Source organism: Stenotrophomonas sp. YJH_SMC_53 (assembly GCF_059369995.1).
This window is the reverse complement of the sequence record NZ_JCAFTF010000013.1, coordinates 1-55,409: the sequence shown is the minus strand read 5'-3', so window position 1 is coordinate 55,409 and position 55,409 is coordinate 1. Positions and strand designations below refer to the sequence as shown.

Annotated in this window: 51 protein-coding genes and 2 rRNA genes (1 of these 53 running past the window's edge); 20 read left to right on the top strand and 33 right to left on the bottom strand. The window is 66.7% G+C overall.

From position 1 onward, the window contains the following. Positions 1–188, top strand: the 3' portion of a protein-coding gene (gene scpC, locus AC5P7X_RS17700; RefSeq protein ID WP_005407828.1) for a succinyl-CoA:acetate CoA-transferase ScpC. It extends 1,327 nt beyond the left edge of the window; 188 of the gene's 1,515 nt are visible here — the last part of the coding sequence; its start codon lies beyond the left edge, outside the window; the stop codon is at positions 186–188. 136 nt (positions 189–324) lie between these two features. Here scpC and hglS read toward each other — a convergent pair whose 3' ends face one another. The 9 genes from hglS to AC5P7X_RS17655 form a co-directional block, all read right to left on the bottom strand. Continuing rightward, positions 325–1,686: a 2-oxoadipate dioxygenase/decarboxylase HglS gene (gene hglS, locus AC5P7X_RS17695; protein ID WP_053499040.1), complete on the bottom strand. Its 1,362-nt coding sequence runs from the start codon at positions 1,684–1,686 to the stop codon at positions 325–327. Between the two features lie 160 nt (positions 1,687–1,846). Continuing rightward, entirely contained in the window at positions 1,847–2,335 is a 489-nt protein-coding gene (locus AC5P7X_RS17690; RefSeq protein ID WP_005415036.1) for a hypothetical protein, read from the bottom strand. A 31-nt stretch (positions 2,336–2,366) separates the two neighbouring features. Further along, positions 2,367–3,116 carry an HAD family hydrolase gene (locus AC5P7X_RS17685; protein WP_053499038.1) on the bottom strand — a complete coding sequence of 250 codons (750 nt, stop codon included), beginning with the start codon at positions 3,114–3,116 and terminating at the stop codon, positions 2,367–2,369. A gap of 84 nt (positions 3,117–3,200) precedes the next feature. After that, a complete protein-coding gene (locus AC5P7X_RS17680; protein ID WP_005407824.1) occupies positions 3,201–3,617 on the bottom strand; it encodes an EF-hand domain-containing protein in 417 nt (138 codons plus the stop codon). Positions 3,618–3,849: 232 nt separating this feature from the next. Beyond that, entirely contained in the window at positions 3,850–4,221 is a 372-nt protein-coding gene (locus AC5P7X_RS17675; RefSeq protein ID WP_065186625.1) for a hypothetical protein, read from the bottom strand. Positions 4,222–4,448: 227 nt separating this feature from the next. Further along, on the bottom strand, positions 4,449–5,162 hold the full coding sequence (locus tag AC5P7X_RS17670) for a M15 family metallopeptidase (RefSeq protein ID WP_495215218.1): 714 nt from the start codon (positions 5,160–5,162) through the stop codon (positions 4,449–4,451). After that, entirely contained in the window at positions 5,095–6,648 is a 1,554-nt protein-coding gene (locus AC5P7X_RS17665) for a serine hydrolase domain-containing protein (protein WP_495215217.1), read from the bottom strand. Before AC5P7X_RS17665 ends, AC5P7X_RS17670 begins: the two co-directional genes overlap by 68 nt. A 55-nt stretch (positions 6,649–6,703) precedes the next feature. Further along, positions 6,704–9,727: a TonB-dependent receptor gene (locus AC5P7X_RS17660; protein ID WP_053499030.1), complete on the bottom strand. Its 3,024-nt coding sequence runs from the start codon at positions 9,725–9,727 to the stop codon at positions 6,704–6,706. A gap of 51 nt (positions 9,728–9,778) precedes the next feature. Next, entirely contained in the window at positions 9,779–11,251 is a 1,473-nt protein-coding gene (locus tag AC5P7X_RS17655) for a transglutaminase-like domain-containing protein (protein WP_495215216.1), read from the bottom strand. A gap of 132 nt (positions 11,252–11,383) precedes the next feature. Here AC5P7X_RS17655 and AC5P7X_RS17650 point away from each other — a divergent pair, with 132 nt between their 5' ends. From AC5P7X_RS17650 to AC5P7X_RS17625, 6 genes are all read left to right on the top strand, one after another. Continuing rightward, the gene (locus AC5P7X_RS17650) at positions 11,384–12,823 is read left to right on the top strand and encodes an SH3 domain-containing protein (protein ID WP_495215215.1); all 1,440 of its coding nucleotides are present in this window, start codon (positions 11,384–11,386) and stop codon (positions 12,821–12,823) included. Continuing rightward, positions 12,820–13,914, top strand: coding sequence for a dipeptide epimerase (locus AC5P7X_RS17645; protein ID WP_005415027.1), 1,095 nt, complete (start codon positions 12,820–12,822; stop codon positions 13,912–13,914). The genes AC5P7X_RS17650 and AC5P7X_RS17645 overlap by 4 nt, the downstream gene beginning before the upstream one ends. 595 nt (positions 13,915–14,509) lie before the next feature. Next, complete coding sequence (locus AC5P7X_RS17640) at positions 14,510–15,358, top strand: MurR/RpiR family transcriptional regulator (protein WP_053498690.1); 849 nt, start codon at positions 14,510–14,512, stop codon at positions 15,356–15,358. 15 nt (positions 15,359–15,373) lie between these two features. Next, positions 15,374–16,135: a L,D-transpeptidase family protein gene (locus tag AC5P7X_RS17635; RefSeq protein ID WP_495215214.1), complete on the top strand. Its 762-nt coding sequence runs from the start codon at positions 15,374–15,376 to the stop codon at positions 16,133–16,135. Further along, positions 16,132–17,433, top strand: coding sequence for an APC family permease (locus tag AC5P7X_RS17630; RefSeq protein ID WP_065179423.1), 1,302 nt, complete (start codon positions 16,132–16,134; stop codon positions 17,431–17,433). Before AC5P7X_RS17635 ends, AC5P7X_RS17630 begins: the two co-directional genes overlap by 4 nt. A 110-nt stretch (positions 17,434–17,543) precedes the next feature. Continuing rightward, the gene (locus tag AC5P7X_RS17625) at positions 17,544–17,867 is read left to right on the top strand and encodes a hypothetical protein (protein ID WP_495215213.1); all 324 of its coding nucleotides are present in this window, start codon (positions 17,544–17,546) and stop codon (positions 17,865–17,867) included. A gap of 100 nt (positions 17,868–17,967) precedes the next feature. Here AC5P7X_RS17625 and yiaA read toward each other — a convergent pair whose 3' ends face one another. Next, positions 17,968–18,420: an inner membrane protein YiaA gene (gene yiaA / locus AC5P7X_RS17620; RefSeq protein WP_014645710.1), complete on the bottom strand. Its 453-nt coding sequence runs from the start codon at positions 18,418–18,420 to the stop codon at positions 17,968–17,970. 169 nt (positions 18,421–18,589) lie between these two features. Between yiaA and AC5P7X_RS17615 the strand changes: the two genes are divergently transcribed. After that, positions 18,590–19,756: a PQQ-dependent sugar dehydrogenase gene (locus AC5P7X_RS17615; protein ID WP_495215212.1), complete on the top strand. Its 1,167-nt coding sequence runs from the start codon at positions 18,590–18,592 to the stop codon at positions 19,754–19,756. 64 nt (positions 19,757–19,820) lie between these two features. On the opposite strand, the gene AC5P7X_RS17610 is transcribed toward AC5P7X_RS17615, so the two are convergent. The 4 genes from AC5P7X_RS17610 to folB all read right to left on the bottom strand — a co-directional run bounded on the left by AC5P7X_RS17610 (position 19,821) and on the right by folB (position 24,486). Next, on the bottom strand, positions 19,821–20,366 hold the full coding sequence (locus tag AC5P7X_RS17610; protein ID WP_206620656.1) for a hypothetical protein: 546 nt from the start codon (positions 20,364–20,366) through the stop codon (positions 19,821–19,823). A 129-nt stretch (positions 20,367–20,495) separates the two neighbouring features. Further along, the gene (locus tag AC5P7X_RS17605; RefSeq protein ID WP_005415018.1) at positions 20,496–22,670 is read right to left on the bottom strand and encodes a glycoside hydrolase family 3 N-terminal domain-containing protein; all 2,175 of its coding nucleotides are present in this window, start codon (positions 22,668–22,670) and stop codon (positions 20,496–20,498) included. Between the two features lie 128 nt (positions 22,671–22,798). Further along, entirely contained in the window at positions 22,799–24,070 is a 1,272-nt protein-coding gene (locus AC5P7X_RS17600; protein WP_053498700.1) for a mechanosensitive ion channel family protein, read from the bottom strand. A gap of 62 nt (positions 24,071–24,132) precedes the next feature. Continuing rightward, entirely contained in the window at positions 24,133–24,486 is a 354-nt protein-coding gene (gene folB / locus AC5P7X_RS17595; protein WP_005415016.1) for a dihydroneopterin aldolase, read from the bottom strand. Positions 24,487–24,849: 363 nt separating this feature from the next. Between folB and AC5P7X_RS17590 the strand changes: the two genes are divergently transcribed. Next, positions 24,850–25,509, top strand: a complete 660-nt coding sequence (locus AC5P7X_RS17590) for a hypothetical protein (RefSeq protein ID WP_329843464.1) — start codon at positions 24,850–24,852, stop codon at positions 25,507–25,509. 33 nt (positions 25,510–25,542) lie between these two features. Here the strand turns inward: AC5P7X_RS17590 and tsaD are convergent, their stop codons facing one another. Continuing rightward, on the bottom strand, positions 25,543–26,568 hold the full coding sequence (tsaD, locus tag AC5P7X_RS17585) for a tRNA (adenosine(37)-N6)-threonylcarbamoyltransferase complex transferase subunit TsaD (protein ID WP_005415014.1): 1,026 nt from the start codon (positions 26,566–26,568) through the stop codon (positions 25,543–25,545). A gap of 166 nt (positions 26,569–26,734) precedes the next feature. Between tsaD and rpsU the strand changes: the two genes are divergently transcribed. The 6 genes from rpsU to AC5P7X_RS17555 all read left to right on the top strand — a co-directional run bounded on the left by rpsU (position 26,735) and on the right by AC5P7X_RS17555 (position 31,882). Then, positions 26,735–26,950 carry a 30S ribosomal protein S21 gene (gene rpsU, locus AC5P7X_RS17580; protein WP_002808376.1) on the top strand — a complete coding sequence of 72 codons (216 nt, stop codon included), beginning with the start codon at positions 26,735–26,737 and terminating at the stop codon, positions 26,948–26,950. A gap of 133 nt (positions 26,951–27,083) precedes the next feature. Further along, complete coding sequence (locus tag AC5P7X_RS17575) at positions 27,084–27,527, top strand: GatB/YqeY domain-containing protein (RefSeq protein ID WP_005415013.1); 444 nt, start codon at positions 27,084–27,086, stop codon at positions 27,525–27,527. A gap of 105 nt (positions 27,528–27,632) precedes the next feature. Beyond that, on the top strand, positions 27,633–28,553 hold the full coding sequence (locus AC5P7X_RS17570) for a YihY/virulence factor BrkB family protein (protein ID WP_005415012.1): 921 nt from the start codon (positions 27,633–27,635) through the stop codon (positions 28,551–28,553). 61 nt (positions 28,554–28,614) lie between these two features. Further along, positions 28,615–30,354: a DNA primase gene (gene dnaG, locus AC5P7X_RS17565; protein ID WP_005415011.1), complete on the top strand. Its 1,740-nt coding sequence runs from the start codon at positions 28,615–28,617 to the stop codon at positions 30,352–30,354. A gap of 27 nt (positions 30,355–30,381) precedes the next feature. After that, positions 30,382–30,882: a protein tyrosine phosphatase family protein gene (locus AC5P7X_RS17560; RefSeq protein ID WP_253136919.1), complete on the top strand. Its 501-nt coding sequence runs from the start codon at positions 30,382–30,384 to the stop codon at positions 30,880–30,882. A 28-nt stretch (positions 30,883–30,910) separates the two neighbouring features. Further along, entirely contained in the window at positions 30,911–31,882 is a 972-nt protein-coding gene (locus tag AC5P7X_RS17555) for a bile acid:sodium symporter family protein (RefSeq protein ID WP_065179432.1), read from the top strand. Positions 31,883–31,997: 115 nt separating this feature from the next. On the opposite strand, the gene AC5P7X_RS17550 is transcribed toward AC5P7X_RS17555, so the two are convergent. From AC5P7X_RS17550 to AC5P7X_RS17530, 5 genes are all read right to left on the bottom strand, one after another. Next, complete coding sequence (locus AC5P7X_RS17550; RefSeq protein WP_329843463.1) at positions 31,998–32,804, bottom strand: calcium-binding protein; 807 nt, start codon at positions 32,802–32,804, stop codon at positions 31,998–32,000. Between the two features lie 141 nt (positions 32,805–32,945). Further along, on the bottom strand, positions 32,946–33,839 hold the full coding sequence (gene cyoE, locus AC5P7X_RS17545; RefSeq protein WP_053498710.1) for a heme o synthase: 894 nt from the start codon (positions 33,837–33,839) through the stop codon (positions 32,946–32,948). A 4-nt stretch (positions 33,840–33,843) separates the two neighbouring features. Further along, positions 33,844–35,007 (bottom strand): COX15/CtaA family protein, encoded by a 1,164-nt coding sequence (locus AC5P7X_RS17540; RefSeq protein ID WP_053498712.1) that lies wholly within the window; start codon positions 35,005–35,007, stop codon positions 33,844–33,846. A 10-nt stretch (positions 35,008–35,017) separates the two neighbouring features. Continuing rightward, positions 35,018–35,587, bottom strand: a complete 570-nt coding sequence (locus AC5P7X_RS17535; protein WP_005415005.1) for a redox-active disulfide-containing membrane protein — start codon at positions 35,585–35,587, stop codon at positions 35,018–35,020. A 96-nt stretch (positions 35,588–35,683) separates the two neighbouring features. Beyond that, entirely contained in the window at positions 35,684–36,400 is a 717-nt protein-coding gene (locus AC5P7X_RS17530) for an SURF1 family protein (RefSeq protein WP_495215211.1), read from the bottom strand. Between the two features lie 57 nt (positions 36,401–36,457). Here AC5P7X_RS17530 and AC5P7X_RS17525 point away from each other — a divergent pair, with 57 nt between their 5' ends. After that, positions 36,458–36,676, top strand: a complete 219-nt coding sequence (locus tag AC5P7X_RS17525) for a twin transmembrane helix small protein (RefSeq protein WP_049416782.1) — start codon at positions 36,458–36,460, stop codon at positions 36,674–36,676. Between the two features lie 20 nt (positions 36,677–36,696). Here AC5P7X_RS17525 and AC5P7X_RS17520 read toward each other — a convergent pair whose 3' ends face one another. The 6 genes from AC5P7X_RS17520 to AC5P7X_RS17495 are packed head-to-tail and all read right to left on the bottom strand — an operon-like array spanning position 36,697 to position 41,511. Then, entirely contained in the window at positions 36,697–37,572 is an 876-nt protein-coding gene (locus AC5P7X_RS17520) for a cytochrome c oxidase subunit 3 (protein ID WP_005407793.1), read from the bottom strand. Between the two features lie 13 nt (positions 37,573–37,585). Continuing rightward, positions 37,586–38,176 (bottom strand): cytochrome c oxidase assembly protein, encoded by a 591-nt coding sequence (locus AC5P7X_RS17515; protein ID WP_053498717.1) that lies wholly within the window; start codon positions 38,174–38,176, stop codon positions 37,586–37,588. Next, a complete protein-coding gene (locus AC5P7X_RS17510) occupies positions 38,173–38,391 on the bottom strand; it encodes a hypothetical protein (RefSeq protein ID WP_053498719.1) in 219 nt (72 codons plus the stop codon). The genes AC5P7X_RS17515 and AC5P7X_RS17510 overlap by 4 nt, the downstream gene beginning before the upstream one ends. A gap of 8 nt (positions 38,392–38,399) precedes the next feature. Further along, positions 38,400–40,007: a cytochrome c oxidase subunit I gene (gene ctaD, locus AC5P7X_RS17505; RefSeq protein ID WP_005407790.1), complete on the bottom strand. Its 1,608-nt coding sequence runs from the start codon at positions 40,005–40,007 to the stop codon at positions 38,400–38,402. A gap of 59 nt (positions 40,008–40,066) precedes the next feature. Further along, the gene (gene coxB, locus AC5P7X_RS17500) at positions 40,067–41,023 is read right to left on the bottom strand and encodes a cytochrome c oxidase subunit II (protein ID WP_495215210.1); all 957 of its coding nucleotides are present in this window, start codon (positions 41,021–41,023) and stop codon (positions 40,067–40,069) included. 11 nt (positions 41,024–41,034) lie between these two features. After that, entirely contained in the window at positions 41,035–41,511 is a 477-nt protein-coding gene (locus AC5P7X_RS17495; RefSeq protein WP_021202927.1) for a DUF2244 domain-containing protein, read from the bottom strand. A gap of 274 nt (positions 41,512–41,785) precedes the next feature. On the opposite strand from AC5P7X_RS17495, the gene putA reads away from it, so the two are divergent. Next, positions 41,786–45,004, top strand: coding sequence for a bifunctional proline dehydrogenase/L-glutamate gamma-semialdehyde dehydrogenase PutA (gene putA / locus AC5P7X_RS17490; protein ID WP_065186705.1), 3,219 nt, complete (start codon positions 41,786–41,788; stop codon positions 45,002–45,004). Positions 45,005–45,122: 118 nt separating this feature from the next. On the opposite strand, the gene AC5P7X_RS17485 is transcribed toward putA, so the two are convergent. The 3 genes from AC5P7X_RS17485 to AC5P7X_RS17475 form a co-directional block, all read right to left on the bottom strand. After that, on the bottom strand, positions 45,123–46,196 hold the full coding sequence (locus AC5P7X_RS17485) for an AAA family ATPase (RefSeq protein WP_495215209.1): 1,074 nt from the start codon (positions 46,194–46,196) through the stop codon (positions 45,123–45,125). Continuing rightward, positions 46,183–46,782, bottom strand: coding sequence for a nicotinamide riboside transporter PnuC (pnuC, locus tag AC5P7X_RS17480; protein ID WP_053498725.1), 600 nt, complete (start codon positions 46,780–46,782; stop codon positions 46,183–46,185). The genes AC5P7X_RS17485 and pnuC overlap by 14 nt, the downstream gene beginning before the upstream one ends. Positions 46,783–46,916: 134 nt before the next feature. Next, positions 46,917–48,344 (bottom strand): outer membrane protein transport protein, encoded by a 1,428-nt coding sequence (locus AC5P7X_RS17475; RefSeq protein WP_495215208.1) that lies wholly within the window; start codon positions 48,342–48,344, stop codon positions 46,917–46,919. A 227-nt stretch (positions 48,345–48,571) separates the two neighbouring features. Here AC5P7X_RS17475 and AC5P7X_RS17470 point away from each other — a divergent pair, with 227 nt between their 5' ends. Continuing rightward, positions 48,572–49,264, top strand: a complete 693-nt coding sequence (locus AC5P7X_RS17470; protein WP_053498727.1) for a rhomboid family intramembrane serine protease — start codon at positions 48,572–48,574, stop codon at positions 49,262–49,264. 60 nt (positions 49,265–49,324) lie between these two features. On the opposite strand, the gene AC5P7X_RS17465 is transcribed toward AC5P7X_RS17470, so the two are convergent. Together AC5P7X_RS17465 and AC5P7X_RS17460 are read right to left on the bottom strand one after the other, a co-directional pair. Beyond that, on the bottom strand, positions 49,325–50,785 hold the full coding sequence (locus AC5P7X_RS17465) for a S41 family peptidase (RefSeq protein ID WP_053498728.1): 1,461 nt from the start codon (positions 50,783–50,785) through the stop codon (positions 49,325–49,327). 108 nt (positions 50,786–50,893) lie between these two features. After that, positions 50,894–52,192, bottom strand: a complete 1,299-nt coding sequence (locus AC5P7X_RS17460; protein ID WP_033834985.1) for a murein hydrolase activator EnvC family protein — start codon at positions 52,190–52,192, stop codon at positions 50,894–50,896. Positions 52,193–52,287: 95 nt separating this feature from the next. Between AC5P7X_RS17460 and AC5P7X_RS17455 the strand changes: the two genes are divergently transcribed. Together AC5P7X_RS17455 and AC5P7X_RS17450 are read left to right on the top strand one after the other, a co-directional pair. Then, positions 52,288–52,950 (top strand): DUF4097 family beta strand repeat-containing protein, encoded by a 663-nt coding sequence (locus AC5P7X_RS17455; RefSeq protein ID WP_005414989.1) that lies wholly within the window; start codon positions 52,288–52,290, stop codon positions 52,948–52,950. Between the two features lie 86 nt (positions 52,951–53,036). After that, a complete protein-coding gene (locus AC5P7X_RS17450) occupies positions 53,037–54,746 on the top strand; it encodes a M28 family metallopeptidase (RefSeq protein ID WP_346608109.1) in 1,710 nt (569 codons plus the stop codon). Positions 54,747–55,062: 316 nt separating this feature from the next. On the opposite strand, the gene rrf (AC5P7X_RS17445) is transcribed toward AC5P7X_RS17450, so the two are convergent. Together rrf (AC5P7X_RS17445) and rrf (AC5P7X_RS17440) are read right to left on the bottom strand one after the other, a co-directional pair. Beyond that, a 5S ribosomal RNA gene (rrf, locus tag AC5P7X_RS17445) occupies positions 55,063–55,177 on the bottom strand. Positions 55,178–55,308: 131 nt separating this feature from the next. Continuing rightward, positions 55,309–55,409, bottom strand: a 5S ribosomal RNA gene (gene rrf, locus AC5P7X_RS17440); the annotation flags it as partial.

The window sequence follows — 55,409 nt, the reverse complement described above, 5'->3', positions numbered from 1 at the left end:
GCCTGACCCCGCGCAAGCGCGCGCAGGTGCTGATCGACAACTGCGCGCACCCGGACTTCCGCCCGCAGCTGCAGGATTACTTCGACCGTGCCAGCCGTGAGAGCTACGGCAAGCACACCCCGCACCTGCTGCCGGAAGCGTTGTCGTGGCACCAGCGCTGGCTGGATACCGGAACGATGAAGGGCTGAGGCCCGCTACGGACCTCGGGTAGAGCCGGCCGCTGGCCGGCTTCCCCAACAGCCGGCCAGCGGCCGGCTCTACAAAGGGGCCGCTCCGCAGAATCCCTGTAGAGCCGAGCCCACGCTCGGCTCCACGGCAAGCGGTTTACCCGCGCAGCGCCGCCAGCGATTCGGCCTGCAGCCGCTCGTAGATCTCGAACTCGTCGTTCACCGCCACGCCCAAGGCCTGCTCGAAGGCTTCGCGGTTGGCATGCGCGGCATAGGCGCGCTGTTCTTCGCCGCCCAGGTTCGACTGGAAGATGCCCGCGGCACTGACCGGCAGGAAATCCTCGTAGACGATCGGGTCAGCCGTGGCCAGGCCGGCGGCCACCAGCACTTCAGCGGGCAGATCGGCCACGCGCTCCGGCGCGGCGCGGCCAGCGTCGGTCAGCTGGTAGCGGTAATACCCCAGGCCTTCCTGGCGCAGGGTGTCATGGTCATCCGGGAAGCTGGCGAACACCGCCTGCAGGCGCTGGCCGTAGTCGCCGCCGGTGCTGCCTTCACCACCGGCGTCGCGGGCCTGCGACAACAGCTGGTCGTACAGCGCGCGGCCCTTCGGGGTCAGCGCCAGGCCGCGTTGTTCGATCTCGCCGAAGCGCGCGGTATGGGTGCCGGCATCGCCACCTTCGGCATCCGGGAAATGCACGGCTTCTTCCAGCGCCTTGAAGCTGGTCTGGCGCAGCAGGATCGGGCAGGCACGGCGCGGCGGGCCTTCGATCACGGCCTTGGCCGCCATGCCATGCTCGATCATTGCCGCCTGTGCAGCGTCGATGTCCAGCGTGCGCGGGGTCAGGTGGTTGATGTGTGGGCCGCGGAAACTGACCACGTCAGCCACCAGGCGGTGCGCGTTGTGCAGTGCGTGGTAGGTCGGCAGATCGACCGTGGCATCGCCGTGCCAGCGGAAGGTTTCCAGCGCCTGCTGGACGAAGCGCTCGGCATCGGCCTGCGACAGGCCACCGTCGCGCTCGGCCTGGTCGATCAGCGCCAGCGCGCCGTCGGTGAAGATGCGACGGCGCGCCAGGATCTTCGCCGACTCGGCACGCAGGGCTTCGTCTTCGATCAGCTCCAGGCGCAGCAGCGAGGTGAACACGCGGAACGGATTCTGCGCCAGCGCCGCGCCGGTCAGCGGGCGGAACGCGGTGGAGTGCACCGGCACGCCGGCCACCGACAGGTCGTAGTAGCCGACCGGGTACATGCCCATCACCGCGAACAGGCGGCGCAGCGTCGCCAGTTCCTGCACGGTACCGACGCGGATCGCGCCATGACGCTCTTCATCCAGCCGCGCACGCTCGTCGTTGCGCTGCAGCTGCGCGGCCAGCGCCGGGTCCTGGGCAAGCACCTGCGCGTTGATCCGCTCCACCAGTTCCACCAGCGTGCCGTACAGCGGCACTTCGGTGCGGTACATGCGGGACATGGCCTGCGCGAACAGGCGGCGGATCACATCAGGCGAAACGAAAGAGGCGCTCATCAGTCACTCGATTACGGGAACGGGGAACAGCTCGGACCCGTATTGTCGCCGGAGCGCCCGGCGGCGGCGATACGCAGAGCAACATGACCGGGTAGTGCCGGCCGCTGGCCGGCAACCCCGGATGCCTGGAAAGGCTGCAATTGCCGGCCAGCGGCCGACCCTACCGCTTCAACTGGCGCTTCAGCGCGGCATCCAGAGTGATCGGCCGGTCCCAGTGCTGGTAGCTGGCCACGATGGCATGGCGCACAGCCCGGTAGTGCAGATTGTCCGGCTTGGTGGGCATGCGCTTGACCACCGCCTCCCAGCCGCCCTCCGGGTCCTGGCTGAAGGCACGCACGCTGTCGCGGCAGGTCTGGCCACTGGCCTTGGCCCAGAAGCAGGCGAAATAGATGTCTCCGGCCTGCCAGCCGTGGGTGGTGAACAGCGCGCTGATGTAGCCGCGCGGCACGTCGGCATAGCGCGACACTTCGTCGAGGAAGGCGTCGGGGTAGCGTTCGGCGTAATGGTTGATGTCCTGCAGCTGGGCATCGACCCAGCTGTCGCCGGTGTCCACGTCGTAGGCGCTTGAGCGCTCGGCGGTCTGCTGGGCCAGCACGGTGGCCGGCGCCAGCAACAGGAACAACATCAGCGCGCGCAGTCGGTGGTTCATGCCCCGATTCTGCCGCAGCCGACGGGCCCTGTCAGGCCGCAGCGGCCTTTGCCTCGATCGCCGCCAGTGCGGCCGGCCAGTCGTGGGCGGTATCGGCGGTGACCATGCGCGGCTCGTCGTCGGCCACGCCATGCTGGGTCTCGTGCGCCCAGGTCACTGCGTACGGGGTATGCACGCCCCAGCCACCCAGGGTCACCACCGGCTCGATGTCCGAGCGCAGCGAGTTGCCGACCATCACGAAGCGCTGCATCGGCAGGTCGAATTCAGCCAGCACGCGGGCGTAGGTCTCCGGGTCCTTCTCGGAAACGATCTCGATGCGCGGGAACAGCTCGCCCAGGTTGGCGACCTTGATCTTCGCTTCCTGGTGGAACAGGTCGCCCTTGGTGATCAGCACCACCGGGTAGTGCTCGGCGATGGCCGCCACCGCTTCGCGTACACCATCGATCAGCTCGACCGGGTGGCGCAGGGTGTCGTGGCCGATCTCCAGGATGCGCTGGATGTCCTTGGCCTCGATGCGCTGGCCGGTGATGTCGATGGCCGCTTCGATCATCGACAGGGTCATGCTCTTGACGCCGTAGCCGAAGGTGCCCAGGTGGCGCTGCTGCACTTCCAGCAGGTGGCGGGCGGTCTGGGTGTCATGCACGTCGACATAGCGCGACAGCAGGTCAAGGTAATCCTGCTCGGCCTTGCGGTAGTAGTCCTCGCTCTTCCACAGCGTATCGTCACCGTCAAAACCGACCAGGCCGATGGCGCGCGACGGCGCAGGCGTGGGGGTGTTCATCGCGCAAGGATACAGGGGCCATGGTGACGAAAAAAACCCGGGCGGCCGAAGCCGCCCGGGTTCCCATACGCCCCGACGCAGGACTTACCTGCCCTGTGCACCCTGCGCTGCGCCACCGGCGCCGGCCTGCTGGGCGGCCACGTAGGCCTTGTACTCATCGGCGCTCAGCTCGCCGTCCTTGTTGGTATCGGCCTGGTCGAAGACCTGGGCAAGGCCGGCGTTCACCTGCGCCTCGGTCTTGCTGATGGTGCCGTTGCCATCGGTATCGATGCTGGCCCAGGTCTGGCCACCGCCATTGGCCTGTGCCGATGCCGCTGCGGCCGCATTGGTCGCCTGGTCGGCGGCCTGGCCGGCCTGTGCAGCCGCCTGCTGGGCCTGAGCGGCCTCGTTCTGCGCGTGCGCGGCCTGCTGCTTGGCCGACTGGGCCATCGCCGGGATGGCCAGCACGCTGCCAGCGGCGACGATCAGGGCGATCAGGGGCTTGCGGTTGCGAATAGTCATCAGGGGTGTCTCCTACCGATTGGGTGGTGTTGCGCGGCGTGTTGAATCCGCACGGCACCTACCCTGCCACCGCGTTTCTGAATCGATTTTGCGCCGCGACCGGCCCGCACACATGCGATTAACCACTCGCCTCCACGCATGCTTTAGCGCGGTGGTTAGGGTGAAGTGAGTGGCTCATAAGATGCGCATTCAGCGCCTCTGCATTTAACCGGCAGGCAACGAAAAACCTGCGTCAGTCGACGGTTTTTTCCGATGACCGCGAACTGAACAACACCCATGCAAGAGCAACACCGGCGAGCGCACCGGCGATTTCCAGCACCACACGGCTGCCAAGTTCGTTCGGATCGTGGATGGTGGCCAGGAAGATGCGCGCGTACAGCGGCGATTCCAGCCGCACGATGCCCATGTAGAAAAGCTTCCACGCATCGATGCCGGCGGCGATGATCACGGCGATGACGCAGGACCAGCCGATCGCGTGCCCCATCGACCACCGCAGCAGGCGGCACAGCTGCGACCACAGGAAGTACACCAGCAGCCCAACCAGCATGGCGATGGCGCCGGCTTCCAGGGTACCGAGCAGGCCGAAGTGCAGAGGAAGGTTCATCGGATGGGCAACGGTGGGATGGCGGCCAGTGTAAGGGATCTGCTTCGGACCCAATCCGCTGGCCCCGGTAGATCCACGCCATGCGTGGATGAATCTCCATCGAGATCGAATATCTCCGGGGTTGAACGGAGAGCATCCACGCATGGCGTGGATCTACCGTGTCGACCAAGGTCGACAGCTACCAAGAGCAGCGGGAAATTGTCGAGGGCGCCCCCTGCCAACAAACGCTAAAGCACTGGGACGTCGTACGCGGAGCCGGGATCCGGTTCCGGCTGGAACGTGTAGTGCCACCACTCCTGCGGATAGTTCACGAAACCACGCCGTGCCATTGCCTGCACCAGTTGCCGCCGGTTCGCCTGCTGCGTCTTACTCAGCCCGCTCGTCTGCGTATGCGCACGTGGCCCGAAGAAGTCGAAGTCAGTGCCCATGTCCAACGGCGCACATGCACCGCTTCGGCAATCCAGCAGGCCCAGATCCACCGTGGCACCGCGGCTGTGGCCGGAGCGTTCGGCGATGTAGCCATCGGCCAGCAGGCGCGGCTTGTCCAGGTCCGGATACTGCTGTGCCTTGCGCGAGAGCTCGCGCGGATCGTTCACCCAGGCCACGAAGGCCTGCACCGAACGCACCGGCCGGTAGCAGTCGTAGAGGCGCAGGCCGAAGCCATCGGCGCGCAGGTCCTGTTCCACCTCGGCCAGCGCCTTCGCCACCGGCGCCAGCAGGTAGCACGAAGGCGCCTCGTAGCCGGGCACGCGCGCGCCGGTGAAGTTGTTGGCGCCCGCATAGCGGATGTCCAGGTCGATGCGCGGCGACAACGTACGGATCTCCACCAGCCCGGCGCTGGCCGCGTTGGTGGCCGGTGAAACGCGCGGTGGCTCAGCGGCGCTGGTGGTCGCTGCCAGGGCAATCGCCAGTACGAGTGAAATGCAGGTCCTGGAAGTCATAGCTGAAGTCGATGTCCGGATCGATGGCGCGCAGGTCCAGTGTCGGTGCCAGGCCTTCACCCGGCTGCAGCCACGCCTGCGCGTCTTCGCCCAGCGTATCCCAGCGCAGCAGCCAGCGCCCCTGCAGCTGCAGCACAGCCCCTTCCAGCCGGGGCGACTTGTCCACGCTGAAGCGCAGGCCGTCCTTGCCCGGGCACAGCGAGGACGGCCCCAGCCACGGATCGGTGTAGCGGCCCTGCCAGCGCGGCAGATCGGCGTCCGATGTCGGCCGTGCCTCCGACGTCGCCGGCCGCTGATGGCCGCCTGCCGCTCGCATGGCCTGGTCAGCCTTCAGTTCGGCCAGGTACGCCAGCGCCGGACGCGCCTCATCGGGGGCGGTGAAGCGCTTCAGTGCGGTCTGCATCAATGCGATGCGCGCATCCTCGCCTTCACCGTTGATCAGCATTACCACACCCACCTTGCGCTCAGGCAGCAGCGCCAGCGACGAGTACATGCCCGACAGTGTGCCGGTGTGCGCCACCTTCCACTGCCCATCCATGTCCGACACGCGCCAGCCATAGCCGTAGCCGTAGAAATGCGCGTTGTCCCAACGCCGCTGGCGTTCACCCAGCGGCATCGGCATGTGCAGGGTCCACAGCGTACGGCGCTGCTCAGCATCCAACCAGCCAGGTGCCAGGCCGGGATCGAGCAGCACCTGCATCCAGCGCGTCATGTCGCGCAGCGAACAACGGATGCCGCCGGCGGCCATCGACGGCAGGTCCGGGCTGATCGCACCATCGGCGTTCACCACCGTATTGTGGTCGCCACGCCAGGCATGTGGCTGCGCCACGTTGCCGACCCGCTTCACCGACCACGTCCCCACTTGGCAGCGGGTCATGCCCAGCGGCTCGAACACCTGCTCGCGCATCAACTGGTCATACGGTTTGCCACCCGTCGCAGCGGCCAGTTCGCCGGCCACCACGTACATCAGGTTGTCGTAGGCGTAGCGGCTGCGGAAACTGCTGACCGGCTTCAGGTGCGCCAGCCCCGCGATGATGTCGGCACGGGTGAACGCGTTCGGCTCCGGCCACAGCATCAGGTCACCGGCGCCCAGGCCCAGGCCGCTGTTGTGGATCAGCAGGTCGCGCACCTGCATCTGCTCGCCCACCCACGCATCGTGCATGCGGAAGCCCGGTAGATGCCGCCGCACCGGATCCTCCCAGCGCAGCTTGCCCTGCTGCACCAGCCGCGCCAGCAGCGCGGCGGTCATCGCCTTGCTGTTGGAGGCGATCTTGAACAGCGTGTCCTGGTCGATGCGGCCGCCGTCGCCGCGCGCGCCCTCGGCATGCTGGTACACCACACGCCCCTGCTCGACCACCGCCATGGCCAGCCCGGGCAGGTGCTCGTGCTGGACCACGGCGGCGACGTCGGCATCGAGGGAGGCGATGTCGGTCGCCGAAGCGGACGGTGCGGCCAGTGCCGCCGCGACGATCAGCAGGTGGTACATGCGCGCAGCCCCTCCATTGCCCGCGCCGTCACGGTGGACGGCGCGGATCGTGGCCTCAGAAGTTCCAGGTCACCACCAGCTGGGTGTAGCGCGGGGCCTGCCAGCGCGTCCCGGTGGCGAACGTCGCCTCGCGGTACTGGCCGGGCTGCGCTTCATAGCGCTGGTGCACGTTGATGGTCTTCTGGTTGTTGAACAGGTTGTACACCGACAGCCGTGCACTGAGGTCGATGCCCTCCACCGGCAAACGCCAGGTCACATTGGCGCCCATGGTCCAGGTCCACGGCAGGCGACCGAACGCACCGCGTGGGCTGTACTCGAACTGCCGCTGGTTGTACGGACCGGAACAGTTGGCCACGCACAGCCAGCCGGTGCCACCACCGCTACCTTCGCTGGAGGTACTACCACCGGCGATGGAATCGTTTGGCCACATCACGCCGTAGGCCGTGATGGGACCACCGGACTGCACCTGCAGCGTGGTTCCGAACGACCATTGCTTGTTCAGCGCGTAAGCGGCACGCAGCTTGAACTGGTGGCGGAAGTCGTTGAACAGCACGCCATAGCGCTCGTTGGTGGCCGGATGGTCCCAGAACTGAACCATGCCCGTGTCGCCGTAGTTGGTATCGGAATTCACAGGGCCTTCGAAATTGCCCTCGCTTTTCGACCACAGGTAGGACGCGTTGAACATCCACTTCTCGTCCCATGCACGGTCGATCTGGAACTCCAGTGCCTTGTAGGTGCGCTTGGGCTTGGAGTAACCGATCACCTCACCGCTGCCACCCTTGCGATAACCGCTGTTGGCGGTATCGATGGTGATCCAGCCCTCGTTGGCGCAGCCGATGCTCTTATCACCCCAGATCGTCAGGCTCTCGCCCGGGTTGGCGATCGGCCACAGCGTGCTCGGGGTCGGGCCGCACGGGGTGTAATTGATACGGATGTCGTCCAGCGCACGGGTCATCCGTCGATAGGTGGCGTTGACGCCCCACGACCATGCCTGGTTGATCATGTTCTGGAAGCCCAGGATGTACTCGTCCTGGTAGACCGCCTTGAGGTCGCGATCCACACTCTGGCGCAGGTCGGCACCGCCGGTGTTCATGCGGGTGTCGGTCGGGCCGATCTGCTGGCCGACGATCGGTGCCATGTACGGTGAGCCTGTCGGCGAGGTTTTCCGCTCCCAGCCGTTGAGCACGTAGTAGCTGTATTCGTCAGTGAGGCCACCGGCGAAGTTCACGTTGATGTTGTTGGTAACCGGAAGGTAGTACCGGCCGGCGTTGCCGAACAGCTTGGTGCTGCCATCACCACGCATGTCCCACGAGAAGCCGACGCGGGGTGCGATCAGGTCATCCATCTTGATGAACGCCTTGCCGGCGGCGGTGCGGTTTTCGAAACGGTCCCAGCGCACGCCGAGGTTGAGCATCAGGTTCGGCGTGATGTTCCAGATGTCCTCCACGTAGAAGGCATTGGCTTCAGTCTCGAACGTGCCGCCCGATTTGCGGTTTCGCGCACGCAGCATTTCGGTAACGCCAGCCGGTACGTAGGCATTGGCACCATCCCAGACTTCATCGCCGGGTCGCGCCACGTAGGCGGTGTAGCTCAGTTCGGTCGGGCCGGGGTAGCGGGTGGACTGCTTTGTGGTCATCAGCTCACGGTCGACACCGAAGCGCAGCAGGTGGTCACCCAGCTGCCATTCGAAGTCCAGTCGTGCCACGTCACGAGTATCGTCACGCTCGGCCACTGCCGTGCCCGTAGGGTGGCAGCCTGCGCGCAGGCCCTGCAGCTTGCCCAGGCGCGGGCCGTAGGTACTGTCGGTGAACACCGGGCTGCAGGCCTGATCCAGCGATGAATTGGTGAAGGCACGCTGGTTGTTCTGGCCGACCATGGCGCGCGCGGTGAAGTTCTGCCCGAAGTGGCCGGTATACGTTGCCGACCAGTTGCGTCCCCCCGTCTCGGTGACCGAATCACCGCCCCATGCACCGAGCTCGTCTGCGTTCCAGTTGTAGCCATAGGAGGCATTGGTGACGTCTCCCTCGTCGGAGAACGCCAGCAGCGCCAGGCTGTGGTTGTCGTTGATGTTCCAGTCCAGCTTGGTGCCCCAGAAGCCGTTGCCGGAATCATTCTTGAACCAAGTGCTGCCGTCGGACGAGGTGTTGTGTCCCTTGTCGTTGCGGTCTTCGTACATCGCGAACAGGAACAGCTTGTCCTTGACGATCGGCCCCGAGCCCCAGACGTTCGTCTTCAGGAACGAGTTGTTGTCGCGGCTGCCATAAGAATGCGGGGTTCCATCACGATGGAAGTGGTCGCCGCCACTGGCGCGCCACGCACTGGGCTCGGCGGTGACTTCGACGCCGCCCTCGAATTCGTTGCTGCCCGAACGGGTCACGGCATTGATCACGCCACCGGTGGAGCGGCCGAACTCGACCGAGTAGCCACCCGTCTTGACCTGGAATTCCTTGAAGAAAGCGAACGGCGCGGTGCTGAAGCCGCGACGGGTGTACATGTCGGTGACATTCAGGCCGTTGATGAAGACCGCATTCTCGGCCACCGATGAACCGGCGAACGACAGGCCGCCGAATGACGAGTTGCCGCCGACCACGCCCGGCGCCATCAGCGCGACCGCAGACAGGTCCTGCGCCACCGGCAACCGCGAGATTTCCTGACGGTTGATGTTGAACGATGTCTCGGTGGAGTAGACGTCCACGCGGTTGACCACTCGGGTGCCGACCACCTGCAGGGCATCAAGATTGGTGACGCCGCCGCCACTGGCCAGGTTGACCGTGGTGGTACCACCTACCGCCACACTGACAGCAACCTGATCGCCCAGCTTCTGGCCATCGCGGCTGAGCTGCAGCCGGTAGTCACCTACCGGCAGCTGGCCGAGGCGGTAGCTGCCGTCGGCGCCGACGGTAACGGTACGAGTCAGACCCGTACTGTTGCTGACCACGGTCACCTGGTCACCAGCGGTTGCACGGCCGGCAACTGCGCCGCTCACGTTCTGTGCCATCGCGATGCCGGGCAGCACTACGCCCAGACACGCCCCAAGGGCGACGCACAACGCCGCCCGCTTGATGCTGTAAGCCTTCATCCCCTGCTCTCTCCTGCAAGAATTGAATGGTGTGGAATGCGATGTGTCGCGCTAGCGTTGCCTGGCTGGCAGTACCCGCCACTGGAAGTCGTAGCTCCATTGGTCGAAGTACAGGTTGCCGCCTGCCCACTCGGCCTCGCCGCGCTGCGAGTCGACCGTTTCCGAGCGGAAGTGCTGCTTGGCCGGCACGAAGGGCTGGCCGAAATCGTCGTTGAAGGCGATGCGGTAGCCATCGAGGCCACCCAGATAGAAGTCACGGAGGGCCGGCACATCACTGGCCAGTGCGCCGGTGGTCACGTCCATCGGCAGCCAGCCATACGGCGCCAGGTAGACCTGCCCCCAATCATGCAGGTTGTTGTAGCCGCTGCCGTCGCCGGAGAACACCATGCCCGACTGCCAGCGTGCAGGAATACCGTTCAGGCGCAGCAGCGCGATCAGCAGCAGGGTCTGCTGCCCGCAGTCGGCATGGCCGGCCCGCAGCGCGTAATCGCTGATGTTGCTGATCGTGGAGTACTCGCGCGCACCGGCCCAGGGAATGCGGTCGACCGCAGCAAACAGCCTGCGCACCACTTCATACGGGCGCGTTTCACCCTGCAGCACCTGGTCGGAGAACAGCTTCAGCGCGGGAGTGAAGCGCACATGCGGCAGCTGCTCGGCCAGGTAGGGCTTCAGGGCCGGGTCGGCCGGGGTCGGTTGCACTACGGCCGGGTTGATCGCGGTATGCCGGGCGAAGATCGTGACCGCGTAGCGGATCTCGAAGCGGGTTGGCCGCCCGGCAACCGCTTTGGCTTCGAGGTAGGCGGTGCGCTGCTGGGTATGTGCCGGAGCCACCCGCGCCTTGCCCGGGGTGCTGCCCAGCCACTGCACCTGCTCCTGCTGGCCGGGGATCTCGCGGGGGTACGGAATCCACGCGCGGATCGTTTCACCGGCGGGCACCACATCGGCTTTCACCGTAAGCGACTGGGTGAATTCATAGCGCTGCGGCAATACCGACGCCTGGCCACTCTGTTCGGCCGCGGCAACCACGCCTGCATGGTGGGCGTTGAGCACTTCGTTGGGGCCCGGAGGCGGCACCGGTGCATCCGTGCGGCGGCGAGCGCGTGCTTCGTCGCTGAGCAGGAACAGGTTGGAGGGTGCGCGCTTGAAGTACCAACGCTCGCCATCGATATCGAAATGCTCGATCAGGCCGAGTTGGTCCCAGCGCGCAAATTCCTCGTCGGTCAGATCGGGAATGCCGCGCCGTACGGCGTCTTTGGCGGCGTTTTCGTCGAGGGCGAAATCCAGGCGGACGCGGCGCATGCGCTCGCGCTGGAACGGCTCGTCTGTGGCGGCGGGTGTAGTGGCCAGCAGCGCATCGGCGTCGTGGAAACGGCCGCTGTCGACCAGGTCGATCACCTGCACTCCTCGCGCGCGCTGCTGGCTGCTGCGCTCGCCTGCTGCGTGCGCGGTCGACACCCACAGCAGCAGCGCGGCACTCAGGCCGGCGGCGGCAGTCAGACGCGGTTTGCGAACGGCAGGATCCACAGCGACACTTCCCCAGCGCGGGTGGTAACGGCTGTGTAACACGGGCCGGGACGCTGGTCAATAATTTATTCTTGCTTTCGCGGCCAAAAGGAATAAATATTCCAACAGGCATTCGAGGAGGGTGTGCACCGCATGAGCCTGGCTTTCCGCGAACGGCACCGGCATTGGCCGCGCCGCTTGACCCTGGCCCTGTGCCTGCTGGCCGCCCCGGCCTTTGCACAGGCGGCCCCACCGCCCGACCCGGGTGCGCCGCTGCCCTATGTGATCGGCCTGCACGAGGCCTATCTGACCCCGCAGTATTGGGCCGCGCGCCTGGACGACGCCGATGCGCCGATTCTGGATCGCGCGCAGATCGCAGCGCAGAACGCGCGGATGCGGGCGCAGGACAGCCACATCCAGGACATCGCCGCACTGCCCGCCCAGCTTGATGCGGCGACGGTGCGTGCCAGCATCACCGCGCTGTCGCGCTGGCCCACCCGCGCCCTCTACAACGACAAGGGCCAGGCGATCGCACCCGCGCTGCGCAGCGCGATCGAAGCCAACCTCGGTCTCGATGCGATTCCCGTCCAGGTGGCACCGGCCTACGGGATGGTGGTGAAGCGTGCCGCGCTGCGCACCTTCCCCACCCGCGAGCGCGTCTTCAGCAGCGTCGGTGACACCGACATCGACCGCTTCCAGGAATCGGCACTGTTCCCCGGCGACAAGGTGGCCGTGGTCCATCGCAGTACCGATGGCCGTTGGCTGTTCGTGCACAGCGAGCGCTACAGCGCGTGGATCGAAGCCGACGCCATCGCCAGCGGCGACAAGGCCACGGTGCTCGGCTACGGCGCGAAGGGACCGTACCGGATCGTCACCGGCGCCACCGCGCAGACCGCCCATACCCCGGAGGAGCCGCGCGTCTCGCGCCTGCAGCTGGACATGGGCGTGCGCCTGCCGGTGCTGGCCGACTGGCCCGCGTCAGAGCCGGTGAACGGCCAGCAGGCCCACGCCTCGTGGGTGGTGCAGTTGCCGGTACGCGAGGCCGATGGCCGATTGAAGCTGGTGCCGGCGCTGCTGCCGCGCTCGCAGGACACCGCCGCCGATTACCTGCCGCTGACCCCGCGCCTGTTGCTGCAGCAGGGCTTCAAGTTCCTCGGCGAACGCTACGGCTGGGGCCACGACTACGACACCCGCGACTGCAGCGGTTTCGTCTCCGAGATCTACCGCAGCTTTGGCGTGCTGCTGCCGCGCAATACCAGCGCGCAGGCGGTCAGTCCGGCGCTGGACCGCCTGCCGTTCACCGGCAAGGACGGCAAGGCGGTGCGCGACCGTGCCGTCGCCAGCCTGCAGGTGGGCGACCTGGTCTACATTCCCGGTCATGTGATGATGGCCATCGGCCACGTCGACGGCCGCACCTGGGTCATCCACGATACGGCGGGCGGCAGCTGGTTCGGTACCGACGGCAAACGCGTGCAGGCCCATCTCAATGGTGTTTCGGTCACGCCGCTGGAGCCGATGATGGCCAGCGACACCGTCCGCTACATCGACCGCATCACCAACATCCAGCGCCTGCGGGCCAAGACTCCTGAATGAAGATCACCGCCATCGAACTGGGCATGCTGCGCGTGCCGTTGAAGACACCGTTCAAGACCGCGCTGCGCACGGTGGAGACCGTGGAAGACGTGGTGGTGCTGATCCGCACCGACAGCGGCAACACCGGCTATGGTGAAGCCCCGGCCACCGCAGTGATCACCGGCGATACGCACGGCTCGATCATCGAAGCGATCCGCCACTTCATCGCCCCGCGCCTGATCGGCCAGGACGTGGTCAACCTCAACCACCTGTGCACGCTGGTGCAGACCGCGATGGAGCGCAACACCAGCGCCAAGGCCGCGGTGGAGATTGCGCTGTACGACCTGTGGGCGCAGCTGCACGGTGCCCCGCTGTACCAGATGCTCGGTGGCGGCGACCCGGTGATCACCACTGACATCACCATCAGCGTGGACTACATCGACAAGATGGTGGCCGATTCGTTGTCGGCGATCGAACGCGGCTTCGAGTCGTTGAAGATCAAGGTCGGCAAGGACATCGGACTGGACATCGAACGGGTCAAGGCGATCCACGCCGCCGTGGAGGGCCGCGCCCTGCTGCGCCTGGACGCCAACCAGGGCTGGACCGCCAAGCAGGCGGTGCATGCGATGCGCACGCTGGAGGAAGCCGGCGTGGTACTGGAGCTGCTGGAGCAGCCGGTGAAGGCCGCCGACATCAGCGGCCTGAAGTACGTCACCGACCGCGTCAACACGCCGGTGATGGCCGACGAGAGCGTGTTCAGCCCGAGCCAGGTGATGGACCTGATCCAGCAGCGCGCGGCCGACATCATCAACATCAAGCTGATGAAGACCGGCGGGCTGTCCAACGCGATCCGCATCGCCGACATCGCCGGCATCTACGGCGTGCCGTGCATGATCGGCTGCATGATCGAATCTAGCATCAGCGTGGCCGCGGCCGTGCACCTGGCCGTGGCCAAGAGCGATGTGATCACCAAGGTCGACCTCGACGGTCCCTCGCTGGGCCAGTTCGATCCGGTCAGCGGCGGCGTGCATTTCAACGAATCGGAGATCAGCATCAGCGACGTGCCGGGGCTGGGTATCACCGAAGTGCGTGGGCTGGAGATGCTGGGGTGATTTCTGCCTTGCGGTTGGCCTGGCATACAACTGACTTTTGGTCGGGCGTTACTTTTCTTTCTGCGGAAAGAAAAGTAACCAAAAGAAACGCTCCGCCGCCCGCGAGCCGACGTGCTGCGCACGTCGGTGCCCTGCGCTCCTCGGTCCACCGAGGGACGGCGCGGAACTCGCTGCGCTCAGACACCCGCGCCTCTTCGCCCTCGCCGGACCTGCGGTACTCGGCTCGCTTGAAGGCGGACTCAACGTCAAAGGCAACAACTGCACCCCGTGGATCCACGGCATGCGTGGATGCTCCCGCTTCTGCCCTACCTCGTAACCCCTTCGCAGCTGGCACGCGCGCGATCTGTCCGGGGTCGGGCGGGTGGGGCTTGCGGGGGTGTCCGCGCCATGGGCCCGAGGCATGCCTCGGGCGGGTTGGGCAGGACGCCCAACCCCGGTCTTGCCGTTTGCGCAGGACAGCGCAAACGAGCAAGCGCGGCCAAGCCTCCATGGACGGATTCACGGCGTCCCCCGCAAACCCCACCCGCCCGACCCACCACATAATCTGCTCTACGCTGCCAACCGCAACGCGCCTACACATGCCCGGACGCCCCGCATGCCGCCCCTGCTGAAGATCCGCACCGAGCGCGGGCAGATGTCTGCCATCGAGCGCCGCATCGCCGACTTCATCCTCGACAACGCCCACCTGCTGCGCGACTACTCATCGCAGCAGCTGGCCAGTGCGCTGGGCATCAGCCAGTCCAGCGTGGTGAAGTTCAGCCAGAAGCTCGGCTTCAAGGGCTACCCGGACCTGAAGTACTCGATCGGCCAGGACGTGGCCCGCGCCGGTGCCGATCCACAACAGGTGCCCAGCGAACCCGACAGCGGCGATGACTACCTGCGCCTGGGCGAGGCCCTGCGCCGCAGCAAGGCGCAGGCCGAGGAGGAAACTCGCCAGGCCAATCCACGCGAGGAGATCGAGCGCATCGTGCAGCTGCTCGACGGCGCACCCAAGCTGTTCGTCCATGGCCTGGGTGACGACGGCCTGTTCGCCCGCGAGTTCGCCATGCGGCTGTCGCTGCTCGGCCTGCTGGTCGTGCCGCATACCGACCCGATCCTGATGCTGGCCAACCTGTCGGCCGCACGCCCCGGCGATGTGCTGCTGGTGTTCTCCGAATTCGGCAACCTGCCGCAGCTTTCGCAGCTGTCGCGGCAGTTCCAGGACATGGGTGGCAAGGTGATTTCCATTACCCGCCACACTGCCAACCCGCTGCGCGCGCATGCTGATGCGGCACTGGCGGTCTGCGCGCACGACCGCACGCCGCAGGTCGCGCAGCTGCTGTACCGTAGCGCCATGCACGCCCTGCTCGATTTCCTGTTCGTGCTGCTCTGCCACACCAATCCGGACCGCCAGCAGCAGCTGGCGGTGAACCTGGAGCGGATCGACCACCTGCTGGATTCCTGACCGGAGCACCTGTTGATGAAATCGCTGGTTCGCCTCGCTACCGCTGCGCTGCTGCTTGCTGCGACGGTGTCCGTTCAGGCGGCGCCGCTGGATGGCGCGCGCCAGCTGATCGTGGTCACCAGCGATGGCTGGGACAGTACCCAAGGGCAGCTGCAGGCCTATGTGCGCGATGGCAAGGGCTGGCACACGCACGGACAGGCGTTCCCGGTGGCGCTCGGCCGTACCGGCAGCGCCTGGGGACTGGGCCTGCATCCGGCACAGGCCGATGGCCCGCAGAAGCAGGAAGGCGATGGCCGCAGCCCTGCGGGCGTGTTCGCGCTCGGCAGTGCGTTCGGCTATGCCGTCACACGCCCCGGCACCGCAATGCCTTACCAGCCGATGCTGGACAGCAGCTACTGCATGGACGTGCCCGGTTCGCCGTTCTACAACCGCATCGTCGATGAGAAGAAGGTCGGCAGTGCAGCGATCAAGGGCTCCACCGAGCCGATGCGGCTGGATCTGCACAACAAGGGCGACGTGCGCTACCGGGAGGGCTTCGTCATCGCCCACAACCCGCACAACCAGCCCGGCAAGGGCAGCTGCATCTTCGCCCATCTGTGGCGCACGCCCGGCGAGGCCACCGCCGGCTGTACCGCCATGCCACAAGCGCGCATGCAGGCGCTGCTGGACTGGCTGCGGCCGCAGGATACGCCGCGCTTCGTGCTGCTGCCGCGCACCGAGTACCAGCGTCTGCAGGTGCAGTGGCAGCTGCCCGCGCTGAGCGGAGACGCCCGTTGAGCGCGCAGGACGAACCACAGCTGCAGCGCGCGGTCAGCCGCTGGCAGATCGTCGGCCTGTCGATCAACGATGTGATCGGTAGCGGTATCTACCTGCTGCCGGCCGCCACCGTTGCCCTGCTCGGCCCCTTCAGCCTGTGGGGCGTGGTCGCCGCTGGCATCGTCGTCGCGCTGCTGGTGCTGTGCTACGCGCAGGCCGCCAGCTACTTCGATGAACCCGGTGGCAGCTACCTCTACGCACGCGAGGCCTTCGGCCGCTTCGCAGGGTTCGAGATCGGCTGGATGATCTGGCTGACCCGCATCAGCTCGGCGGCCGCATTGAGCAACGCGCTGGCCGATGCGGTCGCGCGCTTCTGGCCGTGGGCCGGCGCCGGCATGGGTCGCATCGCGGTGATCGTGGTGTCGCTGGGCTTCCTGACCGGCGTCAACATCATCGGCGTGCGCTCGGCCGCGCGCACCGGCGTGGTGCTGGTGATCGGCAAGATGCTGCCGCTGTTGCTGTTCGTGGCCATCGGCGCGTTCTATATCGATCCACAGCTGGCCTTCTCCGGCCAGCGCCCGGACCCGCATGACCTGCAACGGATGGGCGAGGCCGCCCTGCTGCTGCTGTACGCCTACGCCGGCTTCGAGAACATCCCGGCCGCGGCCGGCGAGTACCGCAATCCACGCCGCGATATTCCGTTCGCGCTGATCACCATGATCATCACTGTCACCGTCATCTATGGCGCGGTGCAGGTGGTGGCGCAGGGTACGCTGGCCGGCCTGGCCAGCTCGGCCACGCCGCTGGCCGACGCCGCAGCCGGTTTCGGCGGCGAGGCCCTGGCACTGATCCTCACCATCGGCGCGACCATCTCCATCCTGGGTACCAACAGCAACACGATGATGATGGGCCCGCGATTCCTGTTCGCACTGGCCCGCGATGGCTACGGCCCGAAGATCCTGGCGCAGGTGCATCCGCGCTTCCATACGCCGGCCGCATCGATCCTGTGCCAAGGCCTGATCGCGCTCGGACTGGCGCTGTCCGGTTCGTTCGTGCAGCTCGCCCTGCTGTCGATGACCACGCGCCTGTTCGCCTACATCGGCACCGCTGCCGCCGTCCTGGTGCTGGCCAAGCGCTACGCGGATCGCCCAGGCGCGTTGAAGCTGCCCGGTGGCCCGCTGATTCCGGTACTTGCGCTGCTGCTGTGCCTGGCCCTGTTCGCCAGTGCCAGCTGGCAGAACATCGCCGCTGCACTGGTCGCGTTCGTCATTGGCGCGGTGATCTACACGCTGCCGCGCAAGGATGCGGACGCCGGATGAACGGGGCGCCGGGCCATGCCCGGCGGATTGATCTGGCGATCACGCTGTCGGACCGGACCGTTAACCGCCACGCAGGCACGATCAGGTTTCGTCCACAACGGAGCCTTTTCATGACCGAGTACCAGATTCCCGGCCGCGTACCGGACGACAGCACGCCGCGCGACGCGGTCAGCGACTATTGGCGCGAGCGCTACACCGCCGAGCCGTACTACGACGACCAACTGTTCTTCGAGGACTACGAGCCGGCCTACCGGATCGGCCATGGCGCGCGCGCGCAGGACATGATCCGCGCCTATGAGGAAGTGGAGCGCGAACTCGAATCGCGCTGGGCCAGCGAACGTGGCCGCAGTCGCCTGGACTGGGCGCAGGCACGCAACGCCGTGCGCCGTGGCTGGGACGAAGCGCAGCTGGCGGATCCGCGCTTGAAGCGATAGCACCAGGCTGCTGTAGAGCCGAGCCTACGCTCGGCTCTCGCCCCACGTTTAGGGTCGAGCCATGCTCGGCTGAGCCGAGCATGGGTTCGGCGCTAGCGAATCATTCCTGTTCCGGCAGCGGCGGCACGATCGCGCTGCGCTTGCTCTCGCCACCACCGGCGGCGATCAGGTCGCGGGTGTTCTTCTGCACAGCCACCGCACCGAACAACGACAACGCATACGCCATGCCGTAGAAGCCCTTCTCGCTGGGTGCCAGCGTGGCGTTCCACAGGCCGACCAGCAGCAGCATCAGCGCCGACAACAACGCGAACCAGCACAGCGCGTAATACAGGCCGCTGACCGGAATGCCTTCGACGCGGTCGCGCACGCTCTTCTGCAGCGACACCGCCGCGAACAGGCCGAACAGCAGCAGGGTCAGGTAGTAGCCCTTCTCGTTGAGCGCCATCGTGGCATTGAACAGGCCGATCAGGTACGCCGCCGCACCCAGCAGCAGGGCCACCCACGAGGCGGCGATGAAGGCGGTGGAGGGCTTGTGAGGCATGGCAGTATTCATTGCAGGTCCTTGGCAGGCAGACGGGCATGCTTTGCCCGGGCGTGCCCACCCTAGACGATCCCGCCGCTGCCGCACAGGGGGGCGCAGGACCTTCGGGCCACGACGGTAACGGCTGCGGTGGTATACAAGGGGCAGCCCGGCCATCCGCATCCCCGCCCTGGAGATACCCATGACCCGTACGCCCCTGCTGCTCGCCCTCGGCCTCGTGCCGATCCTCGCCACCTCCGCCTGCAACGCCGCCGATCCGGCTTCGGGTACCGCCCAGGCCACAGCGCCTGCAGCCACCGCCACCGACCAGCGGCCGTTCACCGCCACCGAAGTCAGCCGCTTCGACCAGCCCTGGGCGATGACCTTCCTGCCCGACGGCAGCCTGCTGGTCACCGAAAAGCGCGGCACGCTGCAGCACCTGGACCCGGCCAACGGGCAGAAGCACGAAATCACCGGCGTTCCCAAGGTCGCCTATGGTGGCCAGGGTGGCTTCGGCGACATCATCCTGCACCCGGACTTCGCCCGGAATCATGTTGTTTACGTCAGCTACGCCGAGGAAGGCACGCTCGACACCCGCGGTGCCGCGGTGGCCCGGGCCACGCTGGCACTGGATGCCGACGGGGGTGGCCAGCTGAAGGACCTGAAAGTGATCTGGCGGCAGAGCCCCAAGGTCAGCGGCGAGGGCCACTACGGGCATCGCCTCGCGTTCGGCCCGGACGGCAAGCTGTGGATCAGTTCCAGCGAGCGCCAGAAGTTCGATCCGGCCCAGGACATGGGCAGCAACCTCGGCAAGATCATCCGCCTCAACGACGATGGCAGCCTGCCCGCCGACAACCCGTTCGCCTCACAGGGCGGGGTTGCCGCACAGGTGTGGTCGCTGGGCCATCGCAACATCCTGGGCATGGCCTTCGACGCCAACGGCAAGCTGTGGGCGCATGAGATGGGACCCGCCGGTGGCGACGAGTTGAACCTGATCGTGCGTGGCGCCAACTACGGCTACCCGATCGTTTCCAACGGTGACCACTACGACGGCCGTCCGATTCCCGACCACGACACCCGCCCGGAATTCGCCGCCCCGAAGGTGACCTGGACGCCGGTGATCTCGCCGGCCGGCTTCATGATCTACAGCGGCAGCCTGTTCCCGCAGTGGAAGGGCAGCGGCTTCATCGGCGGCCTGTCGTCCACCTCGCTGGTGCGCGTGGCCCTTGATGGCGACAGCGCGCGCGAAGCCGAACGCTTCAACATGGGCGAGCGCATCCGCGAAGTGGAACAGGGCCCGGATGGCGCCCTGTGGCTGCTGGAAGACGGCAGCAAGGCGCGCCTGCTGAAGCTCACGCCGAAGGCATGAGGTGCCGCCGGCCGCTGGCCGGCACGTTTCTCCGCAACGGCCCCGCGTGCGGGGCCGTCTGCGTTCACTGGATGGTGATGACCTTCACCTCGGTCTGCGTGCAGGCCTTGTCCAGGCACGTTCCGTTCAACCACACCTGTCCATCGCCAATCATCACGCCCTGCTGGTTGACGAAGACCTTGCCGAAGTCCTGCCCGGACACTGCCTTGACCACCGCCGGGGTAATGATCTTCTCGTAGTTCCGCTGGAACTCACCGGGGCCAGTGATCTTCTTTCCGTCGCTGATGTTCAACGGGAAGCGCACTTGCTCGACCACCGCGGCACGATCACCGCCGACCACGGCGGTCTTGAACGCGTTGAAGACCTTCTCGAACTGCGCGGCATCGCCGAGCAGCGATTCGATGCGCGCACGCGCGTCCTCGGCGGGCGCCTCCGCGGCCGGTGCGGCGGCGGCAGGTTCGGCAGCCGGCGCCGCCGGTTCAGCGGCAGGTGTCGCTGCCGCGTTCGCTTCCATCGGTGGCGGCGCATCCGCCGCAGGCTGCGCCGGCGGCTCAGGCTGCGAACAGGCCGCCAGCAGCAGAGCGGGAATCAGGTAGGCCATCCGGCGCATACGCGCACTCCATCGAAACAGGAAGCCCGATGGTAGCGCCGCCACAGTGACGGCAACAAAAAGGGGACGGAGGGGATTAAGTCGTTAGTGGCACAAACGACTTAATCCCCTCCGTCCCCTTTTTTCTGATCAGGCCTTCAGCAGTTCGAACTGCACGGCTTCGCCGGCGGCCGACGAGGCGCAGACCCACAGGTCGAACTGGCCCGGCTCGGCACGCAGCACGCCATCGCGGCCGGTGAACGCCAACTGCTCGCGGGTCAGGGTGAACACCACGTCGGCAGACTCGCCCGGCTGCAGCGCCACCTTGCGGAAGTCCTTCAGCTCACGCACCGGACGTACGCGGCTGGCCACGCGGTCGTGGATGTACAACTGCACCACTTCCTCCCCGGCCACATCACCGCTGTTGGTCAGCGTGGTGGTGATGGTCAGGGTGTCGTCCCAGCCAAGCTGCACAGCACTCAGCTGCGGCACGCCGTAGGCGAAGGTGGTGTAGCCGATGCCGTGGCCGAACGGGTACAGCGGCTCGTTCGGAATCTCGCGCCAGCGGGCCTTGAACTCCGACATGGTCGGCAGCTCCGGACGGCCGGTGCGCGGGTGGTTGTAGAAGTACGGCTGCTGGCCGGACACCTGCGGGAAGCTGACCGGCAGGCGGCCGGACGGGCTGTAGTCACCGAACAGCACATCGGCCACGGCATGGCCGGTCTGCGTACCCAGGTACCAGGTCACCGCCACGGCCTGCGCATTGCGCACCGCGCCCTGCAGCGCCAGCGCGCGGCCATTGCGCAGCAGCACCACCAGCGGCTTGCCGGTCATCGCCACGGCCTCGGCCAGTGCCTGCTGTGCCGGCGGCAGGGTGATCTCCACGCGCGACTGCGCTTCACCGCTGTAACGCTGCGGTTCGCCCAGCGCCAGCACCACCACATCGGCGCGCAGCGCGGCAGCCACCGCCGCTTCGGTACCGCCCGGAATGGCCGCTTCCAGTTCGCAGCCCGGCACGATTTCCAGCAGCGCTTCGTCGCCGATGGCGGCACGCACGCCGGTTTCCAGGTCGACGTAACGCTGTTTGTCGCCGAACAGCGTCCAGCAGCCTTCGATGTTCTCGCGGTCCTGCACGAACGGGCCGATCAGCGCGATCTTCTGCCCGGTCTTCTGCAGCGGCAGCACGTTGTCGCGGTTGTTCAGCAGCACGATCGAACGGCGCGCGGCATCGCGCGACAGTTCATCATGCGCAGCGATATGCGAGGTATCCGCTTCGCGCGCCGGGTCCAGCGAACGGTACGGGTCGTCGAACAGGCCGATGGTTTCCTTCAGCCACAGGATGCGGCGCACGCCTTCATCCAGCACCGCCATCGGCACTTCGCCGCTCTCGACCAGGCCCGGCAGGTGCTCGGCGTAGAAGCCGCTCTGCATGCTCAGGTCCAGGCCGGCGGTGAATGCCTTGGCGGTGGCATCGCGGTCGTCGGCTGCATAGCCGTGGGCGACCAGCTCCATGTCGGCGGTGTAGTCGGAGATCACCACGCCCGGGAACTTCCATTCGCCGCGCAGGATGTCGGTCAGCAGTTCAGCGTTGGCACTGGCCGGCACGCCGTTGATGTCATTGAACGAGGACATCACGGTGATCGCGCCGGCCTCGAAGGCGGCCTTGAACGGCGGCAGGTGCACATCGCGCAGGGTCTGCGGCGAGATGTCCACCATGTTGTATTCCATGCCGGCCATCACCGCGCCGTAGGCGGCGAAGTGCTTCGGCGTGGCCAGCAGCGAATCGGCGGCGCGCAGGTCGCTGCCCTGGAAGCCACGCACGCGGGCGGCGGCGAACGCACAACCCAGCACCACGTCCTCACCGGCACCTTCGGCACCCCGGCCCCAGCGCTGGTCGCGGGCGATGTCCACGGCCGGGGCATAGGTCCAGTGCAGGCCGGCAGCGGTGGCTTCGATGGCGGTGGCGCGCGCGGTGCGCTCGGCCAGGTCCGGCTCGAAGCTGGCGGCCTCGCCCAACGGAATCGGGAACACGGTACGCATGCCGTGGATGACGTCGGCGGCCAGGATCACCGGGATGCCCAGGCGGCTCTCCTCGGTGGCGACCTGCTGGATGCGGCGGCCCAACTCGGCGCCCACGCCATTGAACAGCGAGCCGACCTTGCCCTCGCGCACCTGCTGCAGTACCTGGTCGGCATTGCGCACGTTGGCTTCCGGGTTCACGTCCGGGGCGAACGGGCGGACCATGTCCGCGAAGACACCCAGCTGGCCGACCTTTTCCTCGACGGTCATCTGGGCAATGAGGGATTCGATGCGATCGGAGGCCACCGGCAGTCCTTGATGAAAACGTTTACAAGCCCGGCATTCTAGCGATCCCGAGCCATTTGGCGAGAGGTTTCTTCGTTCAGTTTCAGCCAACAGCGGGGCCCGTATGGTCCCACCGGGAGCACCGCAGCTTACTCCGAGCCGGCCATCTGGCGCTGCCCGGCCATCAACATGGCATCGCTGGAGGCCTGGAACACCCGCAAGCCGAACGCCGGCAGAATCGCCAGCAGGTGGTCGAAGATGTCCGACTGCACGGCCTCGTACTCGCTCCAGGCGGTGCTGCGGGTGAAGCAGTACAGCTCCAGCGGCAGGCCTTCGGTGGTGGGCTGCAGCTGCCGCACCAGCAGGGTCATGTCGGTATGGATGCCCGGGTGGCTGCGCAGGTAGCGCTCCACGTAGGCGCGGAAGGTGCCCAGGTTGGTCACGCGGCGGCTGTTGACCTCGGCCACGCCCTGCTCGCGCAGGCGCCCGTTCCACTGCCCCAGCTCCTGTTCCTTCTCACGCAGGTAGTCGCGCAGCAGCGCGAATTCGCCGAGGAAGGCCAGGTCGCCCTCGTCCAGGAAGCCGACGCTGTGCTGGTCCAGGTACAGCGCGCGCTTGATCCGGCGGCCACCGGCCTCCTGCATGCCGCGCCAGTTCTTGAACGACTCGGTCACCAGCTTCTTGGTCGGGATGGTGGTGATGGTCTTGTCGAAGTTCTGCACGGTGATGGTGTGCAGGGCGATGTCGATGACGTCACCGTCGGCGTTCTGGCTGGGCATCTCGATCCAGTCGCCGATGCGCACACGGCCATCGCCACTGATCTGCACGCTGGCCACCAGTGACAGGATGGTGTCCTGGAAGATCAGCATCAGCACCGCGGTGGCGGCGCCAAGGCCGGTCACCAGCGGGCCCAGCTTCACCCCAAGCAGGGTGGCGACGATGGACAGGCCGGCGGCCACGAACACCACGATCTTGACCACCTGCAGGTAGCCCTTGATCGGCTTGTTGCGCGCATCGGGCTTGCGCTCGTACAGGCTGTTGGCCGCGTCCAGCGCATGCGAGAACGCCATCGACACCGTCAGTACGGCCCACACGATGCACAGCTTGATGATGACGTTGACCAGGCTGGGCGGCAGGTCGGGGATGAGGGTGATGCCCGAAGCGATCACCTGGCTGGGCACCACGTTGGACAGGCGCGAAATCACCCGCATCAAGTGGCTGCCGCGGCCGGACTCGGCACCCGGCAGGCGCTGCAACAGGCGCCGCAGGCCACGCAGCAGGATGCGCTTGGTCACCCAATTGGCCAGGCCGGCGGCGATCAGCAGCGCCGAGATCATCAACGCCAGGTAGGCGCCGGGATAGGGTTCCAGTGTGTTCTGCAGCCGTTCCAGCCACTGTACCGCCACCACCGCATCCACCATCCGTTGTCTCCTTGCTTTGTCGTTGTTGTTGGGGTTGCCGGCCGGCGGCCGGATTTACCGGATCAGTCCCGCGAGCGTTCGATGATCACGCCCACCGCGCGCGCGCCGCGCACCGCGCCCGGCTTGCTCAGCTTCAGGCGCAGCCACTTCACGTCGAATTCGTCCAGCACGATCTGCGCGCAGCGCTCGGCCAGCGTCTCGACCAGGCCGAACTCCGACTCGCGCACGAACTGCTCCAGGCGCTTGCTCACCGCCTTGTAGTTCAGGGTGTGGGCGATGTCGTCGGTGGCCGCAGGGCGACGGTTGTCGAAGCCCATTTCCAGGTCGAACACCAGGTCCTGGCGGATCCGTCGCTCCCAATCGTAGATACCGATCAGGGCGTCGATCGTCAGCCCTTCGATGAAAACCTTGTCCATTGCGCTTACCGGCACGAATACAGGAAGCCATGGTAACGGCACGGCGGTGAGCCTGCCCGGAACGGGCGGTCGGCGGCCGGCGTGGGGCGGTCCGGAAAAGACAAAGGGCCCCGCTAGCAGGGCCCTTTGGTACTACCGTTTGTCCCCGGGGGGAGCTGTTGAACAGCCGCGAGTCCCGGTGGCGCAGGCACGCAGAGTAGGCAAGGACCAGATCGTCGGTCAAGGCCAATTCCGACAGGCAAGCTCAGGTATTCGTCCGAGGCGAAACACAGAGAATCGGCCGCACGGACAACGACGTTCCCTTATGGTTGTTGCCCGCCTGACTGGCCAACATCGATCCATTCTTCACCACCGCACATCACGATGGCTTCATACGATGCACTGCGGCGCGCGTTGTCAGCGGAGCGTCTGTCCACTTACGAGAGAATCGCATCGACCTGCGGCCCCGACGTCACAGCCGAATCCCTCTACCTCTGGAACATGCGGCTGTGCGGTGCACTGATGATGCCGGTCCATCTGTGCGAGGTGGTCACCCGCAACGCCGCGGCAATGGTTCTTGTTCGGCAGCACGGTCCACGTTGGCCCTGGAATGATGCCTTTAGACGCAGGCTGCCAACTTCGTCCAGTACTTCTCCACGCACGGCACTGGAACAACTTGCCAGTCGCGTAAGCGATACACCTGAAATCGTCGCCAACCTGCCTATGGTGTTCTGGCAGCAGCTATTCACATGTCGCTTCGATTCCACGCTGTGGATACCGGCACTCAGCGGAGTCCTGCGCCACGCGCCTTGCGCCCACCCCAGTGTCATCCGGAAAGCCATCCACGCGGATATTGGCCGCATCCGCCACCTGCGCAACCGCATCGCCCACCACGAACCCATCCTGGAGCGCGACATCGGCGCTGACCTCGCCGCGATCGGTCGGCTGATCCATGCGCGCTGCCCGCACACCCTGGGGTGGCTGCAGCGCCATGAGCGGGCGACGACGGTATGGGCGGCGTCGCCGTTGGCCGGGCGTCCGTAAAGCGTCCGCCGGGCGTGGCCCGGCGCTACCGGCTCAGACCGCCGGCAGGGTCGCCATGTCCCAGCGCGGGGTCACATCCACCTTCGGCGGGCTGTGCTGGCCAGCCTGCAGCCGCAGTGCGCCAGCGAAGGCGATCATCGCGCCGTTGTCGGTGCACAGTGCAGGCCGCGGGAAGCAGGCGCGGCCGCCGAGGCGCTCGGCCATCTGCTGCAGGCGGGCGCGCAGGCGCTTGTTGGCACCTACACCGCCGGCAACCACGATCACGTTGGTCCCGGCCGCTTCCAGCGCGCGCTCGCACTTGATCGACAGGGTCTCGACCACCGCGTCCTCAAAGCCCCGGGCAATGTTGGCGCGGGTCTGCTCGCTCTGGTCGCTGTCGCGCCAGGCCATCAGGACCTGGGTTTTCAGGCCGGAGAAGCTGAAATCCAGCCCCGGGCGGTCGGTCATCGGCCGCGCGAAGCGGTACGCGCCCGGCGTGCCCTGCTCGGCCAGCCTGGCCAGCTGCGGGCCGCCCGGGTACGGCAGGCCCATCAGCTTGGCGGTCTTGTCGAAGGCCTCGCCAGCCGCATCGTCCAGGGTTTCGCCCAGCAGGCGGTACTGGCCGATCGCGTCCACCGCCACCAGCTGGGTATGGCCACCGGACACCAGCAGCGCCACGAACGGCGCTTCCGGCGGGTCGTCTTCCATCAGCGGAGCCAGCAGGTGGCCTTCCATATGGTGTACGCCGACGGCCGGTACCTCCAGCGCCCAGGCCAGCGATCGGGCCACGCCGGCGCCGACCAGCAACGCGCCGACCAGACCAGGCCCGGCGGTGTAGGCCACACCATCGATATCGCCCACGCCCAGGCCGGCGTCGGCCAGGGTCTGGCGCACCAGCGGCAGCAGCTTGCGGACGTGGTCGCGGCTGGCCAGCTCGGGCACCACGCCACCGTATTCGGCGTGCAGGGCGATCTGGCTGTAGACCGCATGGGCGCGCAGGGCCGCGCTGCCGGCCAGGTCGGTGTCATACACCGCCACGCCGGTCTCATCACAGGAAGATTCGATGCCAAGGACTCGCATGCCTGCTATTATGACGCCCCTGCCGCCCCCTCGGGGGACGTGCAGATCTCACTGCTTTCGAACCGCCGGCCCGTATTCAGGGTTGGCCGCTTGCAGTTTGTCGATTCGCCGCTATAATGTGCGGCTCGCCGGGCGTGACCCGGTTCTACTGTGTCCCGGAGATTCCATGCCCAGCGTCAAAGTCCGCGAGAACGAGCCCTTCGAGTTTGCTCTTCGCCGCTTCAAGCGCACTTGCGAAAAGGCCGGTGTGCTGGCCGAAACCCGCAAGCGCGAGTTCTACGAAAAGCCGACCCAGGAGCGCAAGCGCAAGGCCGCCGCTGCTGTGAAGCGTCAGCTGCGCCGCTCGTCGCGCGACGTCACCAAGCGTCAGCGCCTGTACTGATCGGACGCATCTTCATTGCGGCGGGCCTGCCCGTCGCGATGGAGCCGGAGCCGGCACGCGCGAGCGTCGCCGGCTTTTTGCGTTTCCGGGTTCGGGCATCCGCCCCGCCCCACCTACCACCACGAGGTTCCTCATGAGCATGAAGCAGCAGCTCACCGAAGACATGAAGGCCGCCATGAAGGCGGGCGAGAAGCACAAGCTGGGCGTGATCCGCCTGATCAATGCCGCCATCAAGCAGCGCGAAGTGGACGAGCGCATCGAGCTGGATGACACCGCCGTGATCGCCGTGCTCGACAAGATGGTCAAGCAGCGCAAGGACTCGGTCAGCCAGTACGAAGCGGCCAACCGCGAAGACCTGGCCGAGATCGAGCGCGCCGAGATCGTGGTCATCGAAGCCTATCTGCCGGCCAAGATGGGCGAAGCCGAGATCGTGGCCGCCATCCAGGCCGCCATCGCCGAGACCGGCGCCTCCGGCCCGGCCGACATGGGCAAGCTGATGGGCGCACTGAAGCCCAAGCTCGCTGGTCAGGCCGACATGGGCCTGGTGTCCAAGCTGGTCAAGCAGCAGCTGGCGTAATCCGGTACACGGAGTCGGATCCCTTTCGCAACGCGAAAGGGCTCTGACCCCATTGATGCACCCGCTTCACCGCACCTTCGTCGGTCGCCTGCTACAACCACACCCATGGTTGAACCCGAGCCCAACGTTCCCGTGTCCCTGCACAAGTACCTCAAGCGTCTGCAGGACAGCTTTCCGATGGCGGTGGCCAAGCGCTTCATCGACGTCGACGTGCTGACCCAGGCCGCCTCCGTTTCCTTCTACGCCCTGCTGTCGATGGCCCCGCTGCTGGTGCTGCTGCTGTGGTTGACCGCTTCGCTGTACCCGCCGGCACAGCAGGCGCTGATCGACCAGATCAGCTCGGTGGCTGGCAGCAGCGCGGCTACGGTGGCCGAAACCGTCCTGAAGAACGCCGACAACCAGCCCGACGTCGGCTCGTTGGCGGGGCTGTGGAGCACGCTGCTGCTGTTCGTCGGCGCCACCGCCGTGTTCGCGCAGCTGCAGAACGCGCTCAACCTGATCTTCCGCACCAGTGGCGAGCGCCTGGAGGGCATCAAGGCCTGGCTGCGCAAGCGTGTGTTCTCGTTCGGCGTGGTGCTGGCCCTGGGCTTCCTGCTGATCCTGTCGATGACTGCCACCACGGTACTGCAGGTGGCCTTCGCGCAACTGCCCTCGATCCTCCCCGCGCTGGGCTACGTCACCAGCCTGCTGCTGTACGCGGTGGGGTTCGCCTTCATGTACCACTACCTGCCCGACCGCCGCGTGGCATGGCGCCAGGCCTTCATCGGCGGCGTCATCACCTCGGCACTGTTCGCACTGGGCCGCTACGGCATCGGCGTCTACATCGCCACCGTGGCCCCCGGCAGTGCCTACGGCTCGATGGGCGCGCTGGTGATCTCACTGGTCTGGATCTATTACGCGACCGTGGTCTTCTTCGTTGGCGCGCTGATGACCGCGGTGATCGATGAGCGCCTGCGCGCGCGCCATCACCTGGCCGCCGCCGGCATCGATCCGGCCACCGCCAGCCAGGTACCCGACAGGGGGTAAACTAGGGCAACCGCCCCCGGTTCCGTCGCGTGGTCCTGTACCGCGCCCTGCCCTGTTGCCCATGGCCCGTATCCCCGACGCTTTCATCGACGACCTGCTGGCCCGCACCGACATCGTCGAGGTGGTGGGCAGCCGCGTGCCGTTGAAGCGCCAGGGCAAGGAATACGCCGCACGCTGCCCGTTCCATGACGAGCGCTCGGCCTCGTTCACGGTCTCGCCCACCAAGCAGTTCTATCACTGCTTCGGCTGCGGCGCGCACGGCACCGCGATCAGCTTCCTGATGAACTACGACCGCCTCGAGTTCCTCGACGCGGTGGATGAACTGGCCAAGCGTGCCGGCATGGACGTGCCGCGCAACGAAAACCCGCGCAGCCCCCAGCAGCAGGACGACAGCCGCGAGCTGTACTCGGCGCTGGACGCCGCCACCAGGTTCTTCCAGAAGAATCTGGAAGGCAGCGAGAAGGCACGCGCGTATCTGGAAAGCCGTGGCGTGGACGAAGCGAACCGCGCGCGCTTCCAGATCGGCTACGCACCGGATGGCTACAGCGGCCTGCGCGATGCGCTGGGCAAGGACGAGCGCCGCATGAAGCTGCTCGACCGCGCCGGCCTGTTCTCCAAGAACGATCGCGGCCACGTCTACGACAAGTTCCGCGACCGGGTGATGTTCCCGATCTTCGACCGTCGTGGCCGGGTGATCGCCTTCGGTGGGCGCGTGTTCGAGAAGGACGACGGCCCCAAGTACCTCAACTCGCCCGAAACCGCGCTGTTCCACAAGGGCCGCGAACTGTACGGCCTGTGGCAGGTGCGCCAGGCCAACCAGAAGATCGAGCGGTTGATCGTGGTCGAGGGCTACATGGACGTGGTCTCGCTGTTCCAGTTCGGGGTCACCCAGGCGGTGGCGACGCTGGGCACGGCGACCACGCCGGACCATGCCGAGCTGCTGTTCCGCAACGCGCCGGACGTGTTCTTCTGCTTCGACGGCGATGCCGCCGGCCGCCGCGCCGGCTGGAAGGCCCTGGAGTCGGTGCTGCCGCGCATGAAGGATGGCCGCCAGGCGTTCTTCCTGTTCCTGCCCGATGGCGAGGACCCGGACAGCATCGTGCGCAAGGAAGGCGCCGAGGCCTTCAACGAGCGCCTGAAGCAGGCCACGCCGCTGTCGCAGTTTTTCTTCGATGAACTGACCCGCGAGATCAACCTGGGCACGCTGGACGGCAAGGCACGCCTGGCCGAACGCGCAAAGCCGATGCTGGCGCAGATTCCCGACGGTGCCTTCGGCGACCTGATGAAGCAGCAGCTGGCGCAGCTGACCGGCCTGGGCGGCACTGCCCAGGCCACGCGCGCGCCGATGCCGCAACGCCAGCCACAGCGGACGATCCAGCCGGTGGCCAAGCGCAGCCTGGTGCGCGGCGCGATCGCCGTGCTGCTGCAGCAGCCGTCGCTGGCGCTGACCCTGGGCGGAAAGCATCACTTCCAGGGCCTGCGACTGCCGGGCGTGGAGCTGCTGCTGGAACTGCTGGGGCTGGTCGAACAGCGCCCGGACATCAGCACCGGCGCCCTGCTGGAACACTTCGACGGCCGCGAGGAACAGGCGTCGCTGCACACCCTGGCGGCACAGACCCTGCCTGGCACCGAGGCCAGCTGGACCCAGGAACTGCACGACGCGGTGGCACAGCTGGAGAAACAGCTGCTGGTGCAACGTCTGGAGGAGTTGTTGGCAAAGCAGCGCCAGCAGGGCCTGGATGATACTGACAAATACGAACTGCGCGAGCTGCTGAAGGCCCGCGCCGGGCTGCGCCTGTAGCGGCAGAACGTTTTCACGGAGAGGACCATGCTGCTGCGCCTGACCTGCCTGCTGTTGTTGTCGCTCTGCCTGCCACTGGCGGCCCTGGCCGCAGATGGCCCGCTCAGGGAAGTCCGGCCGGGCCTGTATGCCGGCGGCCAGCCCTCCGCCGCACAACTGGGCGAACTTGCCGCGCAGGGCGTGCGCACCGTGATCGACCTGCGCCAGCCCGGCGAGGACCGGGGTTTCGACGAAACGCGCGTTGCCGAATCATTGGGCCTGCGCTACGTGCGCATTCCGGTGTCCGGTGCCGAGGGGCTCGATGCCGCCAACGTGCGCGCCGTGCACCAGGCCCTGCGGCAGAGCCAGGGGCCTGTGCTGCTGCACTGTGCGTCCGGCAACCGCGCCGGCGCCGTGCTCGGCCTGGTCAACGCACGCTACGAACATGCCAGCCCCGAACAGGCCCTTCAGCTGGGCCAGCGTGCTGGCCTGACCTCGCTGGAAGCCGCCACCCGCCAACGCCTGGCCACGCCGGTCACCTCACCCTGAACCCTCCGCACCAAGGACTCTGCCCACCATGACCCGCTGGTGGTCGCGCCTGCGACCGGACAACTTCACCCTCGCCCTGCTGTGCACCGTCGGCCTGGCCTCCCTGCTGCCGATGAAGGGCGCCGCCGCCATCGTCCTGGACGATGTCACCACCGTCGCCATCGCTGCACTGTTCTTCCTGCATGGCGCGCGCCTGCCACGTGAGTCGATCATTGGCGGCATGCTGCACTGGCGGCTGCACCTGACCATCCTCGCCTGCACCTTCCTCCTGTTCCCGCTGCTCGGGCTGATGTTCAAGCCGCTATCGGGCTGGCTGCTGACCCCGGAGCTGTACCTGGGCGTGCTGTTCCTGTGCACCCTGCCCTCCACCGTGCAGTCGTCCATCGCGTTCACCTCGATGGCGCATGGCAACGTGCCCGCAGCGGTGTGCAGTGCCTCGTTGTCGAGCATTCTCGGCGTATTCCTGACCCCGCTGCTGCTGACCGCGCTGGCGGGCACCTCCGGCGGCGTGCACGACCCGCTGCATGCGATCGGCGGCATCATGCTGCAGCTGCTGGTGCCGTTCGTGGCCGGCCACCTGCTGCGGCCGTGGATTGCCGGCTGGGTGGAAAAGCAGCGCGCGCTGCTGCGTTACACCGACCAGGGCACGATCCTGCTGGTGGTGTATTCGGCGTTCGGCGAGGCGGTGACCGAAGGACTGTGGAGCAAGACGCCGCTGCTCTCGTTGCTGGCCGTAGCAGTGGTGGCCGCCGTGCTGCTCGGCATCGCCATGCCGCTGATCACCTTCATCGCCCGCCGCCTGCGTTTCAACCGCGAGGACGAGATCGCCATCGTGTTCTGCGGCTCGAAGAAGAGCCTGGCCACCGGCGTGCCGATCGCCAAGGTGCTGTTCGCCGGCGGCAGCCTCGGCGCCATCGTGCTGCCGGTGATGATCTACCACCAGATCCAGCTCATCGTCTGCGGCGTGATCGCGCAGCGGTACGCGAAGCGCGCGCCCTGACCCGACGGGAGGACATCCACGCATGGCGTGGATCTACTGTAGAGCCGAGCCCGCGCTCGGCCAACACCTGTGATCCGGAGTAGATCCACGCCATGCGTGGATGGTTTGCCTGACGCTACGGATCCACCAGCGTCCCGACGCTCAATTCCGGCATCCATACCCATAGGTCGTACGGCCGTTCCGCACCGGCAGCGACCCGCGGCCCCGTGGCAACCTGCTCTCGAAGTGGCCGCGCCATGCAACCGCCCGCGCATCCCCACGTCTGACCACGTTGCGCGCCCAACCGTACGCTGTAGATATCCAGGTCCCGCAGCTGCGACGCCATCGGATGCATCTGCATTTCTGGCGGCATACCTTGCGGCCTTTGCAGCATCGCGTGCACGTTACCAGTCAGCACCAGCATGCGCGTATTGGCCGGTAGGCCTCGATAGAGCCGCCGCAACTCGGCTGCCATGAGGTCACCGCGTACCTGGTTGCCGCCTTTGCTGGCGTTGACGTCATAGCCAACGACGTCGATCACACGTCCCTGCGACTTCAGCACGCGTAGGCTTTCGATCATTGCCAGCATGTCGCGGCTGCGACGGCCATCATGCTGGTCATCGCGCACGGTCCAGAACGCACGCCCGCGCAGATGCTGGCGTGCCTTCTCCCCGCCATCGGAAGCCAGGTAATCGCGCAGCGTGGAGGTCTCCCCGCGTGGCAGTTCCAGCGCCAGCAGGACCGGCCCGGTGCCGCTGTAGTCATCCACCAGCTGCCGCACCAGCAGCGGCGTCTCGCGGGTTCCATGGAATTCGCCCAGCACCAGCAGGCGGTGATCACCGGCGTGCTGGCGGATCTGCGCGGCGGTGTCGTCGGCATGCGCGGTCACGGCCATGCCCAGCGCCAGCATCAGCGCGGTGGTCCAACGGAAGAACGAGTGCATCCCTGTTGCTTCCTTTCCCTGGGGTCAGGAACAGCAATGGCGACGCCACTGGAAGAGATCAAGTGTAGAGCCGAGCCCACGCTCGGCTGCTCTTCCAATCCCCCCTCAGCCGAGCATGGGCTCGGCTCTACAGGTGGTGCTTCACAACCAGGGCAGGATCCAGTGGTCGACCAGCAGGAAGGCGAACAGCGCCATCAGGTAGACGATGGAGTAATAGAACATCTTCATCGAGAACAGCTCATCCGGTGGGTCGAGCATGCGCCAGGCGTACCAGAGGAACACGGCATTGAGCACGATCGCGCCGCCCAGGTAGAACGCACCGCTCATGCCCACCAGGTAGGGCAACAGGCAGACCAGCGCCAGCACCACCGAATACACCATGATCTGCTTGCGGGTGTGCGCCACGCCGTGGGTCACCGGCAGCATCGGGATCTCCGCCTTGGCATAGTCCTCGCGGCGGAAGATCGCCAGCGCCCAGAAATGCGGTGGCGTCCAGATGAAGATGATCAGCACCAGCAGCGACGAGTATGCCCAGTCCGACGAGCCCTGCATGCCGGTCACCGCAGCCCAGCCCAGCATCGGCGGCATCGCGCCGGCCAGGCCACCGATGACGATGTTCTGCGAGGTCGCACGCTTCAGGTACACGGTGTAGATCACCGCGTAGCCGATCAGCGAGGCGAAGGTCAGCACCGCAGTGATCAGGTTCACCCACAGCACCAGGATGGTCATCGACAGCACGATCAGCACGCCGGCGAACACCAGCACCTGCCATGGCTTGACCTTGCCGACCACCAGCGGGCGCCACGACGTGCGTGCCATCTGCGCATCGATGTGCGCATCCAGCAACTGGTTGATCGCAGCGGCCGCCGAAGCGGCCAGCCAGATGCCGAGGAAGCCGAGCAGGCCGGCGCGCACCTGCTCCCAGCTGGGCACGCCCGGGACAGCCAGGACCATGCCGACCAGGGCAGTGAAGACAATGAGGGCGACAACCTTGGGCTTGGTCAGGTCCCAGTACTGGCGGTAGTTGGAAAACATGGAATCAGTCCGGGGCGCGCAGGCGGGCCAGCAGGCTGACCAGCACGAACAACAGGGCAACGGCCACGCCGTTGTGGGCCACGGCCACTTCCAGTGGCAGCGCCAGCTTCACATTGAGGATGCCGAGGGTGACCTGCAGCACCAGCAGCGCGATCAGCGCGCTGGCCCAGCCGCGCATGCTCGGCAACCGGAACAGGCGCCCGCCCAGCCACAGCAGGTAGATGGCCACCACCGCCGCGAACAGGCGGTGCGCCATCTGGATGGCGATACGCGAGGCGCCATCCAGCACGCCGCCTTCGTAGTCCACGCCGATGCCACGCCACAGGGTGAAGCCTTCGACGAAGTTGTGCTGCGGCCACCACTGGTTGGCACAGCGCGGGAAGTTGTCCAGCGATGCACTGCCGCCGCCGCAGGCCAGCGCCGCGTAGTTGGCACTGACCCAGCCGCCCAGTGCGATCTGGGTGACCAGCACCGCCAGGCCGATGCGCAGCAGCCACTTCAGCTTCGGTGCCTCGGCCAGAGTGATCGGCATGTGCGTCGCACGCCAGGCCATCCAGGCCAGCAGCGCGAACATCAGCATGCCGCCCAGCAGATGGCCCATCACCACGATGGGCTTGAGCAGCAGGGTCACCGTCCACATGCCCAGCAGGGCCTGGAAGATCACCACCGCCAGGGTCAGCAGTGCAGCGCGTGCCAGGTCGATGTTGCTCCAGCGCAGCGCGGCGATCAGCAGGATCGCCTCGCCGACCAGAGCCAATGCGCTGGCGGTGCCATGCCAGCCCATCATGTACAGCGGTATGCCAGCGGCCACCAGCACGCAGGCGGTCACCACTGCCGTGGTTCCAAAGCGGCGCTTGCGCGTGGCCAGCAGGGCCAGGGTCAGGATCTCGATGCCCAGCGCGCCGGCCAGGAAGCGGTGCACCTGCTCACGCCAGGCCTTGTGGGTCTCCAGCGGGCGGATCTCCGCCGCCGGGTGGCCGATGGTCTCTTCCACGTGCTGCGGCCAGGTGGCCTGGCCATAGCAGGTCGGCCAGTCCGGACAGCTCAGGCCGGCATCGGACAGGCGTACGAACGCGCCGAACATGATCGTGCTCGCGGTCATGATCATGGCGAACCACGCCAGGCGGTGGAAATTGCGGTGCAGCGCCGGACGCGCGGAAAGGCTCATCAAACGGGACTCACTTCAGTTTCAGCAACGTGGCCATGTCCTTGCGCAGGCCACCCAGGTCGGAACCCGGGGCATGGCGCATGATCACGAAGCCGTTCGGATCGATCACGTAGACCGGCAGTCCCGCCGGATCATCGACGCCCGGCAACGCCGCGCGCAGGGCTGGCGACGGAGCCAGCGGCCGCAGCGCGGGCAGCGAGGCGATCGACGCCGGTGGCGTACCCAGCCACAGGATCTCGACATTATCGGCGTTATGGCCGAACAGCTGCCACACCTTGCCCAGTCCCTGCGACAAAGTGACGCACTGCGCGTCGCAGGCACCGGCCGGTGCCACCAGCAGGCGCCAGGTGCGGGCCTCGGGGTTCCAGGGATAGGGCTGGCCGCTGGCCAGGGTCGGCGTCTGCTGGCGCAGATCGACCGGCGGCTTCAGCAGCTGTCCCGCATTGCGGTGGCCGGTGGGCTGCCAGCCGGAGAAGCGCAATACCGCGGCCAGCGCCATCGCCCCGAAGAACACGGCAAACAGCAGCACCAGGGTCCGGCGGCCGGAGCCGCGCGCCTGCGGGGACGTAGCAGTGTTCATGTGGGGCATTTTCTCATGGTTGGGTAAACGATGCCGGTAGTGCCGGCCGCTGGCCGGCATCCAGGAATCCGAGTGCGTGCCCGCCAGCGGCCGGCACTACCCGGCGATGGGCCGTCTCCTGCGCCGCTCCAGCACCAGCGCCACCACCAGCACGGTCAGGGCCAGGCCGAACCACTGCACGGCGTAGCCCAGGTGTCGCTGCGGTGGCAGCGTATTTGGCAGCAGGTCCATGTCACGCTCGTCGCCGAAGGGCAGCGCCGGGTCCAGTCGCAGGACCCGCTCGGGCAGTGTTGGCAGGCCCAGCGCTGCGGCGAGGCCCTCGGCCGGCAAGCGGCTGGCCAGCCAGCGCCCGGCCTCACCGGTGGCGGAGAACGCCGGGCCCAGTACCAGCCCCGCCGAAGGCGGTGGCGCCAGCAACCCGCGCACCGCCACCGGCGAAGGCGGCGCCGGTATGTCCGGCAGCGTGCGATCCGGCGGCAGCGCGCGCCAGCCAAGATCGACCAGCAGCACGCTGCCTTCGTCACTGCGGAACGGGCGATAGATCTTTACGCCGGCACGGCCATGCCGGGTCTGGTTGTCCAGCAGCACCACGCCAGGCAGGAAGCGGCCGTGGTCGGCCACACCGTGCAACGCGCCGGGGGCTGCCAGGGCCTGCGCCAGCGGCAGCGCCTGAGCCACCGCTGGCCCCTGCGCATCCAACATTGACTGTTTGGCATGCATGCGCTGCAGCTGCCACAGCCCCAATGCAGTGAAACCGGCCATCGCCAGCACGGCCAGCAACCATCCGATCACGCGTGTGTGCTGGCGCATCATGACAAGTCCACGCAAACGCGGTCAGATAGGCACATCCACCCTGCCCTCGAGCCGCGCATGAGTGATTCGCTGAAGACCCTGCTGGTAATCGCGTTTCTGATCGTCATCGTCTGGAACCTGGGCGCCGGCCTGTATTACCTGCTGGTCGACCGCGGGCAGACCAAGCGCACGGTCAACGCACTGACACGTCGCATCGCGGTGTCGGTGGCGTTGATCGTACTGGTGATCGTGAGCATCTACATGGGCTGGATCAAGCCGCACGGCGTCGGCGGCTGAGGCCACCGATGCGTGCGTGGTCAAAGCACGTAGACGAACAGGAACAGCATCAGCCACACCACGTCGACGAAGTGCCAGTACCACGCGGCCGCTTCAAAACCGAAATGGTTGTCGCGGGTGAAGTGTCCCTTGGCCGAACGCAGCCACATCACGATCAACATGATCGTGCCCAGCAGCACGTGCGCACCGTGGAAGCCGGTCAGCATGAAGAACGTCGAACCGTAGATGCCCGAGCCCAGCGTCAGGTTCAGCTCCTTGTAGGCGTGGATGTACTCTTCCGCCTGCAGGGTCAGGAAACCGAGGCCGAGCACCACGGTCAGGCCCAGCCAGATCAGCAACTGGCGGCGGTTGCCGGCCTTCAACGCGTGATGGGCGATGGTCAGGGTCACGCCTGAGGTGAGCAGGATCAGCGTATTGATCAGCGGCAGGCCCCACGCCGGGATGGTCTGGAAGGCACCACCGATCGCCGCCGGGCCATTGGTCGGCCATCCGGCGGAGTAGCCCTGCCAGAGCAGCTCGTTGGTCATCACCCCGCGGCCTTCGCCACTGAGCCACGACAGGCCCAGGTTGCGGGTGTAGAACAGCGCGCCGAAGAAGGCGCCGAAGAACATCACCTCGGAGAAGATGAACCAGATCATCCCCATCCGGAACGAGCCATCGACCTGGTGGTTGTAGTTGCCGGCCTGCGATTCGCGCACCACGTCGCTGAACCACCAGAACAGGGTCAACACCAGCATCGCGATGCCGATGTAGAACGTCCAGCGCCCCCAGCTGGCATCGTTGAGCCAGCTGGCCACGCCCACCATGGTCACCATCATCGCGATGGACCCCACGAAGGGCCATTTGCTCTGGGCCGGGACGAAGTACACGTTGGCGTCGGTTGGTGTCTGGGCCATGTCGGTATCCGGGTCAGGGTGCGGCGTGCGCGCCGTCCGAGGTGGCGGCCGGGGCCAGCCGATCGGACAACGCGTCGTTGCGGTAGAAGGTGTAGGACAAGGTGATCGTCTTGATTTCCGGCGGCAGGTCCGGATCGACGATGAAGCGCACCGGCATGTCGCGCTTCTCGCCGGCCTGCAGCGTCTGCGCGGTGAAACAGAAGCACTCGGTCTTGCTGAAGAAGCCCGACGCGCGTGCCGGTGCCACCGAAGGCACCGCGCTGCCAACGACTGCCTGCTGGCTGTCGTTGCGGGCGAAGTACAGCGCCTCGTTGAGTTCGCCGGGCACCACATCCATGGTCAGCTGCTCGGGATGGAACGACCACGGCAGGCGCGAATTGACGCCGCCATCGAACTCCACCCGCACGGTGCGCTTGCCAGCTGCGGCACCCGTACTGGCTTCACCACCCGGGCCGCGTTCCAGGCGCACGCCGAATACCTTCTCGCAGGCAATGCGGTACAGCGGCACCAGCGAGAAGGTCAGCAGGAACACCGCCACTGCCACGCCGATCAGGCGCGGCAGCCCGGCACTGGGTGACCGCGTGCTGGCCGGTGCCTCGCTCATCGGCCGATCACCCCGCTGAGGATGAAGCCGACGTAGACCAGCACCGCGATGGCGCCGACCCACATCGCCGTGCGCCGGGCACGCTGGCGTTGCTGTTCGATGCCGTTTTCCGGGGCGTCGCCCGGGCTGTTGTAGAGCCGAGCCATGCTCGGCTGCTCCACGTCAGCCGAGCATGGCTCGGCTCTACAGGTCTGCAGTGGGCTCTCGTTATGCATGCCCCACCTCAATGCGTGATGTCGTCATGCGCCAGATCGCCCGGGCGGATGGTCGGCGGCGTGGTGAAGGTATGCGCCGGTGCCGGCGACGGCAGCGTCCACTCCAGCCCGCGCGCGCCTTCCCAGCTACGGGCCTCGGCCTTCTCGCCATTGCGCAGCGAGGACAGCAGGATCGCGGCCATCATGAACGGCGTGACGAACATGCCGAACGCACCGATCGAGCTGATCAGGTTCCAGTCGGCAAACGCGACGCTGTAGTCCGGAATGCGGCGTGGCATGCCGGCCAGGCCGAGGAAGTGCTGCGGGAAGAACAGCAGGTTGACGAACACGATCGACCACCAGAAGTGCACCTTGGCCCACTTCTCGCTGTACATCCGCCCCGTCCACTTCGGCCACCAGTAGTACACCGCTGCAATCAGCGCGAACACCGCGCCGGTCACCAGCACGTAGTGGAAATGCGCAACCACGAAGTAGGTGTCGTGGTACTGGAAGTCGGCCGCCACGATGGCCAGCATCAGGCCGGAGAAGCCACCGATGGTGAACAGGATGACGAAGGCCACCGACCACAGCATCGGCGCCTCGAACGTCAGCGACCCCCGCCACATGGTGCTGACCCAGTTGAACACCTTCACTCCGGTCGGGATCGAGATGAGCATGGTGGCGAACATGAAGTAGATCTCGCCGCCCAGCGGCATGCCCACGGTGAACATGTGGTGGGCCCAGACGATGAACGACAGGAACGCGATCGCGGCGGTGGCGTACACCATCGCCTGGTAGCCGAACAGCGGCTTGCGGCTGAAGGTCGGGATGATCTCGCTGACCACGCCGAAGGCGGGCAGGATCATGATGTAGACCTCGGGATGGCCGAAGAACCAGAAGATGTGCTGGTACATCACCGGGTCACCGCCACCGGCGGCATTGAAGAAGCTGGTGCCGAAGAACTTGTCGGTCAGCAGCATGGTCACCGCACCGGCCAGCACCGGCATCACCGCGATCAGCAGGAAGGCGGTGATCAGCCACGCCCAGCAGAAGATCGGCATCTTCAGCAGGTCGATGCCCGGCGCGCGCATGTTGAGCACGGTGGCGATGATGTTGATCGCACCCATGATCGAACTGATGCCGGCCACGTGGATGGCGAACACGCTGAAGGCCACGTTGTAGCCGCCCTGCAGCGACAGCGGCGGATACAGCGTCCAGCCACCGGCCGGTGCACCACCGGGCAGGAACAGCGTCAGCAGCAGCAGGCTGAAGGCCACCGGCAGCAGCCAGAACGACCAGTTGTTCATGCGCGGCAGCGCCATGTCCGGCGCACCGATCTGCAGCGGGATCATCCAGTTGGCAAGGCCGACAAACGCCGGCATCACGCCGCCGAAGATCATCACCAGCGCATGCACGGTCGTCATCTGGTTGAAGAACTCGGGCTTGACGAACTGCAGGCCCGGCTGCGCCAGCTCGGCGCGGATCACCACGCTCATCGCCGCGCCGATGATGAACATGATGAAGCTGAAACCCAGGTACAGCGTGCCGATGTCCTTGTGGTTGGTCGAGAAGAACCAACGCTCGAAGAAACTCTGGTGGTGATGGTGATCGTCGTGCCCAACTGCCGAGTGCGCCATTGCAAAACACCTCTCAGAATCGGTTGTCACCACGGCCGCGAGCGGCCGCGGGCTTTACATCACGCGCCGCTGGCCGCAACCGCAGGTGCGTTGCCGGCTTCGGCAGCAGCAGGTGCCGCCGGTGCTTCGCCCGCAGGGGCAGCCGGTTCTGCAGGTGCCGCAGGGGGGGCGGGCTCGGCCAGCGGTGCAGGCTTGCGCTGCGCCAGCCACTGCTTGAAGTCCTCCTTGGACACCGCCTCGACCACGATCGGCATGAAGCCGTGGTCCTTGCCGCACAGCTCGGCGCACTGGCCGCGATACACCCCGGGCTGCTCGATGCTGGTCCAGGCTTCATTGATGAAACCGGGGATCGCGTCCTGCTTCCAGCCCAGCGCAGGCACCCACCAGGCGTGGATCACATCATCGGAAGTGATGACGAAGCGGACCTTGGTATCGACCGGCAACACCAGCCGGTTGTCGACGTCCAGCAGGTAGTGCGGATGACTTTCGCGGGTCGGCACGATGCCACTTTGCCGCACGCGGTCGGATTCCCGGTCCAGGCGACTGGTGAAGGTGACGTTCTCCCCGAGGTATTCGTACTTCCACATCCACTGGTAGCCGGTGACCTTGACCGTCATCTCGGCATCGCGGGTGTCGTACATCTTGATCAGGTTGGCCGTGGCCGGCCACGCCATCACGATCAGGATGATCACCGGGATCACCGTCCAGATGATCTCGGCCTTCGTGTTATGGCTGAAGGTAGCGGCGACCGCGCCCTTGGATTTGCGGAACTTGAAGATGGCGTAGGCCATCGCGCCGAACACGATGACGCCGATCACCGTGCAGATGATCAACGAAAGGTTGTTCGATTCCCAGGCCAGGCGCGAGGTCTGGGTCACCCCCTTGCCCATGTTCAGCTGCCACGGCTTGGGATCGGCCGCCTGGGCCCAGGCCAACGCCGGCATCAGTCCCCCGGTCGCCAGCACTGCGGCAACCGCGTTCACGCACTTCGTGCCCCACCTGCTGCTTTGCTTCATTGCCTAGACCCTTAGCGTCGTCGGTTGCCGCCATCGCTGGCGGCGAGCAAGCTTTCAAGTGTCTCTGCGAGCGTCTGACGTTCGGCCGGCGCGAGGAAACTCCCCACCTCCACCTGCCGGCCGCTGGATGCCAGCCGGACCCTCTCATCGTCGGTGAGCAGGCGCACCCAATGCGGGTGGGCCCGGAACACCGGCGATCCACCGGGTACGGGAATGACCTCCACGTACGCCGGCACTACCCGGATCTCCTCCTGCCGTTCACCGCTGCGCCACAAGGCACGCAGCGCCGCCGCCAGCACCAGGCTGTACAGCAGCGCGAACAGGGGGGCGAATGCATTGCCGGCCCACCACCCGAGGGCGGACACCAGCCACATCGCACCCGACAACACGGTGAACAACAGGACGAACTGCCGGGCATCGAGCGCCCGTGGGGGACGCAGCCGCAGCTGCGTACCTGACCCATCCGGAGCTGGAAGCACCTCGATCATGTCGCAACCGCGTTCCTGCCGCGGGAAACGTCTCGATGGTAGCCCCGCCCTCTCGCCGGTAGCAAGGGTGCATTCACACTTTTTCCGATGCTGCAACACAGCATGCGGTCGGCGGCGCGGATGACGAATTCAGCACAAATATCGCCGGGTTTGCTGAACACGCCGAATCCACCACCGTTAGTGGCTATCAGCCCTTCATGAAGGTGTCTGTGTGGCACTTCCGAAGGCCGCAAAAATGATTAAAATCGCCAAGTTTTCCACTGGCCGGACCGGCATGAACGCACCTTCCTCCTCCCCTGCCGCCCACGACGCCCCGCGTCCGGGCGCGCTGCTGTCGCCGGAACTGCCGGCGCCCCCCAACCCGTTCCGCCAGGCCATCACCGATGCCTGGTTGAAGGACGAGGCCAGCCACGTCCGCGAGCTGCTGGCGCAGGCGCGCCTGCCCGCCGAGGAACAGGCCAGGGTGCAGGCGCTGGCCGCCGACCTGGTCGGCCGCGTGCGCGTGCGTGCCAAGGACCAGGGCGCGATCGAAGCCTTCATGCGCCAGTACGACCTGGGCAGCGAGGAAGGCGTGCTGCTGATGTGCGTGGCCGAAGCGCTGCTGCGTATTCCGGACCAGGACACCGCCGACAAGCTGATCCGCGACAAGCTGGCCGATGCCGACTGGGAAAAGCACCTGGGCGGCAGCGACTCGGTGCTGGTCAATGCCTCCACCTGGGGCCTGATGCTGACCGGCAAGCTGGTGCAGATGAACGACGCCACGCGCGCCGATGCGCCCAGCGCATTCAAGCGCCTGGTCGGCCGCGTCGGTGAGCCGGTGGTGCGCCTGGCCGTGCGCCAGGCGATGAAGATCATGGGCCACCAGTTCGTCATGGGCCGCACCATCAGCGAAGCGCTGGCGCGCTCGCACAAGGGCGACAACGCCAGCTACCGCTACTCGTTCGACATGCTCGGCGAAGGCGCGCTGACCATGAAGGACGCGCTGCGCTACCTGGAAGACTACCGTCGTGCGATCCACGCCATCGGCGGCGATCACAAGGCCCGCGGTGGCCGTCCGGACGGCGACGTCAACAACGCGCCGGGCATCTCGATCAAGCTGTCGGCGCTGTACCCGCGCTACGAGCACGCCAAGCGCGAGCGCGTGCTGAAGGACCTGGTGCCGGGCGTGCTGGAACTGGCACAGCTGGCCAAGAGCTACGGCATCGGCTGCACCGTCGACGCCGAAGAGTCCGACCGCCTGGAACTGTCGCTGGACATCATCGAGCAGGTGTTCTCCGACGCCTCGCTGGCTGGCTGGGATGGCTTCGGCGTGGTCGTGCAGGCCTACCAGAAGCGCACGCCGTACACGATCGACCACCTGGCCGACATGGCACGCCGTGCCGGTCGCCGCCTGCAGGTGCGCCTGGTCAAGGGCGCCTACTGGGATGCCGAGATCAAGCGCGCGCAGATCGAAGGCTACCCGGGCTACCCGGTGTTCACCCGCAAGCAGAACACCGATGTGTCCTACCTGGCCTGCGCCAAGCGGCTGTTCACCCATGCGGACGCGATCTACCCGATGTTCGCCACGCACAACGCGCACACCATCGCGGCCGTGCGCAGCATCGCCAACGGCGGCGTGTACGAGCACCAGAAGCTGCACGGCATGGGCGACGACCTGTACGCCGAAGTGGTGCCGGCCGATCGCTTGAACCTGCCCTGCCGCGTGTACGCCCCGGTCGGTTCGCACGAAGACCTGCTGCCGTACCTGGTGCGCCGCCTGCTGGAAAACGGTGCCAACTCCAGCTTCGTCAACCGCATCACCGACGAACGCGTGCCGATCGCCGACCTGATCCGCGATCCGGTCGAGATGGTCGCCTCGTTCGAATCGATTCCGCATCCCAAGATCCCGCTGCCGGTTGACCTGCTGCGCAGCCAGAACCACGACAGGAAGAACTCCATGGGCGCCAACCTCGCCAACGACAACGAACTGCGCGCCCTGGCCGAGCAGCTCAACGCCGCCGTGAAGCCGTGGCAGGCCTCGCCGCTGGTACCGGGTGCCAACCCGGCCGGCGCCGCGCTGCCGGTGACCAACCCGGCCGACACCCGCGAAGTGGTCGGCCAGTGGCTGGCCGCCGATGCCGCCACCGTGCAGAAGGCCCTGGCCAACGCCGTGGCCGCACAACCGGCCTGGAACCGCACCCCGGCCGCCAGCCGCGCCGCCATCCTCGAACACGCCGCTGACCAGCTGGAAGCGCGCATGCCGGAGTTCATGGCGCTGTGCGTGAAGGAAGCCGGCAAGAGCCTGCCCGACAGCATCGCCGAAGTGCGCGAAGCCGTGGATTTCCTGCGCTACTACGCCAAGCAGGCGCGCGAGCAGTTCAGCCACGCCGAGAAGCTGCCCAGCCCGACCGGTGAATCCAACGAGCTGCAGCTGCACGGCCGCGGCGTGTTCGTCTGCATCAGCCCGTGGAACTTCCCGCTGGCGATCTTCCTGGGCCAGGTCGCCGCCGCACTGGCCGCCGGCAACAGCGTCATCGCCAAGCCGGCCGAGCAGACCAACCTGATCGGCTACTACGCGGTGAAGCTGCTGCACGATGCCGGCGTGCCGGCCGAGGTGGTGCAGTTCCTGCCGGGCGACGGCGCCACCGTGGGTGCAGCGCTGACCGCCGACCCGCGCGTGGCCGGCGTGGCCTTCACCGGCTCCACCGAGACCGCCCGTGCGATCAACCGTGCGATGGCCGCGCGTGACGCCGCCATCGGCGTGCTGATTGCCGAGACCGGTGGCCAGAACGCCTTCATCGCCGACTCCTCGGCACTGCCGGAACAGCTGGTCAAGGACGCGATCGGTTCGGCCTTCACCTCCGCCGGCCAGCGTTGCTCGGCCGCGCGCGTGCTGTTCGTGCAGGACGACATCGCCGACAAGGTGATGACCATGCTGGCCGGTGCGATGAAGGAACTGAAGGTCGGCAACCCGGGCCTGCTGTCTACCGACGTCGGCCCGGTGATCGACGCCGACGCGCTGAAGATCCTGCAGGAACACGCCGAACGCATGGACCGCGAAGCGCGCCTGATCGCCGCCGCCGAGCTGTCCGCCGAAACCGCCAACGGCACCTTCTTCGCACCGCGCGCTTATGAACTGAAGGACCTGGGCCAGCTGCACAAGGAAGTCTTCGGTCCGGTCCTGCACGTGATCCGCTGGAAGGGCGACCAGCTCGACGCGGTGATCGACCAGATCAACGCCACTGGCTACGGCCTGACCCTGGGCGTGCATTCGCGCATCGACGAAACCGTTGACCGCATCAGCAACGGCGTCCACGTCGGCAATGTGTACGTCAACCGCAACCAGATCGGTGCAGTGGTCGGCGTGCAGCCGTTCGGTGGCCAGGGCCTGTCCGGCACCGGCCCGAAGGCCGGCGGCCCGCACTACCTGCTGCGCTTTGCCACCGAAAAGACGGTGACGGTGAACACCACCGCCGCCGGCGGCAACGCCTCGCTGCTGACCCTGGGCGACTGATCGTCAGCCTCATGCAGTGAACGAAAAACCCCGCGAAAGCGGGGTTTCTTGTGCTTTGCTTCCTGTAGAGCCGAGCCCACGCTCGGCTTTCCTGGCGCAGCCGAGCATGGGCTCGGCGCTACAGAGGCAGGGCGACACTGAACCGGTTGTCCGCACGCTTAGCCAGCTCGCGCTGTACGCGCGCGATGCGCGTCTCCAGATCGCCTTCCAGCAGCACATGGTCGACGCCCCGCGCCTGCAGCTCGCGCACGTACCACGCATGCTGCTGCGCACGGAATGCTTCCCCCACCCGTGTGCCGTCCTGGTCGAACGGTATATCCGGCGCGCACAGGAACAGCAGGTCATATGGCCGCAATGCAGCCTGCCGCAGTGCCTCCGGCGCCGTACCAGACATCCAGCCGCTGTAGCCCAGCGTCACCAGCGGCGTGGTATCGCAGAACAGCCAGCGATGTGCCCGCCGCGCAGCCTCTTCTTCATGCTGCGGCTGGGTCATCGCGATACGAAGCAGATCGTCCGGCATCAGGTCGCCGCCCTGCTGCTCCCAGAGCGTGCGGCCATACTCCGGCACCCAGGCGGTCTGCAGGCGCTCGGCCATCACCCGCGCCAGCGTGGTCTTGCCACTGGACTCGCCACCAATGAAGGCCACGCGCTGCACGTATCCGGCGTACACCTCCGGTGCGAGACCATGGCGGTGCGCGTGCGGATCGGCGCGCAGCTGGGTGCCGCACGCCTGCCCGGCGTCCAATGCGCGTTCGAGCCGCTCATGGCGTACCGGCGCACCGAAGTGCGTGGCCAGCGCCTGCGCGAAGCCGTCACCGTAGTCCTCGCCGGTGAATACCGCCTGCACCGGGCCACCGAACAGGTGCTGGCACAGCCAGGCGGTGAACATGCGCTGCACTTGCTCGCTGTTGCTGTCGTGCGGCAACACGCGTGGCGGCACGCCATGTTCGGTACACAGGGCCGCCAGCCGCGCATCATCCAGCACCGCCACCGTTGCCCGGGGGAAGCGCGCACGCAACCAGCGTTCGCGGCGAGCAGCGCTGTAGCCGGCAAAGCCTGGCTGTGACCAGCCGATCACCAGCAGCTGCGTGCAGCGCGTGGCGGCGAAGTCGATCAGGCGTTCGTGACCGAGATGCAGCGGGCAGAACTTGCCCACCACCAGGCCGCGCTCGACACGCTCAGGCAGCGGCATCGGCCGCCCTGGCCTCGTCCCGCATCAGGTGCCGCCAATGGCGCAGTGCCACCAGCGCGTTGATCCAGAAGCCCACGTACAGGATCGAGGTCAGATGCAGGCCACGGCTGTAGTACAGCGGCACCGCCACGGTGTTCACCAGCAGCCACACCCACCACGATTCCAGCTTGCGCCGCATCATCAGGATCTGCGCGATCACGCTCAGCACCAGCACCGCCGAATCGATGTAAGGCGCATAGGCGTTGGTCAGTCGGGTCAACATCCAGCCGTAGCCGAACGTGGCCACCAGCGCCAGCGGCGCCAGCCAGGCCCAGGCGCGCGGCCGCAGCGCAGTGATCGGCAGCGGCGCGCCATGGTCGCCACGCAGCCACTGCCACCAGCCCAGCACGCTGATGGTGATGAAGAAGAACTGCAGCACCATGTCTGCATACAGGTGCGAGCGCTCGAACACTGCAGCAAACAATGCGCAGCCGACGATGCCCAGCCACCAAGTGTGCACGTTGTTGCGGCCGGCCAGCAGGATCGAGCCGGCGACGGCGATGTTGGCGGCCAGCTCCAGCTGGAAGCTCGGGTCGGACAGGTTCATCGCACCATTGTCGCGTAGATCCGCGCCCTGCGTCGTCGGACCAGCAGATCCATGCCATGCGTGGATACCCTCCGCAAAAAGAAAGCCCCGCTTGCGCGGGGCTCTCCTCGTACTGCTTCAGGCAATCGCCCGAATCAGAACTTGTACTGCATCGACGCCGCCAGCACGTCGCCGCTCACCTTGTACTTGCCGGTCACGGTGTTGGCAGTGGCCGAGGTCGAGGTGATGTTCGGATCCTTGGTGAACAGGTGGGTGTAACCCACGCTGTATTCCATCTTGTCCGAAGCGGCGTAGGTCAGGCCCAGCGACAGCCACTTGCGGGTGGTGTCCGGCACGCGCACGTCACGGTGGGCGTCGGTGGTCGGGGTCTGGTCGTAGGCCAGGCCGCCACGCAGGGTCAGCTTGTCGTTCACGCGGAAATCGGTACCGATCGACGCGAAGGTGGTGTCGCGGTAGTGGAACGGCAGCACGCTGTCCGGCTGGTTGGAGTCATAGTCGACGGTGACCTGGTCGAACTTGCTCCACGCCGTGCGCGTGACCTCGGCCATGATCTGCCACTGGTCGTTCACGCGGTGGGTGAAGCCCACGGTGGCGCTGGCCGGCAGGGTGATGGTGGCGCGGCCGTTGCTGTCGATGAAGGTACCCGGGGCAGCAGTGGCCAGGAAGGCGGCAGCGTTCTGCGGGATGGTGAAGTCGGCCTTGCCATCGGTGATCTTGTGCTCGACCTTCGAGCGGTAGCTGAAGGCGATGTTGGTGCCTTCCACCGGGGTGACCGTCATGCCCAGGGTGTAGCCGACCGACACTTCGTCGCCCTTGATGCGCAGGTAGCCATCGGCGGTGCCCGGCGAGAAGCCGAGCTGGGCGGCCTGGCGTGCAGCGGCCTGCGAGGCCGCCGCCGCCTGGGCCGCAGTGCCGCCGGCAGCCAGCACACGCGCCGCAGCGGTGCGCTGGGCCGTGGCGTTGATCGCGGTGCCGGTATCGACAGCGCTGGTCAGGTCGACGTTCAGGCGCTCAGCGAACACCGAAGCACCGAACGACAGGTACGGGTTGACGTCATAGGAGAACGCCACGCCCAGGTCGATGGCCTGCAGCTCGGTCTTGACGCCGTTGTAGCGGCCGACCCAGTCGCGGTCGTATTCGGTCTTGAAGCCGAACGGCACGGTCAGCGAAGCACCGAAGTGCATGTTGTCGTTCTCGCCGAACGGCACGTGGAAGTACGCGGCCGGAACCGGGGCGATCATGCCGGCGTCGCCGCCGTTGCCACCGGAAATCGGCGCGCCGTTGCCGTACTTGCCCTGGCCGCGGAACTTGGCGCCGAAGCTGATGGCACTGACGTCGCCCTGGACCAGGGTGCCGTCGAGCAGGCGCATGGAGGCCGGGTTGGTGGCGATGACCGAGGCGTCACCTTCGGTCGAGGTGGAGCCGGCGAACGCGCGGCCCAGGCCCTTGGCGCTGTTTTCCTTCAGCTGGAAGGCGGCAGCATTGGCATCGGCGGCGGCCAGCGCACCGGCAACGCCGGCGGCCAGCAGGGTCAGTCGGGCAATGGTGGAAGCGGTTTGCATCGTAGTTCTCTCTCTCCGGTAAGCGGTGATGGTGCTCTGAGTGCGCCTGCGCCCGCCGGGTCCTGGGACCCATCGGAGCGCGCCGGATTCCCCTCCCGACATACGACGCCGTATGCGAGTATTACCCAGAGCTGTTAATGAAACAATAACAGCGCAGGCGGTTTTTTCGTCTCAAAAGCTGAACAGGACCGTCCCCACCGAAAGTGGCCGCACGCTAGGCTATTGGCATGTTCGTCTCGCTCCCGTCCCGCAAGAAGGCGGCCCTGCGCTGGGCCACGCCCGTGCTGTTCGCGTCATTGTGGCTGGCGTTCCTGTGGTCGATCTCGCGTCCGGACGATGCCCGCGGCAGCCTCTGGCTGGACTGGGGCGCGCTGTCCACCGGTCTGACCCACCCGCTGGACTGGTGGGCGACCCTGCAGGACGGCAGCGTGCTGCGGCTGTTCACCGCCCTGTTCCTGCACGCGGACTGGTCGCACCTGCTGGGCAACCTGGTGTTCCTGTTGATCTTCGGCCTGCCCGCCGAGCGGGTGCTGGGGCCGTGGCGGCTGCTGCTGCTGTTCCTGGTCGGCGGCGCAGTGTCGAACCTGGTGGCGATCTACACCATGGGCAGCCCGGACCAGATCATCATCGGCGCCAGTGGCGCGGTGTCGGCCCTGATCGGTGCGTATCTGGCCCTGTTCCCGGGCGCGCGGCTGGGCGTGGTGATCCCGCTCGGCCTGTTCCTGGAGTTCGTGCGTGCCCCGGCCTACCTGCTGATCGGCGTCTGGGCGGCGCTGCAAGTGGTGTTCGCCCACATCGGCCCAAGCTTCGGCATGGTGGCCTGGTGGGCGCACATCGGTGGCTTCGTGTTCGGCGTCGTGTACGGGGTCTACGTGCGGGCGGCCATCGCCCGTCGACTGCGCAAGCGCCACGGCTTCTGATCCAGGTAGTGCCGGCCGCTGGCCGGCTCCACGCTCACCCGCTCGTTCGTAGACCGGGAATCAAGGCTTGGCCGGCACCGGTGCGGGCTTGGCTTCGGGCGTGCTGTCTGCCTTCGGTTCGACCTTCGGCTCCGGCTTGGCTTCGGGCTTCACCGCAGCGGCCTTCGCGGCGTTGGCGGCATCCGCCTTCGCGGCCTCGGCCTTCAACCGTGCGGCCACCGAACCGGGGTTCTTCAGCTCGGCCAGCGCGTCGTTGATCGGGCCGTCGCCCGGCAGCACCGCACCGGCGTGGTAGCCCTCGGTGCCTTCGTCGTCGCCGCGCAGATGGCCTGGCAGGGTGGCTTCGCTGTAATCGCTCAGGCTGGCCGGCAGGGCATCCTCCGCCGGGGTGGCGGCGGGCTTCAACTCAACGTCCGGCACGATGCCGGTGGCCTGGATCGACTTGCCGCTGGGCGTGTAGTAGCGCGCGGTGGTCAGCTTCACCGAATCGCCGTTGTCCAGCGGCAGCACGGTCTGCACCGAGCCCTTGCCGAAGGTGCGGCTGCCCACCACGCGGGCGCGCTTGTTGTCGCGCAGCGCGCCGGCCAGCACTTCCGAGGCGCTGGCCGAACCGGCATCGGCCAGCACCACCACCGGTGCGCCCTTCAGCAGGTCGCCCGGGGTCGCGTCGAATCGGGCATCGCTGATACTGATGCGGCCACGGGTGCTGACGATGTTGCCCTTGTCGAGCAGATCGTCGGCGACCTGCACGGCGGCCGTCAGCAGGCCACCCGGGTTGCTGCGCAGATCCAGCACCAGGCCCTTGAGCTGGCCACCGGACTGCTTCTGCAGCTGCTGCACATGCTTCTGGAAATCCGAGCCGGTATCGGCCTGGAAGGTGCTCAGGCGGATATAGCCATAGCCCGGCTCGAGCAGGCGGCTGCGCACGCTGGTCACGCGGATGGTCTGGCGGGTCAGGCTGACATCGAACGGCTTCGGCTTGCCATCACGCACGATGGTCAGCACCACCTTGCTGCCGGCCGGGCCACGCAGCGGTTCGCTGGCATCGATCGCGCTGATCGGCTTGCCGTCGATGGCGATGATCAAATCGCCGGCAAGGATGCCGGCCTTGGCTGCCGGCGTGTCGTCGATCGGCGCGATCACCTTCATGCTGGCATTGTCCGGCTGCTGCTGCAGCTCCACGCCGATGCCCTCGTAGGCACCGTTGGCCTGCTCGTCGAAGGCCTGCGCGTCTTCCTTGTTGAAGTAGGTGCTGTGCGGATCAAGGTCGAGCAGCAGGCCACGCACGGCTGACTGCATCAGCTTCTTGTCATCGACCGGGTCGACATAGGCGGCGCGCACCGCGTTGTACACGGCCACGAAACGGCGGATTTCCTCCAGCGGCACCTTCGAGGTCACCGCCTCCTCGCTGTTCGCTGCCTGCCCGCTGGTTTCCGGGCTGGGGGCGGGCGCGGTCTGCTGCGCCCAGGACAGCGCTGGCAACAGGGCCAGCAAGAGGGTGGCGGTACGGGCTGCGCGCATGGATCACTCCTGTCGACGGTGGCATGGTGCCCAAGGCACATGCACCGATTATGCGCGAAGCACAGCTAAATTCCCGTTGAATCCGGCCCGCATCCGGCGGGCCAGGATTCAGCGCCGCTGCAGCCAGCTGTCCGGGTTGACCGGTTGCCCGCCACGGCGCAGCTCGAAGTACAGCGCGGTGACGCCCTGGCCGCCGGAATTGCCGACCTTGGCCACCGCATCGCCGCGGCTGACCCGCGCGCCAGCATCCTTCAGCAGGGTGTCGTTATGCGCGTAAAGGCTCATGTAGCCGTTGCCGTGGTCGACGATCAGGATCATGCCGTAGCCGGTCATCCAGTCGGAGAACACCACGGTGCCATCGGCCACGGCCGTGACCGTGCTGCCGGCTGGCGCGCCGATCAGCACACCGCTGCTGGTGCGCCCATCGGGCAGCTTGCCGCCATAGCGGGCCAGCAGGTTGCCGGACAACGGCCACCCCAGGCCGCCGACCTTCGGCGCCGGTGCCGACGCCACCGCAGGTGGAACCTTGGTGGGCGGCGGTGGACGGCCCTGCGCGGCGGCCTGGCGTGCGGCGCGCTCGGCAGCGGCTTTCTCGGCGGCGGCCCGGCGTGCAGCGGCGCGCCGCTCGGCTTCGGCCCGCGCGGCAGCGGCACGCAGGTTGGCCAGCAGCGTTTCCAGTGCCTTGGCGTCCTGGCCCAGTGCCTGTTCCTTCTCACGCTGGTCCTTGAAGCGCTCTTCCAGCGAGGCAACGGTCTTTGCGCGATCGCGGCGGTCCGCTTCCAGGGCGGCTGCCTGCTGTTTCTGGTCTTGCTGCGTCCCCTGCAGCTTCTGCTTGCGCTCGGCGATCTGCGCCTGAAGCGCTTCCAGCTCCTTCAGGTCGGCGGTCAGCGTGGTGATCCGCTGCGCACGCTCGCGCTGCAGGTAGCGATGGTAGGCCAGGGCGCGGTTGGCATCAGCCACCGTGTCCTGCGACAGCAGCAGCTTCAGCGGTGCGTGGTTGCCCAGCTGATATGCCGCGCGCAACAGCCCGGCCAGTTCGCGGTGCTGCTGGGCCAGGTTGCCCTGCAGCGTGCTGCGGCGCTGCTCGGCTTCGGCAAGGGCGCGGCCCTGCTCGCGCAGCGCGGCTTCCGTCTGCGCAAGGGCACGGCCGGTGCGGGCTACCTTCTCGTCGGCCTCGCGCAGTTGTTGCGATGCCTGCCCGCGCTGTCCCTCGATCTGCCGTCGCTCCTGCGCCACGCCCTTCAGTTCGGTTCGCAGTTTCTGCAGCTTGCGCTCGGTCTCGCGGGTGGTCTGCGCACCGCTGGGCAGCGGCAGGGCCAGCGCCAACGCCAGCCCCAGCAGCAGGCAGCGACCGCCGCGGGCAGCGGCGATGTGATGTCGGCGTGATGGGAAGGCGTTGTCGCGCAAGGGCTTTCCAGTGACTTCAGGCAGTTGCGGGGGCTACCGGGGAATGGTGACATCTCCGCACGCGGCCTGCCAGCCGCACATCCATCGAGGTCGCCATGAAAACTCTTTCCATTCCGCTGCTGTTGGGCGTACTGCTGGCCACCGGGCCGGTCTGTGCGCAGGAGAACATCAGCAAGGTCAACGGCAGCATCAGCGCCGAACCCGGTCAACGCTACGGCAAGCTCGACACCGTCAACGGCGGCATCCGCGTCGGCGAAGGCGTCGAGACCGGCAGCATCGACACCGTCAACGGCGGGGTGAAGGTCGCCGACCGCGCGCGCACCGGCAAGATCGAAACGGTCAACGGCGGTGTGCGCCTGGGTCGTGAAGTGATCGCCAGTGGCGGCGTCAGCACCGTCAACGGCAGCATCTTCACTGATCGCGGCAGCCAGATCGAAGGCGGCGTCGAGACCGTGAACGGCGGCATCGGCCTGGTCGAGAGCCGCGTCGGCAAGGACGTGGAGACCGTCAATGGTGACATCACCGTCGGTATCGGTTCGCAGGTCAACGGCGGTGTGCATGTGCGCAAGCCGAACTTCAGTGTCTCGCTGACCGCCAGCCGCAAGCCGCGCGTGATCATCGGCCCGAATGCGGTGGTCAACGGCCCCCTGCAGTTCGAGCGCGAAGTGGTGCTGTACGTGCATCGCTCCGCTCGCATCGGCCCGGTGACCGGCGCCGAGCCAATTCCGTTCGACACCGAAACCGCCCCGGCGGACTGAACCCGCCGGACCTGCCGGTTCGGTGATACTCACTGTTACCGGTCGCGCATCAGGTGCGGCCGCCCTTTGTTCTCCAGGAATCGACGATGCCCCGCAAACTCCTCCTGTGCCTGGCCGCCGCGGCCGCGCTCAGTGCCTGCAAAGGCGAAAACACGCCCGCCGCCGCGCCGGCCACCGACACCGCTGCGGCGAAGCCGGCCGCCCATGCGTTCTCCCCGGAGATCAATGCCGGCGACTTCGCCGAGATGGTCAAGACGCTGGCCTCGGATGAGTTCGAAGGCCGCGCCCCGGGCAGCAAGGGTGAAGAGCTGACGGTCAACTACATCCGCGACCAGATGCAGCGCATCGGCCTGCAGCCCGGCAACGGCGACAGCTGGTTCCAGGATGTGCCGATGACCGAGACCACGGCCGACGAATCGACCGTGCTGAGGATCACCCAGGGCGGCAAGACCACCGAGCTGAAGTTCGGCACCGACATGGTGGTGGGTACCCGTACCGGCCAGGCCGAGGTGAAGGTCGATGCCAGCGACCTGGTGTTCGTCGGCTACGGCGTCGATGCACCGGAGCAGAAGTGGAACGATTACGCCGGCCAGGACTGGAAGGGCAAGACGGTCGTCATGTTCGTCAACGACCCGGGCTTCCATGTCGACGACGAGAAGCTGTTCGACGGCAAGCGCATGACCTACTACGGGCGCTGGACCTACAAGTTCGAGGAGGCCGCGCGCAAGGGCGCCGCTGCTGCACTGATCGTGCACGACACGGCCGGCGCATCCTACGGCTGGGACGTGGTGAAGAACTCCTGGGCGGGCCCGCAATACGACCTGCCGGCCAAGGATGACCCGGAAGCCCGTATTCCAGTGCAGGGCTGGCTGAGCGCCGAGGCGGCCAAGGCCCTGTTTGCCGGTGCCGGCCTGGACCTGGTGCAGGCCTACAAGGATGCCAGCAAGCGCGGCTTCAAGCCGGTACCGCTGAAGGCCACCGCCGCGGTCGACCTGAAAAGCCAGATCGCACAGAAGCAGTCCCGCAACGTGGTCGGCGTGCTGCCGGGCAGCAAGCGTGCCGACGAGGCCGTGCTGTACATGGCGCACTGGGACCACCTGGGCAAGCATGAGGGTGAAACCGGCGACAACATCTACAACGGCGCCGTCGACAACGCGACCGGCGTGGCCGGCATTCTCGAAGTGGCCGAAGCCATGGCGCACCAGGACCCGAAGCCGGAGCGTTCGGTGGTGTTCCTGGCCGTGACCCTGGAAGAATCCGGCCTGCTGGGTTCGAAGTACTACGTCGCCCATCCGACCTTCCCGCTGGACAAGATCGCCGGTGTGATCAACATCGATGCGATGTCGGTGGCCGGCCGTGCCAAGGACGTGACCGTCACCGGCTTCGGCAGCTCGGAGCTGGAGGACATCCTCAAGCCGTTGGCCGCCGCCCAGGACCGTACGCTGCACGGTGAGACCTCGGTGCAAAGCGGCTTCTACTTCCGCTCGGATCACTTCAACTTCGCCAAGGCCGGTGTGCCGGCCCTGTACGCCGATGGCGGCGAGGACCTGCGCGAGGGTGGCGTGGAAGCGGGCCGCAAGGCCGCGGCGGACTACGGCGCCAACCGCTACCATGGCCCGAAGGACGAGTTCGACGCGGCCACCTGGAAACTGGACGGCACCGTTGAAGACCTGCAGCTGATGTACGGCGTGGGCAAGGAACTGGCCGGTGGTGATCGTTGGCCGAACTGGTATGCAGGCAACCCGTTCAAGGCGGCCCGCGACGCGATGATGAAGGACAAGGCTTCGGCCAAGTAAAGTCGGGCCATGCTCGACTGAGCACTGTTGAGAGCAGAGCGGCGCCCCACGGGGCGCCGCTTTTCTTTTGCGTACCATCGGCGGCAGATCCACGACTGGTGTGGATCTGCCGGTAGTGCCGGCCTCTGGCCGGCAATCGATTGGTAGCGGCCAATCTTGGGTGGCGCCATGCTTCCTCGCAGAGGGCATCCACGCATGGCGTGGATCTAGCGGGCGATGTAACGCCGTCGGGTTGCCGGCCAGCGGCTGGCACTACCTGTATTACTGCGCCCAAAGAAAAACCCCGCTGCGCGAGCAGCGGGGTTTTGGGTGTAAACCCTGGCGATGACCTACTCTCGCATGGCTTGAGCCACACTACCATCGGCGCAGCTGCGTTTCACTTCCGAGTTCGGGATGGGATCGGGTGGTTCCACAGCGCTAATTTCACCAGGGAGACGGTTGCAGCAGCGCTTGCAGCGCCAGCTTCGCGATCTTGCCCTTGGGCGGAAGGTATCCAGAAAAGCAATGCCTTCACTTAATAAGAAAAACCCCGCTGCGTCAGCAGCGGGGTTTTGGGTATAAACCCTGGCGATGACCTACTCTCGCATGGCTTGAGCCACACTACCATCGGCGCAGCTGCGTTTCACTTCCGAGTTCGGGATGGGATCGGGTGGTTCCACAGCG

What these genes read in the sequence shown, in the direction of transcription:
- putA (WP_065186705.1), top strand. Translation starts at nt 41,786, where the DNA reads ATGAACGCACCTTCCTCCTCCCCTGCCGCCCACGACGCCCCGCGTCCG.
- rpsU (WP_002808376.1), top strand. Translation starts at nt 26,735, where the DNA reads ATGCCCAGCGTCAAAGTCCGCGAGAACGAGCCCTTCGAGTTTGCTCTT.
- folB (WP_005415016.1), bottom strand. Translation starts at nt 24,486, where the DNA reads ATGGACAAGGTTTTCATCGAAGGGCTGACGATCGACGCCCTGATCGGT.
- AC5P7X_RS17540 (WP_053498712.1), bottom strand. Translation starts at nt 35,007, where the DNA reads ATGAGCCTTTCCGCGCGTCCGGCGCTGCACCGCAATTTCCACCGCCTG.
- AC5P7X_RS17680 (WP_005407824.1), bottom strand. Translation starts at nt 3,617, where the DNA reads ATGACTATTCGCAACCGCAAGCCCCTGATCGCCCTGATCGTCGCCGCT.
- yiaA (WP_014645710.1), bottom strand. Translation starts at nt 18,420, where the DNA reads ATGAATACTGCCATGCCTCACAAGCCCTCCACCGCCTTCATCGCCGCC.
- AC5P7X_RS17520 (WP_005407793.1), bottom strand. Translation starts at nt 37,572, where the DNA reads ATGGCCCAGACACCAACCGACGCCAACGTGTACTTCGTCCCGGCCCAG.
- AC5P7X_RS17450 (WP_346608109.1), top strand. Translation starts at nt 53,037, where the DNA reads ATGCCCCGCAAACTCCTCCTGTGCCTGGCCGCCGCGGCCGCGCTCAGT.
- AC5P7X_RS17555 (WP_065179432.1), top strand. Translation starts at nt 30,911, where the DNA reads ATGACCCGCTGGTGGTCGCGCCTGCGACCGGACAACTTCACCCTCGCC.
- AC5P7X_RS17575 (WP_005415013.1), top strand. Translation starts at nt 27,084, where the DNA reads ATGAGCATGAAGCAGCAGCTCACCGAAGACATGAAGGCCGCCATGAAG.
- AC5P7X_RS17495 (WP_021202927.1), bottom strand. Translation starts at nt 41,511, where the DNA reads ATGATCGAGGTGCTTCCAGCTCCGGATGGGTCAGGTACGCAGCTGCGG.
- AC5P7X_RS17465 (WP_053498728.1), bottom strand. Translation starts at nt 50,785, where the DNA reads ATGCGCGCAGCCCGTACCGCCACCCTCTTGCTGGCCCTGTTGCCAGCG.
- AC5P7X_RS17475 (WP_495215208.1), bottom strand. Translation starts at nt 48,344, where the DNA reads ATGCAAACCGCTTCCACCATTGCCCGACTGACCCTGCTGGCCGCCGGC.
- AC5P7X_RS17665 (WP_495215217.1), bottom strand. Translation starts at nt 6,648, where the DNA reads ATGTACCACCTGCTGATCGTCGCGGCGGCACTGGCCGCACCGTCCGCT.
- AC5P7X_RS17625 (WP_495215213.1), top strand. Translation starts at nt 17,544, where the DNA reads ATGACCGAGTACCAGATTCCCGGCCGCGTACCGGACGACAGCACGCCG.
- AC5P7X_RS17660 (WP_053499030.1), bottom strand. Translation starts at nt 9,727, where the DNA reads ATGAAGGCTTACAGCATCAAGCGGGCGGCGTTGTGCGTCGCCCTTGGG.
- AC5P7X_RS17455 (WP_005414989.1), top strand. Translation starts at nt 52,288, where the DNA reads ATGAAAACTCTTTCCATTCCGCTGCTGTTGGGCGTACTGCTGGCCACC.
- pnuC (WP_053498725.1), bottom strand. Translation starts at nt 46,782, where the DNA reads ATGAACCTGTCCGACCCGAGCTTCCAGCTGGAGCTGGCCGCCAACATC.
- AC5P7X_RS17525 (WP_049416782.1), top strand. Translation starts at nt 36,458, where the DNA reads ATGAGTGATTCGCTGAAGACCCTGCTGGTAATCGCGTTTCTGATCGTC.
- AC5P7X_RS17610 (WP_206620656.1), bottom strand. Translation starts at nt 20,366, where the DNA reads ATGCGCCGGATGGCCTACCTGATTCCCGCTCTGCTGCTGGCGGCCTGT.
- AC5P7X_RS17570 (WP_005415012.1), top strand. Translation starts at nt 27,633, where the DNA reads ATGGTTGAACCCGAGCCCAACGTTCCCGTGTCCCTGCACAAGTACCTC.
- AC5P7X_RS17470 (WP_053498727.1), top strand. Translation starts at nt 48,572, where the DNA reads ATGTTCGTCTCGCTCCCGTCCCGCAAGAAGGCGGCCCTGCGCTGGGCC.
- AC5P7X_RS17635 (WP_495215214.1), top strand. Translation starts at nt 15,374, where the DNA reads ATGAAATCGCTGGTTCGCCTCGCTACCGCTGCGCTGCTGCTTGCTGCG.
- AC5P7X_RS17560 (WP_253136919.1), top strand. Translation starts at nt 30,382, where the DNA reads ATGCTGCTGCGCCTGACCTGCCTGCTGTTGTTGTCGCTCTGCCTGCCA.
- AC5P7X_RS17530 (WP_495215211.1), bottom strand. Translation starts at nt 36,400, where the DNA reads ATGATGCGCCAGCACACACGCGTGATCGGATGGTTGCTGGCCGTGCTG.
- AC5P7X_RS17510 (WP_053498719.1), bottom strand. Translation starts at nt 38,391, where the DNA reads ATGCATAACGAGAGCCCACTGCAGACCTGTAGAGCCGAGCCATGCTCG.
- AC5P7X_RS17650 (WP_495215215.1), top strand. Translation starts at nt 11,384, where the DNA reads ATGAGCCTGGCTTTCCGCGAACGGCACCGGCATTGGCCGCGCCGCTTG.
- AC5P7X_RS17690 (WP_005415036.1), bottom strand. Translation starts at nt 2,335, where the DNA reads ATGAACCACCGACTGCGCGCGCTGATGTTGTTCCTGTTGCTGGCGCCG.
- AC5P7X_RS17600 (WP_053498700.1), bottom strand. Translation starts at nt 24,070, where the DNA reads ATGGTGGATGCGGTGGTGGCGGTACAGTGGCTGGAACGGCTGCAGAAC.
- AC5P7X_RS17550 (WP_329843463.1), bottom strand. Translation starts at nt 32,804, where the DNA reads ATGCACTCGTTCTTCCGTTGGACCACCGCGCTGATGCTGGCGCTGGGC.
- AC5P7X_RS17685 (WP_053499038.1), bottom strand. Translation starts at nt 3,116, where the DNA reads ATGAACACCCCCACGCCTGCGCCGTCGCGCGCCATCGGCCTGGTCGGT.
- AC5P7X_RS17675 (WP_065186625.1), bottom strand. Translation starts at nt 4,221, where the DNA reads ATGAACCTTCCTCTGCACTTCGGCCTGCTCGGTACCCTGGAAGCCGGC.
- AC5P7X_RS17670 (WP_495215218.1), bottom strand. Translation starts at nt 5,162, where the DNA reads ATGACTTCCAGGACCTGCATTTCACTCGTACTGGCGATTGCCCTGGCA.
- AC5P7X_RS17535 (WP_005415005.1), bottom strand. Translation starts at nt 35,587, where the DNA reads ATGAACACTGCTACGTCCCCGCAGGCGCGCGGCTCCGGCCGCCGGACC.
- AC5P7X_RS17485 (WP_495215209.1), bottom strand. Translation starts at nt 46,196, where the DNA reads ATGCCGCTGCCTGAGCGTGTCGAGCGCGGCCTGGTGGTGGGCAAGTTC.
- AC5P7X_RS17590 (WP_329843464.1), top strand. Translation starts at nt 24,850, where the DNA reads ATGGCTTCATACGATGCACTGCGGCGCGCGTTGTCAGCGGAGCGTCTG.
- AC5P7X_RS17515 (WP_053498717.1), bottom strand. Translation starts at nt 38,176, where the DNA reads ATGAGCGAGGCACCGGCCAGCACGCGGTCACCCAGTGCCGGGCTGCCG.
- AC5P7X_RS17645 (WP_005415027.1), top strand. Translation starts at nt 12,820, where the DNA reads ATGAAGATCACCGCCATCGAACTGGGCATGCTGCGCGTGCCGTTGAAG.
- AC5P7X_RS17640 (WP_053498690.1), top strand. Translation starts at nt 14,510, where the DNA reads ATGCCGCCCCTGCTGAAGATCCGCACCGAGCGCGGGCAGATGTCTGCC.
- cyoE (WP_053498710.1), bottom strand. Translation starts at nt 33,839, where the DNA reads ATGTTTTCCAACTACCGCCAGTACTGGGACCTGACCAAGCCCAAGGTT.
- hglS (WP_053499040.1), bottom strand. Translation starts at nt 1,686, where the DNA reads ATGAGCGCCTCTTTCGTTTCGCCTGATGTGATCCGCCGCCTGTTCGCG.
- dnaG (WP_005415011.1), top strand. Translation starts at nt 28,615, where the DNA reads ATGGCCCGTATCCCCGACGCTTTCATCGACGACCTGCTGGCCCGCACC.
- tsaD (WP_005415014.1), bottom strand. Translation starts at nt 26,568, where the DNA reads ATGCGAGTCCTTGGCATCGAATCTTCCTGTGATGAGACCGGCGTGGCG.
- coxB (WP_495215210.1), bottom strand. Translation starts at nt 41,023, where the DNA reads ATGAAGCAAAGCAGCAGGTGGGGCACGAAGTGCGTGAACGCGGTTGCC.
- AC5P7X_RS17615 (WP_495215212.1), top strand. Translation starts at nt 18,590, where the DNA reads ATGACCCGTACGCCCCTGCTGCTCGCCCTCGGCCTCGTGCCGATCCTC.
- ctaD (WP_005407790.1), bottom strand. Translation starts at nt 40,007, where the DNA reads ATGGCGCACTCGGCAGTTGGGCACGACGATCACCATCACCACCAGAGT.